This window comes from Pseudomonas sp. GV085, assembly GCF_003050925.1.
GTDB lineage: Bacteria > Pseudomonadota > Gammaproteobacteria > Pseudomonadales > Pseudomonadaceae > Aquipseudomonas.
This window is the reverse complement of sequence record NZ_QAOV01000005.1, coordinates 228810-283232: the sequence shown is the minus strand read 5'-3', so window position 1 is coordinate 283232 and position 54423 is coordinate 228810. Positions and strand designations below refer to the sequence as shown.

Below are 54423 nucleotides of genomic sequence, written 5' to 3'. Positions count from 1 at the left end.
TGTGTGCCGTGAGTTTGCGCATGCGCCAGTGGGATGAGCTGGCGAAAGAGATGCATGTGCCGGTGATTGATCTGGCGGTGTTGAAGGACAAGGCGGTGCGGTTGTTGGCTGCATAAAGCCTGTGATACCGAGTTGCTGCCATCGCGAGCAGGCTCACTCCCACATTGGATCTGTGGTCGACACAAATCCCCTGTAGGAGCGAGCCTGCTCGCGATGGCGTCAGTCCGGCCAAAGCAAGTGTTCTGTCTCTACAGCTGCTGTGCCAGAGCCTCGATCTGCTCCTGCCGCTCCGCCTGATTCAATTTGGAATGAGGATTGAGCGACGACCACTGCGGATGCGCCCGCGCCTTGTTCAGCGCTTCGGGCAGTTTGCCTTCGCGCCAACTCTTGTCCTGTGGCGTGGCGACCTGGATGCTGTCCATCGCCGCGTGCCCGCGGGCATTGAGCGCTTGCAGCAATTGCCGCTGACGCAGCGCCAACAGCCGCAGCACGTTGTCGTCCATCGTCAGTTCGCGTTGGCCCTTCACCTTGCCGAACAAGCGGCTGCCGTAACTGCGTGCGGTTTGCAGTGCGCCGCCGGCGATGGCACCGGCCAGAGCGGCAGCGCCGAGGGTAATGCCGCCCACCAGCAAATCGACCCCAGCCCCTGCAGCAGCCCCCGCCGCGATCCCGCCACCGACGCGCACGCCCAGTTGCTTGAGGGTTTCCGGGTTGAACAGGTCATCGCCCCAACGGCCGTCGAGCAACGGCAACTCACTGGCCGCGGCATCCTGTGGGCGGAAAGCGTAGAGCTTGAGCAGGGCCTCGACGCAACGCTGCTCCCGTTGCCGCACGGCCTTGCGCAGTTCGCTGATCGCCTGTCGTTCCTGTTCGTCATCACTGACCACGCTGCGTCGGCAGGCCGCGCAATCGATCAATAATTCGGCAATCAACCGCACCGCACTTTGCTGGCGGGCCAAACGCTGGGCTTGCTGATCGCAAATCAGGCGTTCCAGTTGTGGCCGGGCAGACTCCAGCAACAGGGCGAGACTTTCATAGAGCCGACGCTCGCCATCCTCCGGCGGCGCGACGCTGTCGAAGCGCACCAACGCATGCAATCCCAGCCGCGCCAGCGCTTCACGCCATGCCGGCTCGCGGTGGTTGGCGCTGCTGACGAAGTTCAGCACCGGCAGCAAGGGTTTGCCGCAATTGGCCAGTACTTCCAGCTCGTCGCGATACTTGGCCAGCACCGGCTCCCGGGCGTCGATCACATAGAGCCCGGCGTCCGACGCCAGCAACTGGCGCAGCACCTTGGCCTCCTGTTCGAAGCGTTGCCGGGCTTCGCTACCATCGAGGAAGCGCGCCAGGCGTGCCGGGCCGTCGAGGCGTTCACCGGGACGCTCCAGGCGTTCGAGGTAATCGAGCAGGGCGATGGCGTCTTCCAGTCCGGGGGTGTCATAGAGGTCGAGCAGTGGCTCGCCGTCCACCGACAACCGTGCGCCCTCGACATGCCGCGTGGTGCTGGGGCGATGGGACACTTCACCGAAGCCGACGTCGCGAGTCAGGGTACGCAGCAACGAGGTTTTGCCGACATTGGTGTGGCCGACCACGGCGAGTTTCAGAGGCTGTTTCCAGGTGTCAGTCATGACCTGTCTCCAGCCAGTTCATCGGTGCACAATCGGCAAACGGCAGCTCAAGCTGTTGCAGCGCCACGTGCCAGTCGCCCAGGCGTTCGGCGTCCAGCGCTTCACCGGGGGGCGCCTGCAACAACCACACGCGGGTGGCGCTGGCGCTGCGGGCCAGTTCGGCAACCAAGGCCAGACTGCCGCGATCCGGTGAGCGCCGTGGATCGCAGGCGATGGCCAGGCGCGCCGGGGGGAAACGGCTCAATTGTTCGAGGAGTTTGTGTCGCGATTCGCGGCTGTCGAGGATGCCGGCGTTGCTCACGTTTTTCGGCAATTGCGGTGGCCACGGGCGCTGGTCGTCCAGCTCGATGGCGACCAGTAACGCACCGTCGCTTTGCTGTTCAGTCACGCCGCTTTCCACGCGATGCAGCTGCGCGGGTGCGATATCGCTGACGCCGAGGCGCTCGCTGGTGGGCATCAAGCGTTCGCGCAGTTGTGCGTAACCGGGCAGGTTCAAATCCAGACGCAGCGCCGTTTGCCCGGTATTCCAGCGCCACAGGCAAAACAGCGCCAGCAGCAGGCGCGGCACAACACCGTAGACCAGCAAGACGCCGACCAGCCACGCGGCCCAGGCCTGACGGGCACTTTCGATGTTCAGAGCGGCATCGCCACTGGCGCGGATCATTTCCTCGGTCGGCACGCTGAAGCCAAACAGGGCCGGCAATGTACCAAGCGCCTGGGTCACGGCAATAAAGGTGTCGGCACTGAGGATCGTGGTTTCCCAGACGAAGCCGTAGCGCCGGGTCGCCATCAACATCAGCAGGATCACCAAAGCGCTGAGCATCGCCAGCAACCACAGGCTGTTGACCAGCACACCGATGGCCAAGCGATTGAGTTTCCGGCGTTGCAGCAACAGAAGCAGGGCCGGTGCCAGTTGTGCGGCTTTGGCGTCCCGCGCGAGCTTTTCGCTAAGCCACAGCCACAGGCGTGCGAGGCTGGCGCCTTGTTCACCGGCGAACACCAGGCCCAAGGCCCAGCTCAGCAGCAGGATCAGATTGAGCCCGAGCAGGCTGCCCAAGGCCCAGAACACATTCACCGGGTGCAGGCCGTCGCCCAGTGCAGCAAAGGCCAGGCCGGCGCCGCTGATCACGGCCAGCACCGCCATGACGATCAGCGCCAGTCGTGCGCTTTGCAGCCAGTGTTTGAGGGCCGCAGCCAGGCCATCGCGTTCAGCCAGCCACAGGGCCCGGCGTTGAATGCGCGACGGCAAATCGCCGCCGGCGCTGCGGGCCAGTCGGTTGGCTTCAAGGTCTTCCAGGGGACCTGCGTGTTCTTCGCGCAGTCGAATGGTTTCTGTCAGCCAGAGGGTATTGAGTTCAGTCACGCGGCATCCCGTCGCTTAATTGAGCTGTGAGCATAACCGCTGTGGCGCTTATCGGCGAAAGCCCGGCTCTGCTATCCTCGCCGGCATGACTAAATCACTCCCCCTCAGCCTGATCGCAGCCCTCGGTGAAAACCGCGTGATCGGCGTCGACAACAGCATGCCCTGGCACCTGCCGGGGGACTTCAAATACTTCAAGGCCACCACCCTCGGCAAGCCGATCATCATGGGGCGCAAGACCTGGGATTCCCTGGGTCGCCCATTGCCCGGCCGCTTGAACATCGTGGTCAGCCGTCAGGCGGATCTGGTGCTGGAAGGCGCGGAGGTTTATCCGTCGCTGGAAGCCGCCGTCGTTCGCGCCGAAGCATGGGCGAAGGAGCAGGGCGTTGATGAGCTGATGCTGATTGGTGGTGCGCAGTTGTATGCGCAAGGGTTGGCGCAGGCCGATCGCTTGTACCTGACCCGCGTGGCGCTGAGCCCGGAAGGGGATGCGTGGTTTCCGGAGTTTGATTTGGGCCAGTGGAAACTGGTGTCCAACATCGAAAATCCGGCGGCGGAAGACAAGCCCGCATACAACTTCGAAGTCTGGGAAAAAATCTAAAAGCATCGCGAGCAGGCTCACTCCTACAGGGGATTTGTGTCGATCACAGATCCAATGTAGGAGCGAGCCTGCTCGCGATAGCGGTCTGTCAGACGCTACTCAAGCCTGCGCCAACGCCGAATGCTCATCCGCATCCAACAACGCCTTATCGGTCTGCTGCATCACCTGACTGGTAATCGCCCCCGCCGTCATCGAACCACTGACGTTCGACGCCGTACGCCCCATATCAATCAGCGGCTCGACCGAAATCAGCAACGCCACCAGTGACACCGGCAAGCCCATCGCCGGCAGCACGATCAACGCCGCAAACGTCGCACCGCCGCCAACCCCGGCCACACCGGCCGAACTCAGCGTGACAATCGCCACCAGCGTTGCGATCCACAGCGGGTCCAGCGGATTGATGCCCACGGTTGGCGCCACCATTACCGCCAACATCGCCGGGTACAGGCCGGCACAACCGTTCTGGCCAATGGTCGCGCCGAACGAAGCGGCGAAGCTGGCGATGGACTGCGGGATACCCAAACGACTGGTCTGCGCCTCGATGCTCAGCGGAATCGTCGCAGCGCTCGAACGGCTGGTGAAAGCAAACGTCAGCACCGGCCAGATCTTACGGAAGAAGCGCAGTGGATTGATCCCGGCAGCCGACACCAGCACGCCATGCACCACGAACATCAGGCCCAGGCCGATGTAGGACACCACGACAAAACTGCCGAGCTTGATGATGTCTTGCAGGTTGGAGCCGGCGACCACTTTGGTCATCAGCGCCAGCACGCCGTACGGGGTCAGCTTCATCACCAGACGCACCAGTCGCATGACCCAGGCTTGCAGGGTGTCGATGGCGTTGATCACTTTCTGACCTTTCTCGGCATCATCCTTGAGCAATTGCAGGGCCGCGACACCCAGGAACGCGGCGAAGATCACCACGCTGATGATCGAGGTCGGCTTGGCCCGTGCCAGATCAGCAAACGGGTTCTGCGGGATGAAGGACAGCAGCAACTGCGGCACGTTAAGGTCGGCGACTTTGCCTGCGTAATCGGTCTGAATGGTTTGCAGGCGCGCCATTTCCTGGGTGCCGGCCACCAGGCCTTCAGCGGTCAGACCGAACAGGTTGGTCAGGCCGATGCCGATCAGCGCTGCAATGGCGGTGGTGAACAGCAGCGTGCCGATGGTCAGGAAGCTGATCTTGCCCAGAGACGAAGCGTTGTGCAGACGGGCCACGGCGCTGAGGATCGAGGCGAATACCAGCGGGATCACGATCATTTGCAGCAGTTGCACATAACCGTTGCCTACCAGATCGAACCAGCCGATCGAGGCTTTCAGCACCGGGTTGCCAGCACCGTAGACAGTGTGCAGGACCACGCCGAACGCTACGCCCAGCACCAGTGCGAGCAGGACTTTTTTCGCCAGGCTCCAAGTGGTGTGGCGGGTTTGCGCCAGGCCCAGGAGCAGGGCGAGGAACACCAGCAGATTGAGGATCAGCGGCAGATTCATTGGAACTCCCATTAGACTTTTGCCAACTGCCTTCCGGGGCAGCTGCGAACGGGCAAGCCTAACAGCTTGAAAAATAATGAATTAATATCAAAAACGCATGGTATTCGTCGCTTTTGGAATAAGCGGATGTCGCTGTCAGAAATGCAACTGGCGCGAAAGGGACGTGGGCGGTCGCTGACAGACGAGGACTGTCACACTTATTTGTTAGCGTCGATCTCTTTCATTCAGGGAGAAACGCAGATGAAATTAGCACCGAAACTACTGGCCGCAGCACTTTGCCTCGGCCTCGCCGGCCAGGTTCTCGCAACGGATCTGAAACACTGGCCGGCCGATCAGGCCAAGGCGCTGGACGCGATGATCGCCGCCAACGCCAACAAGGGTAACTACGCGGTGTTCGACATGGACAACACCAGTTACCGCTACGACCTGGAAGAGTCGTTGCTGCCGTTCATGGAGAACAAGGGCCTGATCACCCGCGACAAGCTCGACCCCTCCCTGAAGCTGATGCCGTTCAAGGACACCGCCGACCACAAGGAAAGCCTGTTCAGCTACTACTACCGCCTCTGCGAAGTCGACGACATGGTTTGCTATCCATGGGTCGCCCAAGTGTTCTCCGGCTTCACGCTCAAGGAACTCAAGGGCTATGTCGACGAGATGATGGCGTCTGGCAAACCGGTGCCGGCCACTTATTACGAAGGCGATGTGGTCAAGAAACTCGACGTCAATCCGCCGAAAATCTTCACCGGCCAGCAAGAGCTGTACAACAAACTGATGGAGAACGGCATCGAGGTCTACGTGATGACCGCCGCCTCCGAAGAACTGGTGCGCATGGTCGCGGCCGATCCCAAGTACGGCTACAACGTCAAACCGCAAAACGTGATCGGCGTGTCGCTGCTGCTCAAGGACCCGAAGACTGGCGAACTGACCACCGCGCGCAAGCAGGTCACCGCCGGCAAATATGACGAGAAGGCCAACCTCGGCCTGGAACTGACCCCGTACCTGTGGACCCCGGCGACCTGGATGGCCGGCAAGCAGGCGGCGATCCTGACCTACATCGACGAGTGGAAAAAACCGGTGCTGGTGGGCGGCGATACTCCGAGCAGCGACGGCTACATGCTGTTCCACAGTGTTGACGTGGCCAAGGGCGGCATCCACCTGTGGGTCAACCGCAAGGACAAGTACATGACCCAGATCAACGGCATGATGGCCAAGAATGCCGCGGCCCAGACCAAGGAAGGCTTGACCGTGACTGCCGACAAGAACTGGGTGATCGTCAAGCCTGAAGAAATCCAGTAAACCGGGTTGCAATTACTGTAGGAGCGAGCTTGCTCGCGATGGTCGTTAACGATGACGCGTGCTTTCTGGTGCAGCGCGTCGTCCTTGCATCCATCGCGAGCAAGCTCGCTCCTACAAAGATCTCGGGTAAAGCACAAATTGTGTGAGCACTCAGGACCCCTGTGGGAGCGGGCTTGCCCGCGATGGGGCCAATCGGTGCAATGAAAGCCTCCGCTTGAACGACATCTCCTTACAGTCGCAACCTACGCATTCTTGCGTAAGGGACTACGACTGCGCCAGAATCCGCCGGCTTGTGCACCTTACTCCCGGACTCTACCGTCTACCTGTCGCTGAACATCAGTGATCGGGTTTGGTAGCCCGGCTGTGTAGGGTGCAAAGCATCATGATTTGCAGACGTTCTTACGTCTCTGCTTTTTATGGTGGTCATGCACAGGGCGTTTTCGGGCGCGCCGGTTTCCTTACACCCCGGTCTACCAACCTGCGCATGGCCGCCACCTTTCGTTTGGTAGCGAGGGTGATGGCTCCTTGTCTTATGGTGTAAGGAGTTTTATCTATGCTGAAAATTACCCCCGATCCCCCAAATACCGACAACCTCTGCGCCCACATCAACACCAGCCCGCGCAAACCCAGCCGAACATTCTTGATCGCACCCGGCCTCGACACCGAAACCCTGTTGGCCCACGCCTGCGAATCACTCGCCTCGGCCAATGTCATGGCCAGCGATTTCGCCGGCCTGCTGGAAGGCTCGCAACGCAGCACAATGCTGGGGATTGCGCAGGTCATCATGCTGGGCGAGCTGGCGGTGAATCAGGCACTGGATAACCTCGACCCGCAGGATTAACGCTCGCAAAAAATGCCCCGCACTTGGCGGGGCATTTTCATGTTCGACGGTTAACGCCAGCACACCGACGTCCATATCCAGTCTCATTTCAGAATTAACCTACATCAATCAAGGAAGCGTCTGATTTTTCCTCCACTTCGCATCTTCTAGCGTGCGTCCTTTCGATCTGACAAGGACACATTTCGCATGAAGCGCTATCACATCACTGTCGGTGCTAGAACCACCGTCGGTGGCACCGTGCGTACGGGCTATCAGTACAGCACCATCGAAGACCAGGCCATGGCCCGCGAAGGTGATGAAGTCTATTGCCCGAAGTGCGACGGCATCGGTGTGATTGTCCTCGACGGCCCGCACTTGGTGGATGAGATGGACGGCCGCCAGGCTGCCTTGGACAACGATCTCTGCAGATGCAAATGCGACCCGCCACCCAGGTTGATTGCTAACCAGACACTCCGTTCTCAACAGTTCGACGATGTGCAGGTCGCCTCGGGGACAAGAGCCGCCGCCCAATCTGCCGCGCCGTCTGCAACCAGTCCCGCGCGAGCGGCACCGGGTCCCTCTGGTCTTGCACCTGCCGCAAGCCCCGCGACACCGTCTTTCGGCGATTTACCGGGGCCGGTTTGCGAGAACTTGTGGCGCGGCTACCAGCAAAGAGCCGAGGCCATCGTGGCACCGGGTGGCATCTTGATTGCCGACCCAAAGGCGCGTAATCGCGCGATCAATGCGGCGTACGCCCGATGGTGGCTGGAGGATCAGCGCTTTCAATGGGCCGGTCTTGCGGCGTTCGCTTCCAAGCAGGTGGGCTGTGGGTTGTTGCATGCTGCGGAATCGATCGAAAAGATCGATGCGGAAAAGGAGGCAAAACAACGACGGGTGGAGGCGCACAGGAAAAAGCCCGCTGGCTTGTTCGGCTGGTTCAGCAAGAGTGAAAGGCAGGCCACAGCACGGGACCTTGAGCAGGCAGAACGGGATTACGAGCAGGCCCGCCGCAACAATCCGACGTGGTGGCTCGACGTGCGGAGCCCGAACGAACCGTTGTCGCTCGTGCAGAAGCAACTTCAGTACGTTCACGACATGCTGGCGATGGGGAATACCACGCTGTTTCTGGATGTGTTTCCGCTGCATGCGTTTTACAAGGAGCGTGGGTTGTTCGCGCTCAAAACCTGCCTGGAATCACGTCAAAAAATTTATGGCCACGATCAGTATCCAGTCCTGTGGCCGATTGAGCAGGAGAGGTTGAGATTCGGTGTTGATCACAAGGAAATCCTGCAAGCCTTCGAAGCCATGGATGCAGGCAATATCGTCGAAAGCGTTGTGTTTCTTGCCGAGCATGAACAGAAGAACATCCTGCAACCAGCGATGTACAGCAACGAGCAATTGGTACGTTTGCTACGTAGTAACCATTTCTTCTATGTCACGAATGTCCCCTCCGGTGCTGCGGCAGCGGTCGAGCTGACTCTGGCCAGCCAGTGTCATCCAAGCGAAGACGGGCGCACCGTGGGCTTCAGCAATGATTACTTTGCCAACCTGGCCGATATCCATCAGCGCATGCCTTTCGTACTCAAGGCCGCGGCGCAATTTGATGAGCTGCTACGACGCTCTGATCGCCACCTGATCGAACAGGCGATCCTGGACATTGCCGCAGGCCGGGGCGTGCGATGAGTCTGCTACGACGAATAGATTGGCAACGCAAGGTTTTGGCAATCGTAGTCGCGGTTCTGTTGATCGTGGCGATGGTTCGAGCGCTTTCGGACGAGCCTGTGATCGCGCTGATGATTGGCGAGCCTTGGGAAGCCATGCGTCAGCGCTCCAGCGCGGTTATCGCTCCGGCTTTTCCTGGATACTCTTGGTTCAACATGCCCAAGTCTGATGCGCGCCTACGTTTTATCGACCCTCAACTCGGATTTGAGACCCCGCTAGCTCGCTTTTTCACGGTTAGTTTCGATAAGGATGGGTTAGTCAGCAGTGTCCGTATGTCCCCGCAGATAGAGCCGCTATTGCTCGACGACACGCTCAAAGTCCTGTTGGGTCTGCAGGAGCAATGGCGTCAAGGCGGTTGGACACCAATCCGGCTCAATGACTTTCCGTCATTCGCCGATACTCCTCAATGGCGTGCCCGATTACGAGATGTAAACACTGGCGGCACTGCTTACTGGCGAGCTGACGACAAATATCAGGTACTGCTGGCGGTTAATCGCTTCAGGGACGATAAGCGTCCCACAGAAGAGCGCTATCTCATCACGTTGCAGCTTGCCACGCCCTGGGGAAGCCCATGACCCAATGGTCGCGACAATGGTTCGGACCCAGCCATAGTTAACGGCTTGTGAAATTTAAAACATCTGTAAGCCCGAGAGTTTATTCAGTTCAACGAATTAATTTAATGGAGTAGGTATATATGGATGCATGCATTTTTCGGTCACTTATATATGTAGTTGGAGGTGTCTTGCCTGCCTCGGGATTGGCGCTACTCAGTCTGGTTTTTATGGGGTCCGGTAAAGCTTTTTTCATGCTGCTCAGCACGCTCGCATGGCTAGGGACCTGCGGACTTATTTTGGCGGCATCAAACAAACCCACTGATACTGAGCCACGACGTAGGCTGGTTATAACAGCAATGTTAACGATGGGATTGCTCGCTATGTCTCCTCTGCTGTTTTTTTTGTTCACAGCGTACAGCGACGAAATATGGATTAATTGGGCAATTCTGGGGCCAACACTTCTGGCACTTCACTACATGTGGCAAGTTGTGCGGATTCACTGCTCCGGAAAATGCCGATTTTTTGCCTATGGCTCGTTAGAGCTCACAAGGAGGTCATCGGTTGATAAATGATCCCAAAAAAATACCCCGCACTTGGCGGGGCATTTTCATGTTCGACGCTTAAGTCTTACAGCCCGTCAAGCATCGCCTTGTTACGTACAGCACCCTTATCGGCACTGGTGGCCAGCAGGGCGTAAGCCTTCAACGCGGTGGTCACTTTACGTGGCCGCACTTCCACCGGCTTCCAACCTTTCTTGTCCTGCTCGACCCGGCGTGCCGCCAGTTCTTCATCGCTGACCAATAGGTTGATCGAGCGGTTCGGAATGTCGATCAGCACCTTATCGCCGTCCTGTACCAGGCCGATCGCGCCGCCAGCAGCGGCTTCAGGCGAAGCGTGGCCGATGGACAGACCGGACGTACCGCCGGAGAAACGGCCGTCGGTGAGCAGGGCGCAGGCTTTGCCCAGGCCTTTGGATTTCAGGTACGAAGTCGGGTAGAGCATTTCCTGCATGCCCGGGCCGCCTTTCGGGCCTTCGTAGCGAATGATGACGATGTCGCCTTCTTTCACTTCGTCAGCAAGGATGCCACGCACGGCGCTGTCCTGGCTTTCGAAGATCTTCGCATTGCCTTCGAACACGTGGATCGACTCGTCGACGCCAGCGGTTTTCACCACGCAGCCGTCCAGGGCGATGTTGCCGTAGAGCACGGCCAGGCCGCCTTCTTGCGAGTAAGCGTGCTCGACACTGCGGATGCAGCCGTTTTCACGGTCGTCGTCCAGGGTTTCCCAACGGGTCGACTGGCTGAACGCGGTTTGCGTCGGGATGCCCGCCGGACCGGCTTTGAAGAAGTGGTGCACCGCTTCGTCGTTGGTCTGGGTGATGTCCCACTTGGCGATGGCTTCTTCCATGCTGCGGCTGTGCACGGTCGGCAACTGGGTGTGCAGCAAGCCGCCACGGGCCAGCGAACCGAGGATGCTGAAGATCCCGCCGGCACGGTGCACGTCTTCCATGTGGTACTTCTGGATGTTCGGCGCGACCTTGCACAGCTGCGGCACGTGACGGGACAGGCGGTCGATGTCGCGCAGGTCGAAATCGATCTCGGCTTCCTGGGCAGCGGCCAGCAAGTGCAGGATGGTGTTGGTGGAACCGCCCATGGCGATGTCCAGGGTCATGGCGTTTTCGAACGCTTCGAAGTTGGCGATATTGCGTGGCAACACCGACTCGTCGTTCTCGCCGTAGTAACGCTTGCACAGCTCGACGATGGTGCGGCCGGCCTGCAGGAACAGCTGTTCGCGGTCGCTGTGGGTAGCCAGGGTCGAACCGTTGCCCGGCAATGCCAGACCCAGGGCTTCGACCAGGCAGTTCATCGAGTTGGCGGTGAACATGCCGGAGCACGAACCGCAGGTCGGGCAGGCGCTACGCTCGTACTCGGCGACCTTCTCGTCAGAAGCGCTGGAGTCGGCGGCGATCACCATGGCGTCGACCAGGTCGAGGCCGTGGGAAGCGAGTTTGGTCTTGCCGGCTTCCATCGGACCGCCGGAGACGAAGATCACCGGGATGTTCAGGCGCAGGGACGCCATCAGCATGCCAGGGGTGATCTTGTCGCAGTTGGAAATGCACACGATGGCGTCGGCGCAGTGGGCGTTGACCATGTACTCGACGGAGTCGGCGATGATCTCGCGGCTCGGCAGCGAATAGAGCATGCCGTCGTGGCCCATGGCGATGCCGTCGTCGACAGCGATGGTGTTGAATTCCTTTGCCACGCCGCCAGCGCGTTCGATTTCGCGGGCAACCAGCTGGCCCAGGTCCTTGAGGTGGACATGGCCCGGTACGAACTGGGTGAACGAGTTGGCAATGGCGATGATCGGCTTCTTGAAGTCGTCATCTTTCATCCCCGTGGCGCGCCACAGTGCGCGGGCACCGGCCATGTTGCGGCCGTGGGTGGATGTTTTCGAGCGGTAATCAGGCATGAAGCACTCCGGGCGGCTAATCAGGTATCAAAAGGGAAGTGAGCTTCTATTGACGTCTGGAACACTCAGAAATGGCCGCGTGTCCGGAAGTTGCCGATAACTTTGCGGGATCGCCGCGCGCTTCAGCTTGAGCTCATAAACCCGCCGGGGATGACTGGCGATGAATGTTCGCGATTCTACACGGCTGGCGGCTGGAGGGAATGCCTGCAAGCGGGGAGGCAGCATTCACAAGACGTGCGGGCAGGCCTGCGGAACTTAATGGAACGATTTTCTGTAGGAGCGAGCTTGCTCGCGATGAACCTGAGGGGAACGCATTCATCCAGGGTGAGCGGGTTATCTTTGACGACCATCGCGAGCGAGCTCGCTCCTACAGGGAGATTTGTTCGATACATCCAGATCCACTGTCATGGCGACAAACCCGTTCGCCCCACCTACCGTTTATCTTCCATTCGCCAAGGAGGACAACGGAATGTCCAACCCGAACCATGGTTATCGCTTACGCACAGGTCGACAGTCAGAGTCTGGTCGTATCTATCTGCTGACTGCTGTCACACACGGACGGCAACAATTCTTTAAGGATTGGAGGATGGGTCGTTTGGTGGTGCACGAATTCAGAAGAGCTCAGGAGTCTGGCAATGCCACTTCGATAGCCTGGGTGGTCATGCCGGATCATTTTCACTGGCTGGTTGAGTTGCACAACGGTGATTTACCGAAGTTGATGCAAACGACGAAGTCTCGAAGTGCTCGTGCCATTAACAAGGAGAGAGGTTGCCACGAGACGCTATGGCAAAAAGGTTATTTCGACCGGGTGCTACGCCGAGAGGAAGACCTGAAAGCCGCTGCCCGATACATTATTGCCAACCCATTGCGAGCCGGACTTGTTACCAGTGTTCGTGACTACTCACTGTGGGATGCCATTTGGCTCTGATCTGTAGGAGCGAGCTTGCTCGCGATGAACCCGAGAACACCGCTGGGTGTCAGGCACCCAGCGTTATCGTTGACGACCATCGCGAGCGTGCTCGCTCCTACAGGAGCAGGGGTTTAGCTATTCGGCAACAACCGGCAAGTAATGCTCTTGATATACCGCGTCTCTGCAATGGCCGGATGCACCGGGTGATCCGGGCCCTGGCCACCGCGTTCGAGCATCTGGATGTTGCGATCCAGGTGACGGGCGCTGGTCAGCAGGATGTTCTGCAGGTCGTCTTCCGGCAGGTGCATCGAGCACGATGCGCTGACCAGGATGCCGTCCTTGGTGAGCAGGCGCATGGCTTGCTCGTTCAGGCGGCGGTAGGCGCCTTCGCCGTTTTTCATGTCTTTCTTGCGTTTGATGAACGCCGGCGGGTCGGCCACGATCACGTCGAAACGCTCTTCGCTGGCTTTCAGCTCTTTGAGGGCTTCGAACACGTCGCCTTCGATGCAGGTCATTTTTTCGGCGAAGCCGTTCAGTGCGGCGTTGCGCTCGACACCGTCGAGGGCGAAGGCCGACGCATCGACGCAGAACACTTCACTGGCGCCGAACGCGGCAGCCTGTACGCCCCAACCGCCGATGTAGCTGTACAGGTCCAGCACGCGTTTGCCCTTGGCGTACGGCGCCAGGCGGGCGCGGTTCATGCGGTGGTCGTAGAACCAGCCGGTTTTCTGGCCTTGAATGACTGGCGCTTCGAATTTCACACCGTTCTCTTCGAGGGCAACCCACTCCGGCACCAGGCCGAATACGGTTTCGACGTAGCGGGTGAGGCCTTCGGCGTCACGGGCAGCGGAGTCGTTCTTGAACAGGATGCCGCTTGGCTTGAGCACTTGGGTCAGCGCCGCGATCACGTCGTCTTTATGGGCTTCCATGGTCGCCGAAGCGATCTGTACTACGAGGATGTCGCCGAAACGGTCGACCACCAGGCCCGGCAGCAGGTCGGAGTCGCCGTAGACCAGGCGATAGAACGGCTTGTCGAACAGACGATCGCGCAGGGACAGGGCCACATTCAGGCGGTGCACCAGCAGCGATTTGTCCAGCGGCAGCTTGATGTCGCGCGACAGCACTCGGGCGCAGATCAGGTTGTTCGGGCTCATGGCAACGATGCCCAGCGGCTTGCCGCCGGCGGCTTCGAGGATCGCCTGGTCGCCGGCCTTGAAACCGTGCAAAGGCGTAGCGGCTACATCGATTTCGTTGCTGTAGACCCACAAGTGACCGTTGCGCAGACGACGGTCGGCGTTGGCTTTGAGGCGCAGGCTAGGCAGGGACATGTCGTCGCTCCGGAAAAAAGAGCGGGAGTATAGCGTGTTGAGCCCCCGGATTGGCCTGCGAATGGACATGTGGCGAGGGTTGTCTTGCGATTTGGTATGTCGGATCCAACTTCATAAAGGTTAGAATCGGCGTCTGACCAAGAGTGTGCACAAATGTCCCAAGAGCTGACCTCCGAACAGATCCAGCAAGCCCTGCAGGGCATCAGCGTACCGGCCCAGCCGCAAATCATGGTGGATTTGCAGATGGAGCAGTACATGCCCGACCCGGATCTGGAAGTCATCGCCAAACTGATTTCCCAGGACCCGGGTCTTTCCGGGTCCCTGCTGAAGATCGTCAATTCGCCGTATTACGGCCTGAGCAACAAGATTGCCTCGATCCAGCGCGCGGTGAATCTGCTGGGCAGTCGCTCGGTCATCAACCTGATCAACGCGCAGTCGATCAAGGGCGAAATGAATGACGACACCATTGTCATCCTGAACCGTTTCTGGGACACCGCCCAGGACGTGGCCATGACCTGCCTGACCCTGGCCAAGCGCATCGGCGTTGAAAATGGCGACGAAGCATATGCCCTGGGCTTGTTCCACGACTGCGGCGTACCCTTGATGCTCCAGCGTTTTCCCGACTACATGGGCGTTCTGGAGCAGGCCTATGCCAGCGCCAGTGCCGAATGCCGGGTGGTGGATACGGAGAACCAGGTGTTCAATACCAACCACTCGGTGGTCGGGTATTACACGGCAAAGTCCTGGCGCCTGCCGGAGCACGTGAGCGCGGCGATCGCCAATCACCACAATGCCCTGGCGATCTTCAGCGATGAGTCGTCGCGCAACAGTTCGCTGAAGAACCTGCTGGCGATACTGAAAATGGCCGAGCATATTTGTGCTTCTTATCGGGTACTGGGCAACCAGACCGAAGATCACGAGTGGAACAGCATCGCGCCGCTGGTGCTCGATTATGTCGGCCTCTCGGACTACGACTTCGAGACCCTCAAGCAGACGATCCGCGACCTCGGCACTCATCGCTGAGTGTCGGAACCTTCCAGGCCATGCACCTGATCCGAGAGCACCATGCCTGAATTGCCAGAAGTCGAAACCACCCGTCGCGGCATCGCTCCGTACCTGGAAGGCCAGCGTGTCAGCCGGGTGATCGTGCGTGATCGTCGCTTGCGCTGGCCGATTCCCGAGGACCTCGATGTGCGCCTGTCCGGGCAGCGCATCGTATTGGTGGAGCGGCGCGCCAAGTACCTGCTGATCAACGCCGAAGTCGGTACCTTGATCAGTCATTTGGGCATGTCAGGCAATTTGCGCCTGGTGGAGGCCGGGCTGCCGGCGGCCAAGCATGAGCATGTGGACATCGAACTGGAGTCGGGCCTGGCACTGCGTTACACCGACCCGCGGCGCTTCGGCGCGATGCTCTGGAGCCTCGATCCGCTCAATCACGAATTGCTGATTCGCCTGGGGCCGGAACCGCTGACCGACCTGTTCGACGGCGAGCGTCTGTTCCAGCTGTCCCGTAGCCGTTCGATGGCGGTCAAGCCATTCATCATGGATAACGCGGTGGTGGTGGGCGTCGGCAATATCTACGCGACCGAAGCGTTGTTCGCCGCCGGGATCGACCCGCGCCGCGAAGCCAGGAGCATTTCCCGTGCGCGTTACTTGAAGCTGGCCATCGAGATCAAGCGCATCCTGGCGGCTGCCATCGAGTGTGGCGGTACGACGCTGCGGGACTTTATCGGTGGCGACGGTCAGCCCGGTTATTTCCAGCAGGAACTGTTCGTGTACGGCCGTGGCGGTGAACACTGCAAGGTCTGTGGCACGGGGCTGCGGGAAGTGAAGCTCGGGCAGCGCGCCAGCGTTTTTTGCCCGCGTTGTCAGAGCTGATACGTCAAGCAAGATCAAAAGATCGCAGCCTTCGGCAGCTCCTACCGGGTTTTTGTGTACACCCGTAGGAGCTGCCGAAGGCTGCGATCTTTTAAGCTAATCAGGCCTTGCCGGTAATTTTCCGGTACTTCTCCATCAACTGTTCTTCAGTCTCCGGATGAGCTTCGTCCAGTGGAATGCAATCCACCGGGCAGACCTGCTGGCACTGCGGTTCGTCGTAGTGGCCGACGCACTGGGTGCACAGGTTCGGGTCGATCACGTAGATCTCTTCACCTTGGGAAATGGCGGCGTTCGGGCACTCGGGTTCGCAGACGTCGCAGTTGATGCAATCGTCGGTGATGATCAGGGACATGCTAACTCCAGCCGGGGCGGCAAGCCCGGGCGCAATAAACCAATGCGCATAATTGTGCCGCATTGGCGCCTGCGTTGCACGCAGGTGCGACGTACTGTAGGAGCCAGCCTGCTGGCGAAGAACCCGAGAACGCCGCGGGGTGTCAGGTTTCCCGCGTTATTGTTGACGTCCATCGCGAGCAGGCTCGCTCCTACAGTTTGCGGGGGTTATTTCTTCTTGAAGCGCTCGGTCAGGGCGTCCGCCACCACAGGGTGGACGAACTTGGTGATATCGCCGCCCAGGGCTGCGATTTCACGGACCAGCGTCGAGGAAATGAACGAGTAACGCTCGGAAGGGGTCAGGAACAGGCTTTCCACGTCCGGCGCCAACTGGCGATTCATGTTGGCCAGCTGGAACTCGTATTCGAAGTCTGACACCGCGCGTAAACCACGCAGGAACACGTTGGCATTCTGCTCTTTGGCGAAGTGCGCGAGCAGCGTCGAGAAGCCGACGACTTCAACGTTCGGCAGATGTTTGGTGACCTCGCGCGCCAGTTCCACGCGCTGTTCCATTGGAAACAGCGGGTTTTTCTTGGGGCTCGCGGCAACGGCAATGATCACGTGGTCGAACAGGCGCGAGGCGCGTTCGACCAGATCGCCATGGCCCTTGGTAATAGGGTCGAAGGTACCTGGGTACAACACTCGGTTCATCGCGTCGTCCTGGCGGGAATCCGTTGGGGAGTCGGATGGTATCGCAGCCTTCCCGGTCGGCCAAGTCGCCTGTTGGGTAAGAAAGCACTATAGACGATGGGAATAATCGTCATTTTCATGGATTTTTTAAACGTTCGGCCAGGGATGTCGCCAGTTGCGCCGTCAGTCCGTAGACCGACAGCTGCGGATTGGCGCCAATGCTGGTGGGGAACAGCGAACCGTCGTGGATCGACAGATTGCCCAGTTGATGATGCCGGCCGAGACTGTCGGTCACCGCGTTTGTCGGGTCTTCACCCATGGCGCAACCACCCATCACATGGGCACTGCCCAGGCGTGTGCGATACAACTCCAGGCTCAGGCCATCGATCAGCGTGCGGGCTTGGGCGAGTGTCTTCACGTAACTGGCATCGGCGTGCATCGGCATAACGGCCTTGGCGCCACCGGCAAACTGAATTTCGGCCATGGTATGGAATGCCCGGCGCAATCCATCCCAGGCGTAAGGCGAGAGCTGATAATCCAGCACCGGCGTGTCATCGCTGCGCAATTCAACGCTGCCACCGGGGCTGTCCGGGTGAAACCCGTCCCGCAGTAACGCCAGCATGGCGTGGGTATGCGGCAGATTGGCCATGTGCTGCGAGTTTTCCTGGCCGAAACCACCGAGCAACGTCGTGGCCAGCGCCGGGTGCAGGGGCGGGACTTCCAGTTTGAAGGACATCTTGCCGGTGGTGCCGTCCTGCCATTGGAAATGGTCGGAGTAAATCGACTGCGGCGCGCCGTAGAACGGGTTGACCACTTCGTCGAACAGCGCGGCGGACATGTTCACCGGGTGCAGGAAGGTGCGTTTGCCCAGGCGTTTGTGCGGGTCGGGTGCCCCGGAGCGCATCAGCAAGGCCGGGCTGTTGATGCCGCCACCGGACAGCACGAAATGCCGCGCCTTGACCGTGATGGTGCGCCCGGTCGGTGCGACGCAGCGTTCATCCATCGCCGAACATTGCAGGCCGGTGACTTTGTCACCGCTGATGTTAAGTTTTTCGGCGCGGGCCAGGTAAAGCAGCTCGCCACCTTTTTCCAGGGTCGCCGGAATGGTCGTAACCATCATCGATTGCTTGGCGTTGGTCGGGCAGCCCATGCCGCAGTAGCCGAGGTTCCAGCAGCCGCGAACGTTGCGCGGGATGACATGCCATGAGTAATTCAGTGCTTCGCAGCCCTTGCGGATCACATCATTGTTGGCGTTGGGTGGCACCATCCACGGCGCGACGCCCAGGCGTTGCTCCATTTTTTCGAACCATGGCGCCATTTCCGCCGGGCTATGGCCCTTGACGTTGTGCTCTTTGGCCCAGTGTTCCAGGGTCGGTTCCGGAGTGCGGAAACTGGAGGTCCAGTTGATCAGCGTGGTGCCGCCCACCGCCCGGCCCTGGAGGATGGTGATCGCGCCGTCCTTGCTCATGCGGCCGATGCCTTCCTGATAAAGGCTGCTGTAGGCCTGGTCTTCGAGCAGCTTGAAGTCGCTGCTGGTCTTGAGTGGGCCTTCTTCGATCAGCAGCACTTTGTAGCCGGCCGCGCTGAGGATTTCGGCGGTGGTGCCGCCGCCGGCTCCGCTGCCGATGATCGCCACGTCCGCTTCGAGTGTCAGGTCCTGGGTCAGTTGCGAGCCGTTGTAGGTTTTCCAGCCTCGGGCCATGCCTTCGCGGAACGGATCGGGTACGGGCATCTTCGGGTTCTCTTTTTATTATTGAGGTACACGGTCAAGTGTGGGAGCGAGCCCGCTCGCGATAGGGGCGACTCGGTTTCAGACGGTAGGCGGCCCGGGATACCCGCAATGCGCCCACGATTCCTTGCGGCCGTACCAGGCCATCATCACCAGTTGCAGCAAAGAACTGTGACCCATGCGCAACAGGCTCAACGAGCTGTTTTCCCAGCGGTTCAGAAACAGCCGGATATCGTCGGCGCTGGCGTTTTCCCAGCTGCCCCAGATTCCGGTTAGCGGTCCACGGGTCACGGCCATGCCCAGCACATCGAACAGTTGCCGGATCAACTTGAGCATTTCCGGTGACAAGTGAGCGAGGTTGTAATCAAGGCTTTTCAGTGTGCCCTCGACAGCCTCGGGCATCCGTTCGGAGGTTACGGCTCCATCGAGCATGACTGGAATCAACGCCCGTAAAAACAGCAGGTCGCCGCTGCGTAACGTGACGAAACCACTGGCCGGAACACTCGGCGAACAGCCGCTGAGGCTGGCGCCCAATCCGGCAGTGGCGAGAAAGGCGCTGGCGCCGAGGCTGAATTTAAGTAGCCCGCGGCGTGACAGCGCGGGTGTATCACAAAGGCTGGGGTTCATTATTGTTATTACCCGACGGAGAGATCGTTAGCGGATGAACAGCTTCTGGATCAGCTTCTGGATCGATTTGCCATACGGCGGGTAAATCAGTTTCGCCGCGTTGAAGCGCTGCTTGATCAGCACGCCCTTGGCCTTGCTGAAGGTCAGGAACCCTTCATGGCCATGATAATGACCCATGCCCGAGGCACCGATACCGCCGAACGGCATGTCGTCCTGGGCGACGTGCAGCAGCGTGTCGTTCAGGCACACGCCACCGGAATGGGTTTCGTGCAGCACGCGCTGTTGTTCGCGCTTGTCGTAACCGAAGTAATACAGCGCCAGTGGGCGAGGGCGCTGGTTGATGTAGGCAAATGCCTGGTCCAGATCCTTGTACGGCACGATCGGCAGCAGCGGCCCGAAGATTTCGTCCTGCATCACCGTCATCTCGTCCGTAACATTGAGCAGCAGGCTATGGCCCATGCGGCGGCCCTGGCCCTGGTCGAACAGCGGCATCAGCAGTGCACCCTTGCTGGTGGCGTCGCTGACGTAACCGTTGAGACGGGCCAGTTGTCGCTCATTGATGATCGCGGTGTAGTCCGGGTTGTCGGTCAGCGTCGGATAAAACCCACGGACAGCTGTGCGATAGGCTTCGATGAAACCTCCGACGCGATTCTCCGGCACCAGTACGTAGTCAGGGGCCACGCAGGTCTGGCCGGCGTTCAGGGTCTTGCCGAAGGCGATGCGCTCGGCGGCGTCCTTGAGCGGCACGTCGCGCGAAACAATGGCCGGGGACTTGCCGCCCAGTTCCAGGGTTACCGGGGTCAGGTTTTCCGCGGCGGCGCGCATGACGTGTTTGCCGATGCTGGTGGCGCCGGTGAACAGCAGGTGATCGAACGGCAGGCGTGAAAACGCCACGCCCATATCAGCCTCCCCCAGGACCACGCAAACCAGGTCTTCGGGGAAGATTCGCGCCAGCAGTTGCTTCATCAGCAGGCCGGTCGCGGGGGTCGACTCACTGAGCTTGAGCATCACCCGATTGCCCGCCGACAGCGCGCCGACCAGCGGGCCGATGGCCAGGTACAGCGGGTAGTTCCACGGCACGATGACCCCGACCACGCCCAGCGGTTGGTAAACCACTTTGGCCGAAGCCGGCTGGAAAGCGGCACCGACCTTGCGCCGCGACGCTTTCATCCAGCCCTTGAGGTGTTTGCTGGCGTAATGGATGCCGTGCAGGCTGGGCATCAGTTCGGCGAGCAGGGTTTCATCGGCGCTACGATGGCTGAAGTCCTGGCTGATCGCATCGATCAGGGCCTGACGTTCATTGTTCAACAAATCCTTCAGCGCCTTGAGCCATTGTTGGCGCTGCGCGGCGGGTGGCATCGGGTTGGCGGTGTAGGCGGCACGCTGGGCGTCGAACAGGGCCTGAAGCTCTTCCAGCGGCTGCTGTAGTTTCTGCAGGTAGGAAATTTCAGCAGTCATGGTCGGCTCCGGATTTATTGTAATGAGGAGCTTTTTAGAGTCTATACTCTAAAAAGTCAAATGACATCCTGTAACAGCTTTGTTTTATCCACTCGCGGATAGATCTAAGATGCCCGCCAACGCACTCTGAATTAAAGCTCAAGCCATGGCCCCACGGATCAAAACCAGCGAGCGCATCGTGCAGAACAGCCTGGAGCTGTTCAATCAACAGGGCGAGCGCAGCATCAGTACCAACCACATTGCTGCCCATATGGAAATTTCCCCGGGCAACCTGTACTACCACTTCCCTAACAAGCAGGCGATCATCGCTGTGCTGTTCAGCGAGTACGAAAGCCTGGTGGACAGCTTCCTGCACCCGCCCCAGGGCCGTGCTGCCACGGTGGAAGACAAACGCTTCTACCTCAAGGAGCTGCTGGCGGCGATGTGGCGTTACCGGTTTCTGCATCGCGATCTCGAACATTTGCTCGACAGCGATCCGGACCTGGCCGACCGCTATCGACGCTTTTCCCAGCGCTGCCTGATCCAGGGTTCGGCGATCTACGAAGGCTTCGTCGCCGCCGGCATTCTGAAGATGGACAAGGTGCAGATCGAATCCCTGACCCTCAATGCCTGGATTATCCTCACGTCCTGGGTGCGCTTCCTGTGCACCACGCGGGAGAATTCCAGCCACCTCAGCGAGCAGGCCATTAAACGCGGGGTGTATCAGGTGCTGGTGCTGGAGGCCGGGTTCGTCACGGATGAGGCCCGCGATGCGGTCAACGCCTTGTTCGAAGAGTTTTACGTGCCCCTGGCCCAGGCGCTTGAGGAAGTGTCGTAGGATCGAAGTCCGATAAAAATCACAGGAGCCCGTTATGCCCATTGCGCAACTGATCAGCCCGCAAGCACTGGACCTGAAAAAGGACCAGCCGGGGCTGGTGATTCTGGATTGTCGTTTTGCCCTCGAAGACCCGGATTACGGTCAGCGCAGCTATGCCGAAGGGCACATTGCCGGTTCGAGCTATGCCGACCTCGAGCGTGACCTGAGTGGCGCCGTGGTGAAGGGTGTGACCGGACGTCATCCGTTACCCGAACCCGCGCAACTGATCGAGCGCCTGCAAGCCTGGGGCATCAATGCCGATAGCGAAGTGGTGTTGTACGACGACGGCCCGGGTGCCTATGCGGCGCGGGCCTGGTGGTTGCTGGCCTGGCTGGGCAAGCGCGATGGCGTATTCATCCTCGATGGCGGGCTCAAGGCCTGGCATGCGGCGGGGTTGCCGTTGAGCCTGGATACGCCGGCGATCACCCGTGGTTCCTTCACCGGCAGTCCTGACACGGCGTTGCTGATCAGTGCCGAGCAGTTGCAAAAGCGCCTCGCCCGGCCGGAACTGACCCTGCTCGATGCCCGAGCACTGCCGCGTTTCAAGGGTGAAGTGGAGCCGATCGATCCGATTGCCGGGCACATTCCTGGCGCCCAGTGTGCGGCGTTTACCGACAACCTGGGCGCAGACGGGCGCTTCCTGCCGGCCGATCGGCTCAGGCAGCGTTTCGCCGCGAAACTGGGTGATCGCTCGCCAACCGATCTGGTGGCGTACTGCGGTTCCGGCGTGACGGCGTGCCACAATCTGTTTGCGTTGTGTCTGGCCGGTTATCCGTTGGGTTCGTTGTATGCCGGGTCGTGGAGCGAATGGATCAACGAGCCTGCGCGGGGCATTGCCACCGGCGAATGAGACAAAAGAAAAATCAAAAGATCGTCCGAACGCGGCCCGAGCCTTCGGCAGCTCCTACAGATGTACTCATGCCATGTAGGAGCTGCCGAAGGTTGCGATCTTTTTGTGTCTAAAGCCGCGCACTGCGATACGCCCCCGGCCCGACCCCATACACCTGCTTGAACTGCCGGCTCAGATGGCTCTGGTCGGCAAACCCAAGTTGCATCGCGACTTCCAGCGGCAGACAACCACTTTGCAGCAACGCCCGCGCCCGGGCGATGCGCTGTTGCATCAGCCAGGTGTGCGGCGGCATGCCGGTGGCCCGGCGGAACACCCGGGCGAAATGGAATGGCGAGAGATTGACCGCCGCCGCCAGCGCCTCCAGTGAGGGCGGTTCTGCCAGTTGCGCCTGCAGCAATTCCTTGGCCAGGCTCACGGCCCGGTGTTCCTTGCCGGGTTTGCCGGCATCGGGCACCGCCGCATGCCGCTGCAACAGCGACAGCACCAGTTCGCGCCAGACCGTTTGTTGCTGCAATGCCGTGGCGGGGCTTTCCAGCAGACGGTGGAGTTGGCAGAAGCCGTTCACCAGATCCTGATCGCGATACAGCGTGGCACCGAAGGCCGGCAAGTGGCGGGTCGGCAATTCGAGTTCGGCCAGCAGCGAGGTTATCTGTCCGCTGTCCGGATAAAACGCCCGGTAAAGCCAGCCATCCTCGGTACCTTTATGACCGGTGTGCAATTCATCGGGATTGATCAGCACCAGTGTGCCGCTGCCCGCCAAGTGTTCGGCACCGCGATAGCGATAACGCTGGGCACCGGCCATGATCATGCCGATCACATAGCCGTCATGCACATGGGGCGCGAAACGATGATCGATGTAGCGGGCGGACAATAACTCGACCCCGGCCAGTGGTGCGGTTTGCCAGAAATGAATCGACTCGCCCTGATCGCTGACCATGGCTTTACTCGCGAGCCACGGCGACCAGCCACTCGGGGATGCGCCGTTCCAGGTAATAACCCGGTTGCCTGAGCGTGCCGTCTACGAAACCGACGTGCCCGCCCTTGGCTTGCAGTTCAAGTTGCGTACAGGCGGACAATTCATCGACGTGCGGCAGGCTGTGGGGAAATACGAAGGGGTCGTCGGCCGCCTGAATCATCAGGGTCGGCGTGCGAATTTCGCCGAGGAAGTAGCGGCTCGATGCGCGACGATAGTAATCCTCGGCATCGACAAAGCCGTTCAGCGGTGCGGTAACCCGGCCATCGAAATCCCAGAACGTGCGCATGTTTTCCAGCGAGCCAAGCGCGGCCAATGCGGCCAGGCCATCCTCGCGTCCGTCATGCTGGAACTGCCGCTGTTTGTTCTTGATGTAGGCGAGCATCTCGCGCATGAAATGCGCCTGATAGACCTTTGAGAAACCCTGGTCGATACGGTCGGCGCACTGGTCCAGGCGGAACGGCACCGACACCGCCACGGCGCCCATCAAGTCGCTGTCGCTGCCGGTTTCGCCCAAATGCTTGAGCAGGATATTACCGCCCAGGGAGTACCCCACCGCATACAGTGGCGCGAGAGGCCGTTTGGCCCGCAAGTGCCTGATGGTTTCGGCCAGGTCTTCGCTGGCGCCGGAATGGTAGCTGCGCGGCAACAGGTTGGGTTCGCCCGAACAACCGCGCCAATTCAGCGCAACGCTGGCCCAGCCTCGGTCGCCCAAGGCTTTTTGCATGCCGGCGACATAAGGCGAATTCGAGGAGCCGGTGAGCCCGTGCAGCACGAGCACCAAGGGTGCGTCGGCGCTGTGCGGGCCATGCCAGTCGAGATCGAGAAAATCGCCGTCTTCAAGCCAAAGACGTTCGCGTTCGCGGTCGATGTGCACGGTTTTACGCCACAGAGGCCCCCACAAGGTTTGCAAGTGCGGATTGCCGATGCCAAAGGCGGGGGTAAAGGACGGCGGTGAGGCCGGTGCGGGGTGCGATTGCACAGTCATTCTCGGTGGAAGTGTTCATGAGTCTGCCCGAAGACGCGGCGCGGCAGCGCCGCGACCGCGTCATCATGGCTGTCTAACTTGCCACAATCTTGTCAGGTACGCGACACATGCTATCGGTCGCGCTTTCACTCGGAGCCGGCAGCGGTTGTTGATCTGTCTTCGGCCCCAGGATGACAACGCGCCATTGGTCGGCGTGGTAATGCCGGTTGAGTGCGCTTTTGATTGATACAAGGTTCAGCTTCAAGGCGGCTTGCGTGGCAAAGTCGAGGTCTAGCGGCAGATTGTGGGCGCTGATGGCGTGTAACTGTCTCAGAATCTGCACATTGGTAGCGCTGTTCAACGGCGCGCTACCGGCCAGTTGCTGTTGGCTGTCTTCGAGTTCCTGTTGGGTCGGCCCTTGGGCGAGAAAGTCGGTGAACATCGTCTTGATATGGGTCAGCACGGCATCGGTGTGCTCTGGTCGGGTCTGCAATTTGATAGTCAGCAACCCTTGTGCCTGAAAGGCTGAGAGGTCGGCTTCAACGTGATAGGTCAGACCTCGGCGTTCACGCAGTTCATTGGTCAGTCGGTTGGTGAAAATCCGCATGGCCACCTGTAGCGCGACGTAGTCCGGGCTGTTTCGCAGGACACTTGGCTGGGCAAGGCGCAGGTAAGCCTGGGTCGATGGCCGCTCAATGCGCAGCAGACTTGGAGCGGCTGGGCTTTTAACTGGCTGGATCGCGGTAGTGGCCGGTCCCAGGGGCAAGGCCGCGGATATCTGCGCACCAATATGTTGGGCTTCTTCCTCGGTGAGGTCACCGACCAGTGTGATCTGGGCATTGCCCGCGGAATAAGCCTTGCGATGAAAGTCTTGCGCCTGGGTGCGGGTGATAGAGGCAAGCCCGGCCCGGGTTCCGTAGAAGGACTGAGCATAACCGTGGTCGGGAAACAGCTGGCCGAAATTGGCTTTTTGGGCTTGAGCGGCGTGGGACTGATCTTCAAGGTCCAGAAAGTACTGCAATTGGGATTTCAACTTAGGCAGGGACCCTTGCGGCAACAGCGGTTTGCCGAGTACCTGGGCAAGCAGTTCCAGGGCTGGAGTGCGCCGTGATTCGTCACTCAAGCTACGCAGGGAAATCCAAGTCCGGTCATGGCTGATACCCATATCTATCCTGGCACCCAGATTATCGAACGTCGCCAGTATGGCATTGATGTCTTTGCCAGCCACACCCTCATTCAAAAGGCTAAAGGTCATCGCTGCCAGGCCGGGTTGGTGCGGGGTGTGGGCGCTGCCGGCAGCAAAACTCACCTGGGCATCGAGCATCGGCAGGCCAGGGGTGCGGATGAACAGGATCTTCGTTCCGCTGAGCGTTTTGTAACCCTTGATCGACAGCGCGCGGTGGATCGTCGGAGACTGTGGTTCGTTGAGCGATTGCAGCACTGGTTTCTGGGGCGCCGTGGTTGCAGCGGCAGGGGTCTGTGCACTCAACAGCATGCCGGCCAGGATCAATCCATTGATGAGGCCTTTGAGCTTATCCATTGTTTTTCTCCGGCAGGACTGTCGCGGTACTCAAGCGCTCACGCGTCAGGTACGTCTTTGCGACTTGTTGAATATCCAGGGGAGTGACCTTGTTCAGCTCATCCGTATCCTGATCGGCCAGCCGCCAGTCGAGGCCGATGGTTTCCAGCATCCCCAAGGTGCTGGCCTGCCCTTCCAGATTATCCTGCGCATAAACCGTGTTGGCGATCAGGAGGTTTTTCGCGCGCGCCAGTTCTGTCGGTTCCGGTGCCTTGCTCTTCAGTGATTCGATCACTTGCCACAGACGGGCGAGGGCTTCGTCAGCGTCATTGAGCTTGTCCGGGTTGAGCTGGGTGCTGATGGTCAGTAACGAATCGCCGCGATTGAAGGCGTCGTACTCTGAGTCGGCCGCGGTGAATATCGCCTCGCTCAGTTGCAGTTGCTGTTTGATCCGCGCGCTGTTAGACCCGGCCAGTAACCTATCGAGCAGGCGCAGGGCATGGGCAGTCCGACGATCCGGTGCCGTGGTCAGGCTGGGCGCGTTGAAACTCATGATCAGGCGCGGGGATGCTATCGGTGCATACAGGGTCAGTGACCGTTCTCCGGCAGAAGCCAGCTCGACGGGTGTAGGCGCCACAGGTGTCGCTCGCCGCTCAAGGTGGCCGAAGTGCTGCTGTGCCAGGGCCTTGATCCGTTCAGGTGCAACATCGCCAACGACCACCAGCGTCGCATTGTCCGGCGAATACCAGGCCTGATACCACCGCTGCAATTGCACGGCGTTCATGCGTTGCAGATCGTGCATCCAGCCAATCGTCGGGGTGCGGTAGCCGCTGGCCGGGTGGGCGATGCTGTTCAGTCGTTCGTGAGCCAGCACGGTGATGTCATCGTCAACAAGCATCCGACGCTCTTCCTGAATGACCTTGAGCTCGGGTGTGAAATCCTGTGCATCCAGCTTGGCCGTACTCATCAGGTCGGCCAGTATTTCGAACGCGACGCCAGTGCGGCCGGAAGGCAGGGTCTGGTAAAAAACCGTGAAGTCGGTGCCGGTGAATGCGTTTTGCCTGGCGCCAAGCTTATCCAGTATCGCCTCGAACTCTGCGGCGCAGGCCTTGCTGCTGCCTTTGTAAACCATGTGTTCGAGGGCATGGGACAGGCCCGACTGGCCGGGCGGTTCATAGCTTGAGCCGACCTTGATCCAGAGTTGGGCTGTGACGATGGGGGAGCGATGGTCCTCGCGCACGACAACCTTGAGGCCGTTATCCAGTACGAAGTCTTGTGTTGCAGGGGGTGTCGCCGCGCTGGCCATGAGCGGCAGACAGGCGATAAAGGGCAGCATGAATAGGCTGCGGGAGATGTTCATCCGTGTTCATCCTCAGTGGTTTGCAGGTTATTGCGCAAGCCACTGTGGATGATCCGTAAGGATGTCAGGCGGTAACTATGTAGTGCACTTCACAACCAGGTTGGGGGCAGTCGTCTCGCCGAAACGTCAGGCGCTGCGCTGCCACAACGAGTAATACACGCGTCCGGATTTCTGCTCCCGGTGCAGTCGCCAGTTCTCCGGCAGGCCCAGGGTCGACGGCGCGGACTCGCTTTCGGTGTACACCCAGGCGTCTTCGGCCAGCCATTGGCGCTCTTCGAGCAACTTGCAAACAGCGGGCAGCAGGTTCTGGTTGAACGGCGGGTCGAGGAATACCAGGTCGTAGGCCGTCGCGGTCTGGGTTTCCAGGTAGCGCAGGGCATCGGCGGTCTGGACCTGGCCATTGGTGCACCGCAATGTGCCCAGGTGCTCTTTCAGGCTGGACACCGCGATACTGCTGGCGTCCAGCGCCTGACCCATGGCCGCGCCACGGGACAGGGCTTCGAGGAACAGCGCGCCACTGCCGGTGAACGGGTCGAGCACCTTGGCGCCCGGCACGTAAGGCGCGAGCCAGTTGAACAGGGTTTCACGCACGCGATCCGGCGTCGGGCGCAGGCCCGGGGCGTCAGGGAAGTTCAGCTTGCGGCTGCGCCATTCGCCGCCGATGATGCGCAGCTGGTTCACGCCGTTGTGGACGTTTTTGGCGGGTTTTTTTGGGCTTGCCATTAATGCTCCGGAACCCCGAGCGGTTGCTCGGAAGGTTTGTCAGTAGGGGCCGGTAACGGCTTTTGCGGCACGGTCGGGCCAACGCTGACGATGACCATTTTGTCCGTGTCCAGGTGTTTGTTCATGGCGGCTTTGACCTGCTCGATGGTCAAGGCCTGGGACTGTTGCATGAAGTCTTCCAGATGACTCAACGGCAGGTTGTAGAAACCGATCGCGCCCAGTTGGCCGACGATATCGGCGTTGCTCGCGGTGGACAGCGGGAAACTGCCGGCCAGCTCGCGCTTGGCGTCGTCGAGCTCTTTTTCAGTCGGGCCGGTTTCAAGGTAGTCGGCCAGTACATCCTGCACCAGTTTCAGGGTGCCTTCGCTCATCTCGGCGCGGGTCTGCAGGTTGATCATGAACGGGCCACGCGCCTGCATCGGCGTGAAGCCCGAATACACGCCGTAAGTCAGGCCACGCTTCTCGCGCACTTCGCTCATCAAGCGGGTGCCGAAGCCGCCGCCACCAAGAATCTGGTTGCCCATGGACAATGCCGCGTAGTCCGGGTCATCACGGTCGATGCCCAGTTGCGCGAGCATCAGGTTGGTCTGCTTGGACGGGAACTCGATATGGCCGACGCTGGCCTTGGGCTCGACCGGTTGCGCGATTTTCGGCAAGGCCGGGCCTCTGGGCAGGGCGCTGGACACCTGGGCGGCAATCGCTTCGGCTTGCGCGCGGGACAGGTCGCCGACCAGCGCGATTACCACGTTACCGGCTGCGTAGGCTTTCTCGTGAAAAGCACGCAGTTGGGCCACGGTGATCGCCGGGACGGTTTTCGCCGTGCCGTCGCTGGCGTGTGCGTACGGGTGATCACCGTACAAGCGGTTCATCAGTTCCAGGCTCGCCAGTTTGCCCGGGTTCTGTTTCTGGTATTCAAAACCGGCGAGCATCTGGTTCTTGATGCGGGCAAACGAGTCGGCGGGGAAAGTCGGTTTGCCGACGACTTCGGCGAACAGCTTCAGGGCCGACTCGCGCTTGTCCTTGTCACTGAGGCTGCGCAGCGACGCGATGGCCATGTCCTTGTAAGCGCCATTGCCGAAATCGGCGCCCAGGCCTTCGAAGCCCTGGGCAATGGCACCGACGTCTTTGCCGGCCACGCCTTCGTTGAGCATGGCGTTGGTCAACACCGCCACACCCGGTGCGTCACCGTCCTGGCTACTGCCGGCGGCGAAGATCAGGCGCATGTCGAACATCGGCAACTCATGGGCTTCGACGAACACCACTTTCGCACCTTCGGCAGTGCTCCAGGTTTGTACGTCCAGCTTGCGGTGGTCCGGCGCCTTACCGTCGAGCTCGGTCAGCGACTGCAGTTTCTGGCTGGCCTTGGCCTTGTCCAGGGCTTCGCTGGCATTGGTTTCGCCAGGGCGCGACAAATAGAACGCGGTGGAGCCGATAACGGCGACGGCGACCAGGCCGATCAGGGCCAGGCGGGAGGGTTTACGCTCACTCATGAGTCGTCTCCAGAGGCAGTACATGGGCGACGCTGAGACGTTCGCGGGTGAAATACAGCTTGGCGGCTTTCTGGATGTCTTGCGGCGTGACGCTTTCCAGATCGGCCAGTTCGGTGTCCATCAGCTTCCATGACAGGCCGACGGTTTCCAGTTGGCCGATGGCGGTGGCCTGGCTGGTGATCGAGTCACGCTCGAAGACCAGGCCGGCGATGACTTGTGCGCGTACGCGTTCCAGCTCTTCAGCGGTTGGCGCCGTGGTTTTAAGCTGGTCGAGCAGCTTCCACAAACCGGCTTGCGCCTGGGCGATGGTCTTGTGTTTCTGTGAGTTTGGCGATGCCGACAGGGTGAAGAGGCTGTCGCCACGGGTGTAGGCGTCGTAACTCGACGAGCCGCCGGACACCAGTTCTTCTCCGCGCTCCAGTTGTGTCGGGATGCGTCCGCTGTAGCCGCCGTCGAGCAGCGCCGACATCAGGCGCAGCGCATTGACCAGGCGTTTGTCGTCGGTGGTGGCGATGCTTGGCACGTTGAAGGCCAGCATCAGGCTAGGCAGTTGGGTCTGCACATGCAGGGTGATCTGGCGCTCGCCCGGCTCGGCCAATTCCAGCGGTTTTTTCGCGGCGGGCACTTCACGCTTGGCGATCGGGCCGAAGTAGCGTTGGGCCAGGGTTTTGACTTCGTCCGGCGTGACATCGCCAACCACCACCAGCGTGGCGTTGTTGGGCACGTACCAGGTTTCGTACCAGTGGCGCAGTTCTTCGACGTTCATCCGTTCAAGGTCGGCCATCCAGCCGATGGTCGGCGTGTGGTAGCCGCTAGCCGGGTAGGCCATGGCCTTGAAGCGCTCGTAGGCCTTGGACATCGGCTTGTCGTCGGTGCGCAGGCGACGCTCTTCCTTGATGACTTCGATTTCCTTGGCGAACTCGTCGGGCGGCAGGCGCAGGCTGGCCATGCGGTCGGCTTCAAGCTCGAAGGCTACGCCCAGGCGATCCCGGGCCAGCACCTGGTAGTACGCGGTGAAGTCGTCGCTGGTGAATGCATTCTCTTCGGCGCCGAGGTCGCGCAGGATCAGCGAGGCTTCGCCGGGGCCAACCTTCTCGCTACCCTTGAACATCATGTGTTCCAGAGCGTGGGACAGGCCGGTATTGCCCGGCGTCTCGTAGCTGGAGCCGACCTTGTACCAGACCTGGGAAACCACCACGGGCGCACGGTGGTCCTCACGCACGACCACCTTCAGGCCATTGTCGAGGGTGAATTCGTGGGTGGGTTGCGGGTCGGCGGCCAAGGCCGAGAGAGGCAGGCAAACTGTGCTGAGCAGCAGGCCTGCGGCGCGGCGGGCAAGAGCATTCATTCGTTTTTAAACCTTTGGGGCTGCCCGCTTGTTCTTAGCGTCAGCGGGCGAGAGGGTGCTAGGATACTGATCCGTTTTAGCGGCGGCCACGCCTATCAGGCCTTTATGCTTGATCAGGTTGTATGGGTTTGCGACGGAAGGTGGATATTTATCAACCGAGTTCCGCTTTTTCGCCGATTTTGCTGCTTTAGTCCTATGAGAAATCGATTGCTTGAGGTGCCGCTGAGCACTTCGACAAAATGTTGCGCGTGAACAAGCTGGGTCAATCGCAGTCTGTTCTGCATCGAATATTTATTTGCCGGGGCGCCATTGGCGCGTCGCTACCGTGAGATAGCCGTCCTCCATGTTTGGTTCCAACGACGACAAGAAGACCCCAGCTGCGGCTGGCGAGAAAAAAAGCCTGTTCGGATGGCTGCGCAAAAAGCCGCAGGAACCCGTCGTCGAACAGCCACAAGCCATTCCTGAACCAGCGCAGACGCCTGTCCCGGTAATAGAAGAAGCGCCTGCACCGGTTGCTCTGCCGATTGCCGAGCCAGTGCTGCAGACGCAGGCCGAAGTCGTCGCCGAACCTGCCCGTGAAATCATCGAGCAACCGCTGACCACCGCCACCGAGCCATGGCTGACATTGCCCGTGGCGGAAGAGCCGGTGGCACTGGTCGAGAATGACCAGGCCCCCCACATGACACCGCCGATTCCGGCCCCGGCTGAGTTTGCGCCGGCCCCGGTTCATGCGCCTGTGGTCGAGCCGGTGGTGGCGCCAGTCGCTGTGGCTGAGCCTGCACCTGCACCGGTTGTAATCGAACCGGCAGCGCCGATTGTTGCAGCACCCGCTCCCGCTCCCGCCCCCGCTCCCGCTCCCGTCGAAACCCCAGTCCAGCCAGTGCGCACCGAAGAAACCAAAGCCGGTTTCTTCGCCCGTCTCAAGCAGGGCCTGTCCAAGACCAGCGCCAGTATCGGCGAAGGCATGGCCAGCCTGTTTCTGGGCAAGAAGGTCATCGATGACGAACTGCTGGAAGACCTCGAAACCCGCTTGCTGACCGCCGACGTCGGTGTCGAAGCCACTTCGGTGATCATCCAGCGCCTGACGCAGAAGGTCGCACGCAAAGAGCTGGCCGACGCCGATGCCCTGTACAAATCCCTGCAGGCTGAGCTGGCGGCCATGCTCAAACCTGTAGAGCAACCGCTGAAAGTCACCTCGCAGAACAAGCCGTTCGTGATTCTGGTCGTTGGCGTCAACGGTGCCGGCAAGACCACCACCATCGGCAAGCTGGCGAAGAAACTGCAGCTGGAAGGCAAGAAAGTCATGCTTGCCGCCGGCGACACCTTCCGCGCCGCGGCGGTGGAGCAATTGCAGGTCTGGGGCGAGCGCAACAAGATCCCGGTGATCGCGCAGCACACTGGCGCCGACTCGGCTTCGGTGATCTTCGACGCCGTACAGGCCGCCAAGGCTCGTGGCATCGATGTGCTGATCGCCGACACCGCCGGTCGCCTGCACACCAAAGACAACCTGATGGAAGAGCTGAAAAAGGTTCGCCGGGTGATCGGCAAGCTCGACGCCGACGCACCTCACGAAGTGCTGTTGGTGCTTGACGCCGGCACTGGCCAGAACGCCATCAACCAGGCCAAGCAATTCAACCAGACCGTCGAGCTGACTGGCCTGGCGCTGACCAAGCTCGACGGCACCGCCAAGGGCGGGGTGATTTTTGCCCTGGCCAAGCAATTCGGCCTGCCGATCCGCTACATTGGCGTCGGCGAAGGCATCGACGATTTGCGTACCTTTGAAGCAGAACCCTTTGTCCAGGCATTGTTTGCCGAGCGGGAGCGTTCATGATTCGTTTCGAACAGGTCGGTAAGCGCTACCCGAACGGTCACGTCGGCTTGCATGAGCTGAGCTTTCGAGTCCGTCGTGGCGAGTTTCTGTTTGTCACCGGCCATTCCGGCGCCGGTAAATCCACGCTGTTGCGCCTGTTGCTGGCGATGGAGCGCCCGACCAGCGGCAAGTTGCTGCTCGCCGGGCAAGACCTGAGCACCATCAGTAACGCACAGATTCCTTTCTTGCGCCGGCAGATCGGTGTGGTGTTCCAGAATCACCAGTTGCTGTTCGATCGCACGGTGTTCAACAACGTTGCGTTGCCATTGCAGATCCTGGGTCTGTCCAAGGCCGAGATCGCCAAGCGCGTGGACTCGGCGCTGGAGCGCGTGGCGCTGTCGGATAAAACCGATCTGTACCCGGGTGATCTATCCACCGGTCAGCAGCAGCGCGTCGGCATCGCCCGCGCTATCGTCCACCGTCCGGCCTTGCTGCTGGCGGACGAGCCGACCGGCAACCTCGACCCGCGTCTGGCCGCCGAGATCATGGGTGTGTTCGAAGACATCAATCGCCTGGGTACCAGCGTGCTGATCGCCAGTCACGACCTGGCCCTGATCGCCCGCATGCGCCATCGCATGCTGACGCTGCAACGCGGTCGATTGATCGGTGACGGGGAGGCGGCAGTATGAGCGCAACACGTAGCCCCAAGGTTTCCGAGCGCGTGGCCCCGAAGGCCGCCGATCCGCAGCCGCAAAAGAAAAAACGCGACGATGACGACGGGCCGGACTTCGCCACGTTGTTCCGTGCCTGGATCGAAAGCCATCGCGCCAGCCTGGTGGACAGCCTGCGCCGCCTGGGCAAGCAGCCCATCGGCAGTTTTTTCACCTGCATGGTGATGGCGGTGGCCCTGAGTTTGCCCATGGGGCTGTCACTTTTGCTAAGTAATGTCGAGCGTCTGGGCGGTTCCTGGCAGCGCGCGGCGCAGATTTCCCTGTATCTGGACCTTGAGGCCAAGCCGGCGGAAGGTGAATCGCTGCGCGATCAGATCAAGGGCATGCCTGGCGTCGCCGATGCCGAATATGTTGGCCGGGAGCAGGCGCTGGAAGAATTCCAGCAGCAGTCCGGTCTGGGCGAGGCGCTCAAGGAGTTGCCGGAGAACCCGCTGCCGGGCGTGGTACTGGTGACGCCGACCGAAGTCGACAAGCCGGCCCTTGAAGCATTAAGACAAAAATTATCCGAGCTGCCGAAGGTACAACAGGCTCAACTTGATTTAGTCTGGGTCGAGCGTCTGGCAGCCATCCTCAAGCTGGGTGATCGATTTGTCTTCGGTCTGACCGTGCTTCTGGTTTCTGCATTACTTTTGGTGATAGGCAATACCATTCGTCTTCATATTGAAAACCGCCGCACAGAGATAGAAGTGATTAAACTGGTCGGCGGCACTGACAGCTATGTACGCAGGCCCTTTCTGTATATGGGCGCGCTGTATGGCTTCGGTGCGGGGATTCTGTCCTGGGGTGTACTGGCGTTCGGCCTTGATTGGCTGAACGACGCAGTGGTAGGGCTGGCCGGCTTGTACGGCAGTGATTTTGCGCTGGCTGGAGTGCCAGTTGCCGACGGTCTGTCTCTCTTGCTTGGCGCGGTGCTGTTGGGGTATATCGGTGCATGGATTGCAGTCGCACGCCACCTGAGGGAGCTTGCGCCTAAGTAGTATCATTTTGCTCGTATTGACCTTTCAGCGTTTTTGGGTTTTGGGAACTTGTCTTTCGGTTTCCGGTCAATTTTCGCAGTGCTGAACTGCACGAGTTTGTAAGTCGGAGGTTTTTTCGTATGACCAATTCTTTGCAACCTGCATATGCTCTGGTCCCGGGTGCGAACCTGGAGGCCTATGTGCACACCGTCAACAGCATTCCATTGCTGTCGCCGGAGCGGGAGCGTGAACTGGCCGAGAGTCTCTATTATGAGCAGGATTTGGGGGCGGCTCGGCAGATGGTGCTCGCCCACCTGCGTTTTGTCGTACATATCGCCCGTAGCTATTCCGGCTACGGCCTGGCTCAGGCCGACCTGATCCAGGAAGGCAACGTCGGCCTGATGAAGGCCGTGAAGCGCTTCAACCCGGAAATGGGCGTGCGCCTGGTGTCCTTTGCCGTGCACTGGATCAAGGCGGAAATCCACGAATTCATCCTGCGTAACTGGCGTATCGTGAAGGTTGCGACCACCAAGGCCCAGCGCAAGCTGTTCTTCAACCTGCGCAGCCAGAAGAAACGTCTGGCCTGGTTGAATAACGAGGAAGTCCACCGCGTGGCGGAAAGCCTCGGCGTTGAGCCTCGGGAAGTGCGCGAGATGGAAAGTCGCCTGACCGGCCATGACATGGCCTTCGACCCGGCTGCCGAAGCGGACGACGACAGTGCTTTCCAGTCGCCAGCCAATTATCTGGAAGACCACCGGTACGACCCGGCCCGTCAACTGGAAGACGCTGACTGGAGCGACAACTCCAACCACAACCTGCACGAAGCGCTGGAAGTGCTGGACGACCGCAGCCGTGACATCCTCTACCAGCGCTGGCTGGCGGAAGAAAAGGCCACGCTGCACGACCTGGCGCAGAAGTACAACGTGTCGGCGGAGCGTATTCGTCAGCTTGAGAAGAGCGCGATGAACAAACTCAAATTGTCGATCGCTGCTTAACTGGCGACCTGGCAATGCAAAACGCCCCGATCATTGATCGGGGCGTTTTGTTTGTGTTCAAAAATCTCGTAAGCGGCGCTGCTTCCTGTAGGAGCTGGCTTGCCAGCGAAACAGGCGACTCGGTGTGTCAGACTGTCGCTTTCGCTGGCAAGCCAGCTCCTACAAAAGCCTCGTTAGTCCCTCCAAGGCGCCCGGCGCGAATCGTTCAGCCCCACCAGATAGCTGTCCCCGCCCAACTGACTCATCTGCTGTCGAATCCAGCCAGCCCGGCGCGAAACGTAAGAAGTCGGATGGCCGGCACTCCAGACCCTCGGGTTGGGCAGGACGGCGGCGAGCAGGCTCGATTGCTGACGGCTGAGGTTCTTGGCGCTCACGCCAAAATGATGTCTGGCCGCCGCTTCGGCGCCAAACACGCCGTCATCCCACTCGACACTGTTGAGGTACACCTCAAGAATCCGCTGCTTGGGCCAGAGCACTTCGATCAGCCCGGTGAACCAGGCTTCCAGGCCTTTGCGCAGCCAGCTGCGGCCGGACCACAAGAACAGGTTTTTCGAGACCTGCTGGCTCAGGGTGCTGGCGCCACGGATCGAACCGCCGCGCTCGTTATGGGCAAACGCCGCCTGAATCGCGCCGATATCGAAGCCCCAGTGCTCCGGAAATTTCTGGTCTTCGCCGGCAATCACCGCGACTTTCAGGTCATCGGAGATCTCGTCCCAGGGTTTCCAGGTCCGTTGCAGGTCGATGGGTTCGCCGTCAAACCAGGATTCGATCTTGCGCTCGACCATCAGCGCTGTTCCCGGTGGTGGTACCACGCGAAAGATCAGCACCAGCAATACGCTGCCACCCATGAACCAGAGCGCGGCCTTGGTGAAATGACGGAAATAGATACGCAGCATAGAGATGGCTTGGCCGAACCCGTTGAGCGGGCCATTATACAGACCCTTGGGATCGAAACTGACTGGAGTTCTGCATGCTGCGTGGCTTTCTGATGCTGGCCGCTTTTTTCGGCTTCACCGGTGTCGGCCTCGGCGCCTTTGCCGCCCATGGCCTGAAGAGTCGCCTGAGTGCCGAGTACATGGCGATTTTCCACACGGGCGTCACCTATCAACTGGTGCACGCCTTGGCGTTGCTGGGTGTCGCATTCCTGGCCACGCAGATTCCCGGCCGCCTGATCAGTTGGGCCGGCGCATCGTTTGCCATCGGTATCCTGCTGTTCTCCGGCAGCCTGTACATCTTGACGCTGACCGGCATCAGCAAGCTCGGCATCATCACCCCGTTCGGTGGCCTGGCCTTCCTGGTGGGTTGGTTTTGCCTCGGACTTGCCGCCTGGCGCCTGAGCTGACCTTGTAGGAGCTGCCGCAGGCTGCGATCTTTTGATCTTAAAAAATCAAAGTCAAAAGATCGCAGCCTGCGGCAGCTCCTACAGGATCGAGTTTCAAGACGAATGGCTTGGGTCGGCCTGACTGATCGGGCTAGAATGCCAGCCCCTAAAAATGATGGCGGCATCCGGCATGCGCATTCAGTTGAACGGCGAATCCTTTGAACTGCCCGACGGTGAAACCGTTGCGGCCCTGCTGACCCGTCTGGACCTGACCGGACGTCGGGTGGCGGTCGAACTCAATCTGGATATCGTCCCGCGCAGTCAGCACGCAGACACCACGTTGAACGACGGCGACAACGTCGAAGTGGTGCACGCCATCGGCGGCGGCTAGCAGCCTCGGCCGAGTGGCCACAGAATTCTGCAAGAACCTCACCCCTACAGAGGATTTCCCATGAGCATCGTTCGTAGCGACAAGCCCTTCGTCCTGGCCGGTCGTACTTACCAGTCGCGTTTGCTGGTCGGTACCGGCAAGTACCGTGACATGGAAGAAACCCGCCAGGCCATCGAAGCCTCGGGTGCCGAGATCGTCACTTTCGCTGTGCGCCGCACCAACCTCGGGCAGATCGAGGGTGAGCCGAACCTGCTCGAAGTGCTGTCGCCGGATCGCTACACCTTCCTGCCAAACACCGCTGGTTGCTACGACGCTATCGAGGCCGTGCGCACTTGCCGCCTGGCCCGTGAGCTGCTCGACGGTCACAACTTGGTGAAGCTGGAAGTGTTGGCCGATCAGAAAACCCTGTTCCCCAACGTGATCGAAACCCTCAAGGCCGCCGAAACGCTGGTCAAGGAAGGCTTCGACGTGATGGTCTACACCAGCGATGACCCGATTATCGCCCGTCAATTGGCGGAAATCGGCTGCATCGCCGTCATGCCGCTCGCTGGTTTGATTGGTTCGGGTCTGGGGATCTGCAATCCGTACAACCTGCAGATCATCCTTGAAGAAGCCAAGATCCCGGTGCTGGTGGATGCTGGTGTCGGTACCGCTTCCGACGCCACTATTGCCATGGAACTGGGGTGTGATGCGGTGCTGATGAACTCGGCCATCGCCCACGCCCAGCAGCCTGTCATGATGGCTGAAGCCATGAAACATGCGATCGTCGCAGGCCGCCTGGCCTACCTCGCCGGCCGCATGCCGAAAAAACTCTATGCCAGCGCCTCTTCGCCGCTGGATGGTCTGATCAAGTAAGAGCCATTGATGACTGAATCGAACGACACGCCTATCCAGACGGAAGAAGGCGACGAGCGCCAACACCGCCGTATCAAGAGTTTCGTGATGCGTGCCGGGCGCATGACCGAAGGCCAGCAAAAGGGCCTGGAGCAGGGTACTCCGCTGTTCGTGCTGCCGCTGGCTGATGCGCCGGTGGACTTCGACCAGGTGTTCGGTCGCTCGGCACCGCGCTCGCTGGAAATCGGTTTCGGCATGGGTCATTCGCTGCTGGAAATGGCCGCGGCCGCGCCGGATCAGGATTTCATCGGCGTCGAGGTTCACCGTCCGGGTGTCGGCGCGCTGCTCAATGGCGTGCTGACGCAAGGCCTGACCAACCTGCGGGTCTACGATTGCGATGCCATCGAAGTGCTCAACCGCTGCGTGGCCGATAACAGCCTCGATCGCCTGATGCTGTTTTTCCCGGACCCGTGGCACAAGAGCCGTCACCACAAGCGTCGTATTGTTCAGGCGTCCTTCGCTGAGCTGGTGCGCAGCAAGTTGAAGGTCGGCGGCATTCTGCACATGGCCACTGACTGGGAACCATACGCCGAATACATGCTGGAAGTGATGAACGTGGCGCCGGGTTATCGCAACCTGGCCGAAGACGGCAAGTGCGTGCCGCGTCCGGCCGAACGGCCGATCACCAAGTTCGAACGCCGTGGCGAACGTCTTGGGCATGGCGTGTGGGATTTGAAGTTCGAAAAGCAATTGTAGGAGCAGCCGGTCGACGCTCGATTGCTCGCGAAAAACTACAAAACAACGCGGGGCTTCAGATGCCCCGCGTTTTCGTTTGCGACCATCGCGAGCAAGCTCGCTCCTACAGTGGTCTTGTGGGTATTTGAGATCAGCGACGATCAGCGACTACGCCAATCAACACCAGCAACACCGGCGCCAGGCTGTAGTTGTTGAACTGGCTCAAGCCGCGCACGACCCATGGCGTGGCGTAGATCAACGCCGCGCCGCTGCCAATCATGCACAGCAGGGACATCAGCGGCACGCGCAACGCGCCGGCGATGCTGCCCAGGCGCTGCTCGACCCAGCCTTTGAAATCCGCACCGAACAGCACCAGCAGGCAACCCACCAGGGCCAGGGCGATTTCCGAGAGGTTGCTGCGGCTCCAGCGGGACACGGTGGCAAGCAGGTCGAGTACCAAATCCATTCGATTTCCTTATGTCAGAAATTTCTGCAGCAAGTCGTTGAGGAAGAGTTGTCCGCGCGTCGTGGCTACCAGACGTGACGGTTCGACCTGCAACAGGCCGCTTTGTTCGGCTTCACAGCGGCCTTCAGCAAGGCTTTCCAGCGTCATGCCGGTACGTTCCGGGTACAGTCGCGATTCGACGCCTTCAGTCAGGCGCAGCGCGTTCATCAGGAACTCGAACGGCATTTCATCATTGGTCAGCGCTTTCTCGCCAGCCTGGAAGCTTTTCGCCGGATTCAGGTAGTCCTTCGGCAGGCGGGTCTTCCAGGTGCGAATGATGCGCCCGTCCGGATGGCTGAGCTTGCCATGGGCGCCCGCGCCAATGCCGATGAAATCGCCAAAACTCCAGTAATTGAGATTGTGGCGTGCCGGGCGATCGGGCAGGGCGTAGGCCGAGACTTCGTATTGCACGTAACCGTGTTCGGCCAGCAACGCTTGCCCCGCCTCCTGGATGTCCCACAGCGTGTCGTCTTCCGGCAGCGTCGGCGGCTGGTTCCAGAACACTGTGTTCGGTTCCAGGGTCAGTTGATACCACGACAGGTGCGTCGGTTTCAGGGCGATGGCTGTGCGCAGGTCCGCCAAGGCATCGTCCAGGGACTGATTCGGCAAGCCATGCATCAAGTCCAGGTTGAAGTTGTCGAACCCGGCCTGCCGTGCCATGCCGGCGGCGCGTACGGCTTCGTCACCGTTGTGAATCCGCCCAAGGGCTTCGAGCTTTTCTTGCTGAAAACTCTGGATGCCGATCGACAGGCGGTTGATGCCCAGTTTCCGGTACGCCACGAATTTGTCTTGCTCGAACGTCCCCGGATTGGCTTCCAGCGTGATTTCGATGTCGCTGGCAAACGGAATGCGCTGTTCGACGCCTTTGAGCAAGCGCCCCAGCGAATCAGCGCTGAACAGGCTTGGCGTGCCGCCACCAAAGAAAATCGAGCTCAGCTCACGGCCATAGACGGCGTGCAGGTCCTGATCGAGATCGGCCAGCAAGGCATCGACGTACTCTTCTTCCGGCAGCACAGGGCTGGCAGTGTGGGAGTTGAAGTCGCAATAAGGGCATTTGCGCACGCACCACGGGATGTGGATATACAGCGCCAGCGGCGGCAGCACAGGCAGGGTTGCCCGAGGCGATTGAGCGTCGCCGCCGAAGATCAGCGGTGACGCGGATGATTCGCGGGTCATTTCAAGCCCAGACGCTGGCGCAGCAGTTCCATTGCACGGGCGCGGTGGCTGATCTGGTTTTTGTCGCCCGGGCTCAGTTCGGCGCTGGAGCACTCGCGCTCCGGCACCCAGAACAGCGGGTCGTAGCCGAAACCGTGTAAACCGCTGGCCTGGGTCAGGATTCGCCCGTGCCACAAACCTTCGCAGAGGATCGGCAACGGATCATCGGCATGACGAACCAGTGCCAGCACGCAGACGAACTGCGCACCGCGTTCGGCTTCAGGCACATCTTTCAACACGTCGAGCAGTTTGGCGTTGTTCGCCGCATCGCCCTTGCCGTCTGCATAACGCGCCGAGTAGATGCCTGGCGCGCCGCCCAGGAAATCCACCGCCAGCCCGGAATCGTCGGCCAGCGCCGGCAGGCCGGAAATGCGCGCGGCATTGCGGGCTTTCAGGATGGCGTTCTCGACGAACGACAGGCCGGTTTCTTCAGGCTCCACACTGCTGAACTCGCCGATCGAGCGCAGATGCACCGACTCGCCGAGCATGGCCTGGAGTTCCTTGAGTTTGCCGGCGTTATGGCTGGCCAATACGAGTTGCGTGAAGTTGATCATTGGCCGGGGAAGAGCTCTTGGTTGAAATTGATGGTGTTGATTTTGTCACCGGTCTGCACCTTGATGTCGAAGGTGCGGGTTTCCTGCTGCGGTACCGGGAATTGGGCGATGTAGTAGATCGCACCTTGTTCAGTGATCTGGCGGAACTTCAGGTCCACACTTTGGCTGGTCAGGTCTTTGACCGTACCGCTGACCTGTGCCATCTGCGGTTTGCCGTCCTTGAGCACCGCAATGTTGATCACACCCTGGTTCTTGCTGCGGGTGAGTTCGGCGGACTTGGCAATGTCCGGGGTCAGGTAGGTGGAGTTGAAGGTGTTGTAGTGCACCGTCACGTCGCCGAAGGTTTCCTTGCGTTCGCCCTTGATGGCGTCGGCGGCCATGGCGGTGACGCTCAGGCAGGCAGTGAGTAGAAACAACGCTAGACGACCCATGATCGTTCTCCTTGAAATAGGGTGGATCAGACTGCGACCTTGTGGTCGGAAAGTCCCGGGCTGCTGACCCGGTAGATGCCGATCTCACCTAACAGATTAGGCCATAGCTTGCTGGCCCACCCGTGCCGATGCTGTTGATCCACGGCAAGTCGATCAATGACCTTCGCCTCACGTTCGCGACACAAGGCTTCAAAGTCCGCGAAGGTGCAGAAGTGAATGTTCGGCGTGTTGTACCAGGTGTACGGCAGGAACTCGGAAACCGGCATCCGGCCCTTGCTCGCCAGGTACCAGCGGCAGCGCCAGTGACCGAAGTTTGGGAAGGTGATGATGCACTGCCGGCCCACGCGCAGCATTTCTTCGAGGATCCTGTCCGGGTAGTGCACCGCTTGCAGCGCCTGGGTCATGACCACGACATCGAAACTGTTGCTGGCAAAGTTGCCCAGGCCCTTGTCCAGATCCTGTTCGATGACGTTGATGCCCTTGGCCACGCACTCGGCAATGTTGTCGGCGTCGTTTTCCAGGCCATAACCGGTGACTTGCTTGTTATCGCGCAGCCAGGTCAGCAGTTCGCCATCGCCGCACCCGAGGTCGAGCACGCGGCTGCCGGCGGGGATCCATTCCTGGATGATTTCCAGATCAGCTCTCATGGCTTTCTCACAACGTAATGCGGTTCATGTAATTGCCGAAAGCCTGCAGATAGCGCGGGATCGGAATCAGGAAGGCGTCGTGGCCTTGCGGTGCGTCGATCTCGAGGTAGCAGACGTCCTTGCGCGCGGCCATCAGCGCATCCACCAGTTCCCGCGAGCGGGCAGGGGAGAAGCGCCAGTCGGTGGTGAACGACATCACGCAGAACCTGGCCTTGGCGCCTTCAAAGGTTCTCGCCAGGTTATCGCCGAAGTCCGCCGCCGGATCGAAGTAATCGAGCGCTTTGGTCATCAACAGATACGTATTGGCATCGAAGCGCCCGGAGAACTCCTCGCCCTGATAGCGCAGGTAGCTTTCGACCTGGAACTCGACGCTGTGGAAGTCGTAGTTGAGCTTTTCGCTCTTGAGCCCTCGGCCGAATTTCTCGCCCATGGAGTCGTCGGACAGGTAAGTGATGTGCCCGACCATCCGCGCCAGCATCAGGCCGCGCTTGGGGATCACACCGTGTTCCTGAAAAGAACCGCCGTGGAATTCCGGGTCGGTGAGGATCGCCTGACGCGCCACTTCGTTGAACGCGATGTTCTGTGCCGACAGCTTGGGCGCCGAGGCGATGGCCAGGCAATGACGGATGCGGTCAGGGTAGGTGATGCTCCATTGCATCGCCTGCATGCCGCCGAGGCTGCCGCCGATCACGGCCGCGAACTGGGCGATACCGAGGCGATCCGCCAGGCGCGCTTGACTGTGCACCCAATCCTCGACGGTCAACACCGGGAAGTCGGCGCCGAACGGCTTGCCGGTGTCCGGGTTGATGCTGCTCGGGCCGGTGGAACCGTTGCAGCCGCCGAGGTTATTCAGGCTGACCACGAAGAACTTGCTGGTATCGATCGGCTTGCCGGGGCCGATGCAGCTGTCCCACCAACCGGGTTTGCGGTCGTCGGCGCTGTGGTAGCCAGCGGCGTGGTGGTGACCGGACAGGGCGTGGCAGATCAGCACGGCGTTGCTCGCCATGGCGTTGAGTGTGCCGTAGGTTTCGTAAATCAGGTCATAGGCCGGGAGCGAACGTCCACAGGCCAACGCCAGGGGTTCGCTGAAGTGCGCCACTTGCGGCGTCACCAGACCAACAGAATCGGGGGGAAAGGCAGCTGGCATCGACCCTGCTCTCGTTGAAATGAGGCGTAAGTCTAAAGACCGCTGCCCCTAGCAGCAAGCTAACCCTTGCCCACTGTAGGAGCCGGCTTGCCGGCGAACCAGATGTCACGGTGTGTCAATCACGCCGCCTTCGCTGGCAAGCCAGCTCCTACAGTAGGTTCAGCGTTCCAGTCCGGGCAAATCCGGCAGTTTTTTCGGCGAACAGATTCGCACCCGCTTCTGCCGGTTCAACTCGCCACTGATCAAACTGACCTGGCTCTTGGACACGCCAAAGGCCTTGGCCAGAAACGCCATCAGATACGCGTTGGCCTTGCCCTCGACCGGCGGCGCGGTCAGGCGGATCTTCAGGCGATCGCCGTGCAGCCCGCAGAAGTCATCGCTACGGGCTGCCGGTTGCAGGTGACACTCCAGAATCAGGTCGTCGCCGTCCCAGCGAAAGTAGCTCACCGGGTCAGATCAACACGCGGAGGATTTCCGGCATCATGGTCATGGCTGCGAGGTTGTTGATCACCAGCATGTCGACCAGTTTGATGGCCAGGAACGCAAAGATCGGCGACAGATCCAGGCCGCCGAGACTCGGCAGGAACTTGCGGAATGGCGCCAGGGCCGGTTCGCAGACGTCGTTCACCAGTTCGGCGCCCGGGTTATGGCTGCCCGGAGCGACCCAGGACAGGATCACGCTGATGATGAGGGCGAAGAAGAAAATCTTCATGAACAGCGCGGTCACGCCGATGATCGACCAGATCAGCAGTGTTAGCGGGTTGCCGGTGGTGCCGTAGGTCAGCAACAGGGTCAGGGCCATCAGCGCCAGTTGCACCAGGATCGCCAGCACCAGCGAGGACATGTCCAGGCCGAACACGCTCGGGATGATCCGGCGCAGTGGCTTGAGCAGTGGCTGAGTGGCCTTGACGATGAACTGGCAGATCGGGTTGTAGAAGTTCGCCCGTACCAGTTGCAGTACGAAGCGCATCAGCACGATCAGCAGATACAGGCTGCCGAGGGTTTGCAGCACGTAGACCGCTGCGGTATTCAATCCAATCATGAAAGGCTCCTTATTGACCCAGTTGTTCGGCCATCTCGGCCGAGCGATGCGCGGCAGCGCCGAGTGCTTTTTCGACCAGGGCTTCGAAGCCATTGGCCTGGAACGACTTGATTGCAGCTTCTGTGGTGCCCGCGGGCGAGGTGACACGGCGGCGCAGCTCGGCCGCGTCGACATCGCTGGAGACGGCCATGTGGGCGGCGCCCAGTGCGGTTTGCAAGGTCAGTTGCGCGGCGATGTCCGCCGGCAGGCCGAGTTTCACGCCGGCGGCGGTCATGGCTTCGATCAGCAGGAAGAAATACGCCGGGCCCGAGCCTGAAACGGCGGTGACGGCGTCCAGTTGCTGCTCTTCATCCAGCCATAAGGCGATGCCGACTGCGGACAGCAGCTCCTGGGCCTGCTGACGCTGTTCGGCGGTCACTTCGGCTGTCGCGAACAGGCCGCTCGCGCCCTGACGCACCAGCGCCGGGGTGTTGGGCATGCAGCGCACGATCGGCTGGGCGCCGAGCCAGTTGTTCATGCTGGCGCAGGTGATGCCCGCGGCAATCGAAACCACCAGTTGATTGGGCTTGAGGCTTGGGCGAAGCGCTTCGCACACGGCTTTCATCGCCTGGGGCTTGACCGCCAGGACGACGACGTCGGCGGCATCAACGGCTTGGGCGTTGTCGGCGAAGGTTTCGATGCCATGCTCGGTACTCACGCGGGCGCGGGTTTCTTCGCCCGGATCGCTGGCGCGAATCTGTGCGGCTTCCAGACCCTTGGCCCGCAGGCCGCCAATCAAACTGGCGGCCATGTTGCCGGCACCGATAAAGGCAATACGTGTCTTGCTCATGTCAGGTCCTTATTCAGAAGTGTGTCAGCCATGTTTACGGCTGGCTGTAGTCGCGGGCGCCAAACAGGGCCGTACCGATGCGGACCCAAGTGGCGCCCTGGGCAATGGCCGACTCGAGGTCGTGGCTCATGCCCATGGATAGTGTGTCGAGTGGCAGGTTCAGGCTGGCTTGCAGGCTTTGCACGGCAGCGAAAGCGGCGTCCTGGGTGGCGCGATCTTCAGTCGGTTCAGGGATAGCCATCAACCCGCGCAACTTCAAGCGCGGGAGGGCGCTGATGGCGTTGGCCAGGGCCGGCAGGTCGGCCGGGGTGCAGCCGGATTTGCTGGCTTCACCGCTGACGTTGACCTGGATGCAGATATTCAGTGGCGGCAGATCGGCAGGACGTTGTTCGGACAGGCGTTGTGCGATTTTCAGGCGATCCACGGAATGCACCCAGTCGAAGTGCTCGGCGATAGCACGAGTCTTGTTCGATTGAATGGGGCCGATGAAGTGCCAGATCAAGGGCAGGTCGGCCAGTTCGAGCTGCTTGCCCAACGCTTCCTGCAGGTAGTTCTCGCCAAAGTCGCGCAGGCCGGCGGCGTAGGCTTCACGTAGGTCTGGCGCGGGTTTGGTCTTGCTCACGGCCAGCAGCTGGACGCTGTTCTCGGCGCGGTTGGCGGCGAGTGTTGCGGCATGGATGCGCGAACTAACTTCGAGAATGTTGTCTGCTATGGTGGACATCAAGAGGCGCCAGCGGTCTGAAGGTTCGCGGCATTCTACTGGAATTGAGGGACGCTATGGATATCACCGAACTGCTGGCATTCAGCGCCAAACAGGGGGCGTCCGACCTGCACTTGTCTGCTGGCCTGCCGCCGATGATCCGGGTGGATGGCGATGTGCGGCGCATCAACCTGCCGGCCCTGGATCACCAGCAGGTGCAGGCGCTGATCCATGCCATCATGAATGACACTCAGCGGGCGGACTTCGAGAAACACCTGGAAACCGATTTTTCCTTTGAGGTGCCCGGTGTGGCGCGCTTTCGGGTCAATGCGTTCAATCAGAACCGTGGCGCGGGCGCTGTGTTTCGTACCATACCGTCGAAAGTGCGGGGCATGGACGAACTGGGCATGGGGGACGTGTTCCACAAAATGACCGACGCGCCCCGTGGCCTGGTGCTGGTGACTGGCCCGACCGGTTCCGGCAAGTCCACCACGCTGGCGGCGATGATCGATTACCTCAATACCCATCGCCATCACCACATCCTCACCATCGAAGACCCTATCGAGTTTGTCCACGAGCCGCGCAAGTGCCTGATCAACCAGCGTGAAGTTCATCGCGATACCCGCAGCTTCGCCACCGCCTTGCGATCGGCACTGCGGGAAGATCCGGATGTGATTCTGGTGGGCGAGATGCGCGATCTGGAGACTATTCGCCTGGCATTGACTGCCGCCGAAACCGGCCATCTGGTGTTCGGCACGCTGCACACCACGTCGGCGGCGAAAACCATCGACCGTGTGGTGGACGTGTTTCCGGGGGACGAGAAGTCGATGGTGCGTTCGATGCTCTCCGAGTCGCTGCTGGCGGTGGTGTCCCAGACCCTGGTGAAGAAGATCGGCGGCGGACGCATCGCGGCCCACGAGATCATGCTGGGGACATCGGCGATCCGGAACCTGATCCGCGAGGACAAGGTGGCGCAGATGTATTCGGCGATTCAGTCGGGAGGGTCGTTGGGGATGCAGACGCTGGATATGAGTTTGAAGGATCTGGTGACCAAGGGGTTGGTCAGTCGTGATCATGCGCGGGAGAAGGCGCGGTCACCGGATGGCTTTTAAAAGCAAAAGATCGTCCGAACGCGGCCCGAGCCTTCGGACGATCTTTTGATCTTGCTTCAATCAGCGCTGAACAACCCGCAACTGATTCGGCTCTTTCGGCAGAACCCGCTTGGCAACCACATAGTGGTTTTCCCAGTACGGTTTATTCAGGGTGTCGATGGACACCGACTTGCCGCGACGTGGCGCGTGGATGAAGCGATCGTTGCCCAGGTAAATGGCGACGTGATTGACCCGACGGCTCTTGATGTTGAAGAAAATCAGGTCGCCGGGTTTCAGGTCATTGCGATCGACTTTTTCCCCATGACCGCTGGCCATGGCATTGGAGGTGCGTGGCAGGTCGAACGTGGCGTCGTTGAACGCGTACTTCACCAGGCCGCTGCAATCGAAGCCTTTGCTTGGGCTGCTGCCGCCCCAGCGATAGGGAGTGCCAAGGACGTTCACGGCGCGGCTCAGCACGTCGCTGCTTTCCTTGGTGCCCATCGGTGGAACCAGGCCGCTTTTGCTGCTGGCCAGGCTTGGAGCATATTTGGCGAATTTTTTGTCTTTGCTCGAAGGAGCAGAGGCATGGGATTTTGGGGTGTAACCATTGACGTTAGGAAGACGTTGCTCACGATTGGTGGCGTGGGCGGCCAGTGGCATCAAAAGGCAAATGGTTAGCCATGTCTTGAAAAATGAACGCATTAGGCAAGGCTCTTAATAGGTCAGCGCGCAACTTTATAACAGCTTTTTTGCCGCTTCCGAGGCCGTTGGTCGATTCAATCTGGAGGGCAATGGTGGCAAAAAAGCGGCAAAATGACGCAATTGTCGGACAGAAGTCCGGTGTTACAAGGCTTTGACGGGGGTGGAGGTAGCATTTGCCATACGTCGGATGCCTGTAAAAAAGTCACAAAGAATTCAAGAATATTTATCTATCGTGTGAATCGAGGTCATTCATGAACCCCTATCAACAGGCTGTCCAGCAGCAAGACACTCACAGCAAAGTGATCGGTTACCTGCTGTGGATTTTCGGTTTTACCGGCGCTCACCGCTTCTATTACGGCAAGCCGGTGACCGGGACGATCTGGTTCTTCACCTTTGGCTTGCTGGGGATCGGTTGGCTGATCGACCTTTTCCTGATCCCGGCGATGGATCGCGAGGCTGACCTGCGGTTTACCGCGGGTCCCATCGAATACAACGTGGCGTGGATCCTGCTGACGTTTCTCGGGGTGTTCGGCGTGCACCGGATGTATCAGGGGAAATGGATCAGTGGGTTGCTGTACCTGGTGACGGGTGGTCTGTTCTTTATTGGCGTGCTGTATGACTTCTGGACGTTGAATGACCAGGTGTCCGTGCGTAATGCGCAGAGTCGTTGATTTCTGCGGCGAGAGAGCAAACCCTCTCGCCGCAGGGTTTTACGTCTGGTGACTGATCCAGCTATCTGCCTGCTTGAGTTACAGCCTATGAGTGGTTACTGAAATGCTTTCAGTAATTGAAGTTGAAGCGTTAAAAATGCCATTGTGCTGAAGCTGTAGAAGATTGAAATGATGAAGTGGTTTGGGGTGGCCCAGTAATTTATGCTGTCGGCGAGAATCGCAAGCGATGCAATTGCAATTATTAATGCTGATATTTTTATCAAGGTTGAATTGGTGTGGCGGGCTTTTTTGTATAAAAATATTTGCATTAGGTGAAATATGAATAACACTAAGCCCGCAATCAGGATTGCACCTATTGGTATTCCGATTGAGTCTCGATCTATGTCGTAAATGCCTGTGCTCAAATTTTTTTCTATGGTAAATATTGCTACGCTGGAAGTGATCGCTAAAAGTAAAGGGTAGATGTAGTTCAGGTGTTTGTAGAGGGGCTTCACGTTGGCTCTTCCTGAATGCAGAAGCTCATAAGTAAAGGCTTTTATACCGCTTTTCATTCTAGCCAATCTGTAATCCCATAGGCCCCCAGCTGAATCCAGGATTTACTGTAAAACCGTCTGAGTTTCCCGTTGTTCCTTTCCTAACGATAGGAGGTAGGGTAAGTCAACTTTTCACGTCTTGCTCCTTGCTTGCACTTTGTATTCATGGTGTTTGTAGTGATGTTTCCTTGCGCTGTTTTTATGCTAGAGGATAGGCGTTGAATCGGCACTCAATAACTTTGTAGGATGTTTCTGTGTGTTGCGAAGCTCCTTTCGCACAGGTGATGATGAGTCAGAAATTTCTGTTCATTGGATAGGTTTATTCGCCATCGCTTGTAGAGATGCTCTTGATGCGGATGTGCTGTTAGGGGAGAGGCAGTGGATGACGGAGGGGGGAAGAGGGCTGTATGACTTCTGGACGTTGAATGACCAGGTGTCGCTGCGTAATGCGCAGAGTCGATAAGCGAAGATCAAAAGTTCGCAGCCTGCGGCAGCTCCTACACGGGAATATGCATTTCCCCGTAGGAGTTGCCGCAGGCTGCGAACTTTTGTTTTTAAGCCTGGTGGCTGATCCGCCCATCCACCAGGGTGTAACGCACCACACCCGGCAGGCTGTGGCCAATGAACGGGCAGTTTTCGCCCTTGGACAGCCAGGTTTCACCGGCGACGGTGGAGGCCGCTGGGTCGAACAGTACGATGTCCGCCGCACCACCCACTGCCAGTTTGCCTGCCGGCAGGCGCAAGGCGTCGGCAGGGCCAGCGCTCAGGCGCGCCAGCAACGTCGGCAGGTCCAGCAAGCCATCTTCGACCAGGGTCATCGCCAGCGGCAACAGCAGTTCGACGCTGCTGATGCCCGGCTCGGTTGCGCCGAACGGTGCCAGTTTGGCGTCACGCTCATGGGGTTGGTGATGGCTGGAGATGGCCGAGATCACCCCCGATTTCACCGCTGCGCGCAGGCCTTCGCGGTCGGCGCGGGTGCGTAGCGGCGGCTGGACGTGATACAGGCTGCTGAAGTCGATCAGCGCTTCGTCGGTCAGGATCAGCTGGTACAGGGCGACGTCCGCGGTCACCTTCAGGCCCCGGGCCTGGGCCTGGGCGATCAATTCAACGCCGCGGGCACTGGTGAGCTGGCTGAAGTGCGCGCGCACGCCGGTCTGTTCAACCAGCAGCAGATCCCGGGCCAGGGCGACGGTCTCGGCACTTTCCGGGATGCCCGGCAAGCCCAGGAAGCTGGCGGTCGGACCTTCGTGAGCCAGGCCACCCTCGGCCAGGTCGTGATCCTGGGAGTTGAAAATCACCGTCAGGTCGAAAGTCGCTGCGTAGTCCAGTGCCCGGCACAGGGTACGGGTGTTGCGGAAACTCTCAAGGCCGTTGCCGAAGGCCACGCAACCGGCATCGCGCAGTGCCACGAGCTCTGCCAGCTGTTCGCCGTCCAGGCCTTTGCTCAGGGCGCCAATCGGGAAGACTTTGGTGTTGCCGGCCTCACGGGCGCGGTCGAGGATCAGTTCGGCCACTGCCGAGGTGTCCAGCACCGGTTTGGTTTTTGGCGGGCAGCACAGGCTGGTCACGCCGCCAGCCGCCGCCGCGCGGGTTTCGCTGACAATCGAGCCTTTGCGGCTGTAACCTGGCTCGCGCAGGGCAACGTTGAGGTCGACCAGGCCGGGAGCGGCCACCAGGCCTTTGGCGTCGATCGTGTCGACGGCGACAAAGCCGGCTGGCGCTGCGCCAAGGGCGACGACTTTGCAGGCTTCAATGTGGATATCGGTCACTTGATCCAGGCCACTGGCCGGATCGATCACGCGGGCACCGAGAATGCTGAGCTTCACTGGGCGTTCTCCTGCTCGAATTGGCGCTGGGCTGTTTGCCCGCTCATGGCCATGGACAACACGGCCATACGAATTGCGATGCCATAGGTCACCTGGTTGAGGATCACCGAGTGCGGGCCGTCGGCCACCGCCGACTCGATTTCCACGCCACGGTTGATCGGCCCCGGGTGCATCACGATGGCATCGGGCTTGGCGCCGGCCAGGCGCGCGGTGGTCAGGCCGAACAGGCGGTAGAACTCGCCTTCGCTCGGCAGCAGGCCGCCGGTCATGCGTTCACGCTGCAGGCGCAACATGATCACTACGTCGACATCTTTCAGGCCTTCGGTCATGTCGGTGTAGACCTTCACGCCGTATTGCTCGATGCCGATCGGCAGCAGGGTTTTCGGTGCGATCACGCGGATGTCCGGGCAACCGAGGGTTTTCAGCGCCAGCATGTTCGAGCGTGCGACCCGCGAGTGCAGGATGTCGCCGACGATAGCTACCGAAAGGTTTTCGAAGCCGCCCTTGTGCCGACGAATAGTGAGCATGTCGAGCATGCCCTGAGTCGGGTGCGCGTGACGGCCGTCGCCGCCGTTGATGATCGCCACCTGTGGGCAAACATGCTCGGCGATGAAGTGAGCGGCACCGGAATCACCGTGGCGCACGACGAACATGTCGGCGGCCATGGCTTCCAGGTTACGCAGGGTGTCGAGCAGGGTTTCGCCCTTGCTCGCCGACGACGTGGACACGTTGAGGGTGATCACGTCCGCCGAGAGCCGCTGGGCCGCCAGTTCGAAGGTGGTGCGGGTACGGGTCGAGTTCTCGAAGAACACGTTGCACACGGTCTTGCCGCGCAGCAACGGGACTTTCTTCACGGCCCGGGCGCCGACTTCGAGGAAGGAGTCGGCGGTGTCGAGGATTTCCGTCAACAGCTCGCGGCGCAAACCGTCGAGCGAGAGGAAATGGCGCAGCTGGCCCTGATCATTGAGCTGCAGCGGGCGCTTGGTTTCTAGAGGCGTCATCGCGAGGGGGACTCTCAATAGGGCAAATTAAAGGGCGAGGTCTTGCAGTTCGAGCGCGAGCTCCGGGCCAGACAGCTTCACCCGTTCGTGGGCCGCCAGGGACAGGGTCGCGCCCACCACGTTCGGGCGGATTGGCAGCTCGCCGGCGTCCAGATCCAGCAGGCACACCAGCGTCACGCTGGCCGGGCGGCCGTAGTCGAACAGTTCGTTCATGGCGGCGCGGATGGTCCGGCCGCTCATCAGCACGTCGTCGATCAGCACCAGGTGCTGGCCTTCGATCTCGAACGGCAGCGCCGAAGGGCGAACCTGCGGGTGCAGGCCGCTCTGGCTGAAATCGTCGCGGTAGAAGGACACGTCGAGAGTGCCGAGGGGCTCATGGCTGCCCAGTTCCTTGAGCAGGGCCTGGGCCACCCAGACGCCGCCGGTACGGATGCCAATGAAACGCGGGTCGCTGATGCCTCGTTTGGCCAGATAAGCGTCAAGTCGGGTTGCCATCTGGCTGACCAGTTCGGCGGGATTGGGCAGGCTCATGGTTGCTCCTTCTTGGGTTCGAGCCAGCTTGTGCGCAAAATGGCTCGGGTTGTAGCTAATGGAGACGCACAACGGCTCTTCAGGACTCGAACAGTGCGCCATTTTCGTCGAGCCAGCCTTGCAGCAGCAGGGCGGCGGCGATGGCATCGACCGGGTTGTCGCGGTAACTGCCTTTCTGGCCGCCCCGGGCCAGGCGTTCGCCCTTGGCCTCAAAGGTGGTCAGGCGTTCATCGTGGGTATAAAAGGGCAGGTTGAAGCGGCCGTTCAGGCGCCGGGCGAACTTTTCCGCGCGGGCGCACATGTCACTGGGGGTGCCGTCCATATTCAACGGCAGGCCGACCACCACGGCATCGGGTTTCCACTCTTTGATGAGGGCTTCGACCTGGTTCCAGTCAGGAATGCCGTTCTGCGCTTTCAGGGTGCACAGCTCGCGGGCCTGGCCGGTCACCACCTGGCCGACCGCAACGCCGATCTGTTTGGTGCCGTAGTCGAATCCGAGAATCAGCCGCAGGGCCATCAGGCGTGCCCCGCCTGACTGGTCAGCAGGCTGAGGTTGATGCCCAGGTGCTTGGCCGCCGCCTCCAGGCGCAGTTCGCTGCTGGTGTTGAACAGGATGTCGGCGTCAAACGGGCAGGTCAGCCAGGCGTTCTGCGCCAGTTCGGCCTCCAGCTGCCCGGCTTCCCAACCGGCATAGCCGAGGGCAATCAGGCTTTTTGCCGGGCCGACGCCGTCAGCGATGGCGAACAGTATGTCCTGGGTGGTCGACAGGGATAATTCGTCTTCCAGATCAACGGTTGCCTGGAAGCTCAGCCCCTTGGGGTGAAGGACGAAGCCGCGATCTGTCTGCACCGGGCCGCCGATAAAGATCGGCACATGCTGGCAGAGCGCTGGCGGTTCGATATCCGGGCGCAATTGCTCAAGGATATCGGCCAGGCTCAACTCTTGCGGACGGTTGATCACCAGCCCCATGGCGCCATTGGCCGTGTGCTCGACGATGTAGGTCAAGGTGTGCGCAAAGTTCGGGTCGGCCATGTGCGGCATGGCGATCAGGAATTGATGCTTGAGGTAGCTGGGGCTGACGTTTTTCATGAACGCTAGTGTGGCGTTCGAGGGGCGAACTGACAAGCTGGGGATGCACAGGAAATAGCGCAAATCTGTAGGAGCGAGCTTGCTCGCGATAAACCTGAGAGCACCGTGGGGTGTCAACCTGGCAGCGTTATCCTTGACGACCATCGCGAGCAAGCTCGCTCCTACAGGTGGGGCGTGTGGTCAATTACTGGAGAGTCGATCCCCGCGGGCAAACTTCCAGGTGCGGATGATCTCCAGCCGGTCAACATCCGACAGATCCCCGGTAAACGGTGCAAACGGTGCCGCCAGCCGCACGATCCGCTGCGCCGCCTGGTCCAGCAGCGGCTGGCCTGAGGATTCCAGCACCAGCACTTCATACAGCGAACCGTCGCGATTGATCGACACCATCAAGCGCAAGTTGCCGTAGATCTGTTTGCGCCGCGCTTCGTCGGGGTAATTGAGGTTGCCGATGCGCTCGACTTTCTTGCGCCATTCGTCCTTGTACCAGGCGCCCTTGTCGCGCATGGTCGAGGCCGCGCTCAAGCGGTGAATGCGCGGGCGCTTGGCGTACAGCTGTTGCTCGGCGGCCAGTTCCGCTTCCAGGCTGGCGATGTCGCTGGACAGCTGCTCGCTGTCGAACGTCGGTGCCTGGACCTGGGATTTGACCTGGGTCTTGGGCTCCTCGGTCTTGGCGGGGGCTTTTTTCGGTTTCGGTGCCACGGTGGTCACGGCAGCCTTGGGCGGGGCTTCCTGCGTTTCAGGCTTGGCGGCCGGCGGTGGCGTGACCTTTTGCACCTTGTTGTCCTGGAACGGCGCGACCTCGGTGGTCTTGGGAATCGCCTTTTTATCCAGGGTGCCGCTGCCTTGCTGATTCTCCTGGGCGAGGAAGTCGGCTTTTTCAGGCTTCTTTTCGCTTTTGAAGGTGGCGAGGGTGATTTCCAGGGTTTTACTGATCTGCTTGGGTTCGACCACTGCAAACCCGACACCCAACAGCAAGGCAAGGTGGATCAGCGCCGCCAGAAACAGGGTAAAACCGAGGCGATCGGCCGGGCGCACGCCACGGTGGGCGAGTTCGACAGGCAGATCGGACGGGAGGGTCATGACAAGGAAACCAACATCGCGTTTTCACAGGCCGCGCATGATAACGCAATGTTGGTTTGGCTAATCAACGTGCCTTGAGCTT

The 54423-nt window shown here is 60.2% G+C and carries 58 protein-coding genes (2 of these 58 running past the window's edge); 21 read left to right on the top strand and 37 right to left on the bottom strand.

Translation table 11 applies throughout. From position 1 onward, the window contains the following. Positions 1-116, top strand: partial view of a phosphonate degradation HD-domain oxygenase gene (locus C8K63_RS13115; protein WP_108217093.1) — the end only. The gene continues 442 nt to the left of window position 1, outside the view; the window shows 116 of its 558 coding nt (coding positions 443-558); its start codon lies off the left edge, out of view; the stop codon is at positions 114-116. 132 nt (positions 117-248) lie between these two features. Here the strand turns inward: C8K63_RS13115 and C8K63_RS13110 are convergent, their stop codons facing one another. Continuing rightward, positions 249-1625 carry a GTPase/DUF3482 domain-containing protein gene (locus C8K63_RS13110; RefSeq protein ID WP_108217092.1) on the bottom strand — a complete coding sequence of 459 codons (1377 nt, stop codon included), beginning with the start codon at positions 1623-1625 and terminating at the stop codon, positions 249-251. After that, a complete protein-coding gene (locus C8K63_RS13105; RefSeq protein ID WP_108217091.1) occupies positions 1618-2988 on the bottom strand; it encodes a DUF2868 domain-containing protein in 1371 nt (456 codons plus the stop codon). Before C8K63_RS13105 ends, C8K63_RS13110 begins: the two co-directional genes overlap by 8 nt. Before the next feature lie 85 nt (positions 2989-3073). Between C8K63_RS13105 and C8K63_RS13100 the strand changes: the two genes are divergently transcribed. Then, the gene (locus tag C8K63_RS13100) at positions 3074-3586 is read left to right on the top strand and encodes a dihydrofolate reductase (RefSeq protein ID WP_108217090.1); all 513 of its coding nucleotides are present in this window, start codon (positions 3074-3076) and stop codon (positions 3584-3586) included. Between the two features lie 99 nt (positions 3587-3685). Here C8K63_RS13100 and C8K63_RS13090 read toward each other — a convergent pair whose 3' ends face one another. Further along, entirely contained in the window at positions 3686-5077 is a 1392-nt protein-coding gene (locus C8K63_RS13090) for an L-cystine transporter (protein ID WP_108217088.1), read from the bottom strand. Between the two features lie 240 nt (positions 5078-5317). Between C8K63_RS13090 and C8K63_RS13085 the strand changes: the two genes are divergently transcribed. From C8K63_RS13085 to C8K63_RS13065, 4 genes are all read left to right on the top strand, one after another. Continuing rightward, positions 5318-6373 (top strand): phosphorylcholine phosphatase, encoded by a 1056-nt coding sequence (locus C8K63_RS13085; protein ID WP_108217087.1) that lies wholly within the window; start codon positions 5318-5320, stop codon positions 6371-6373. A 553-nt stretch (positions 6374-6926) separates the two neighbouring features. Beyond that, positions 6927-7214: a DUF6124 family protein gene (locus tag C8K63_RS13080; protein WP_108217086.1), complete on the top strand. Its 288-nt coding sequence runs from the start codon at positions 6927-6929 to the stop codon at positions 7212-7214. Between the two features lie 186 nt (positions 7215-7400). Then, entirely contained in the window at positions 7401-8876 is a 1476-nt protein-coding gene (locus C8K63_RS30785) for a PAAR domain-containing protein (protein ID WP_223531460.1), read from the top strand. Then, on the top strand, positions 8873-9490 hold the full coding sequence (locus tag C8K63_RS13065) for a hypothetical protein (RefSeq protein ID WP_108217085.1): 618 nt from the start codon (positions 8873-8875) through the stop codon (positions 9488-9490). Before C8K63_RS30785 ends, C8K63_RS13065 begins: the two co-directional genes overlap by 4 nt. A gap of 606 nt (positions 9491-10096) precedes the next feature. Here C8K63_RS13065 and ilvD read toward each other — a convergent pair. Continuing rightward, entirely contained in the window at positions 10097-11938 is a 1842-nt protein-coding gene (ilvD, locus tag C8K63_RS13060; protein ID WP_108217084.1) for a dihydroxy-acid dehydratase, read from the bottom strand. 469 nt (positions 11939-12407) lie between these two features. On the opposite strand from ilvD, the gene C8K63_RS13050 reads away from it, so the two are divergent. Further along, positions 12408-12866, top strand: a complete 459-nt coding sequence (locus tag C8K63_RS13050) for a transposase (protein WP_108217082.1) — start codon at positions 12408-12410, stop codon at positions 12864-12866. 113 nt (positions 12867-12979) lie between these two features. Here the strand turns inward: C8K63_RS13050 and C8K63_RS13045 are convergent, their stop codons facing one another. Then, positions 12980-14176 (bottom strand): class I SAM-dependent rRNA methyltransferase, encoded by a 1197-nt coding sequence (locus C8K63_RS13045; protein WP_103395796.1) that lies wholly within the window; start codon positions 14174-14176, stop codon positions 12980-12982. Between the two features lie 153 nt (positions 14177-14329). On the opposite strand from C8K63_RS13045, the gene C8K63_RS13040 reads away from it, so the two are divergent. Then, on the top strand, positions 14330-15199 hold the full coding sequence (locus tag C8K63_RS13040) for an HDOD domain-containing protein (RefSeq protein ID WP_108217081.1): 870 nt from the start codon (positions 14330-14332) through the stop codon (positions 15197-15199). 42 nt (positions 15200-15241) lie between these two features. Continuing rightward, positions 15242-16054 (top strand): bifunctional DNA-formamidopyrimidine glycosylase/DNA-(apurinic or apyrimidinic site) lyase, encoded by an 813-nt coding sequence (gene mutM, locus C8K63_RS13035; RefSeq protein ID WP_108217080.1) that lies wholly within the window; start codon positions 15242-15244, stop codon positions 16052-16054. A gap of 100 nt (positions 16055-16154) precedes the next feature. Here the strand turns inward: mutM and C8K63_RS13030 are convergent, their stop codons facing one another. The 5 genes from C8K63_RS13030 to C8K63_RS13005 form a co-directional block, all read right to left on the bottom strand. Next, entirely contained in the window at positions 16155-16406 is a 252-nt protein-coding gene (locus tag C8K63_RS13030; RefSeq protein ID WP_003195146.1) for a YfhL family 4Fe-4S dicluster ferredoxin, read from the bottom strand. A 206-nt stretch (positions 16407-16612) separates the two neighbouring features. Next, positions 16613-17095, bottom strand: a complete 483-nt coding sequence (coaD, locus tag C8K63_RS13020; RefSeq protein ID WP_108217078.1) for a pantetheine-phosphate adenylyltransferase — start codon at positions 17093-17095, stop codon at positions 16613-16615. A 115-nt stretch (positions 17096-17210) separates the two neighbouring features. Further along, positions 17211-18806 (bottom strand): GMC family oxidoreductase, encoded by a 1596-nt coding sequence (locus C8K63_RS13015; RefSeq protein WP_108217077.1) that lies wholly within the window; start codon positions 18804-18806, stop codon positions 17211-17213. Between the two features lie 78 nt (positions 18807-18884). After that, positions 18885-19430: a twin-arginine translocation pathway signal protein gene (locus tag C8K63_RS13010; protein ID WP_108217076.1), complete on the bottom strand. Its 546-nt coding sequence runs from the start codon at positions 19428-19430 to the stop codon at positions 18885-18887. Between the two features lie 27 nt (positions 19431-19457). Beyond that, a complete protein-coding gene (locus C8K63_RS13005; protein ID WP_108217075.1) occupies positions 19458-20888 on the bottom strand; it encodes a coniferyl aldehyde dehydrogenase in 1431 nt (476 codons plus the stop codon). A 145-nt stretch (positions 20889-21033) separates the two neighbouring features. On the opposite strand from C8K63_RS13005, the gene C8K63_RS13000 reads away from it, so the two are divergent. Together C8K63_RS13000 and C8K63_RS12995 are read left to right on the top strand one after the other, a co-directional pair. After that, on the top strand, positions 21034-21705 hold the full coding sequence (locus tag C8K63_RS13000; RefSeq protein WP_108217074.1) for a TetR/AcrR family transcriptional regulator: 672 nt from the start codon (positions 21034-21036) through the stop codon (positions 21703-21705). 34 nt (positions 21706-21739) lie between these two features. Continuing rightward, a complete protein-coding gene (locus tag C8K63_RS12995; protein WP_108217073.1) occupies positions 21740-22594 on the top strand; it encodes a sulfurtransferase in 855 nt (284 codons plus the stop codon). Positions 22595-22703: 109 nt separating this feature from the next. On the opposite strand, the gene C8K63_RS12990 is transcribed toward C8K63_RS12995, so the two are convergent. From C8K63_RS12990 to C8K63_RS12960, 7 genes are all read right to left on the bottom strand, one after another. Next, positions 22704-23531, bottom strand: a complete 828-nt coding sequence (locus C8K63_RS12990; RefSeq protein WP_108217072.1) for an AraC family transcriptional regulator — start codon at positions 23529-23531, stop codon at positions 22704-22706. A gap of 4 nt (positions 23532-23535) precedes the next feature. After that, entirely contained in the window at positions 23536-24555 is a 1020-nt protein-coding gene (locus C8K63_RS12985) for a hydrolase (RefSeq protein WP_108217071.1), read from the bottom strand. Between the two features lie 73 nt (positions 24556-24628). Beyond that, entirely contained in the window at positions 24629-26074 is a 1446-nt protein-coding gene (locus C8K63_RS12980; protein WP_108217070.1) for a pitrilysin family protein, read from the bottom strand. After that, a complete protein-coding gene (locus C8K63_RS12975) occupies positions 26067-27413 on the bottom strand; it encodes a pitrilysin family protein (protein ID WP_108217069.1) in 1347 nt (448 codons plus the stop codon). Before C8K63_RS12975 ends, C8K63_RS12980 begins: the two co-directional genes overlap by 8 nt. 126 nt (positions 27414-27539) lie before the next feature. Continuing rightward, complete coding sequence (rsmD, locus tag C8K63_RS12970; RefSeq protein ID WP_108217068.1) at positions 27540-28136, bottom strand: 16S rRNA (guanine(966)-N(2))-methyltransferase RsmD; 597 nt, start codon at positions 28134-28136, stop codon at positions 27540-27542. Beyond that, positions 28136-29626, bottom strand: coding sequence for a pitrilysin family protein (locus C8K63_RS12965; RefSeq protein WP_108217067.1), 1491 nt, complete (start codon positions 29624-29626; stop codon positions 28136-28138). The genes rsmD and C8K63_RS12965 overlap by 1 nt, the downstream gene beginning before the upstream one ends. Continuing rightward, positions 29619-30974: a pitrilysin family protein gene (locus tag C8K63_RS12960; RefSeq protein WP_108217066.1), complete on the bottom strand. Its 1356-nt coding sequence runs from the start codon at positions 30972-30974 to the stop codon at positions 29619-29621. The genes C8K63_RS12965 and C8K63_RS12960 overlap by 8 nt, the downstream gene beginning before the upstream one ends. Before the next feature lie 343 nt (positions 30975-31317). Here C8K63_RS12960 and ftsY point away from each other — a divergent pair, with 343 nt between their 5' ends. From ftsY to rpoH, 4 genes are all read left to right on the top strand, one after another. Beyond that, positions 31318-32805, top strand: coding sequence for a signal recognition particle-docking protein FtsY (gene ftsY / locus C8K63_RS12955; RefSeq protein ID WP_108217065.1), 1488 nt, complete (start codon positions 31318-31320; stop codon positions 32803-32805). Then, positions 32802-33473 (top strand): cell division ATP-binding protein FtsE, encoded by a 672-nt coding sequence (ftsE, locus tag C8K63_RS12950; protein ID WP_007975383.1) that lies wholly within the window; start codon positions 32802-32804, stop codon positions 33471-33473. The genes ftsY and ftsE overlap by 4 nt, the downstream gene beginning before the upstream one ends. Continuing rightward, on the top strand, positions 33470-34492 hold the full coding sequence (gene ftsX / locus C8K63_RS12945) for a permease-like cell division protein FtsX (protein ID WP_108217064.1): 1023 nt from the start codon (positions 33470-33472) through the stop codon (positions 34490-34492). Before ftsE ends, ftsX begins: the two co-directional genes overlap by 4 nt. 119 nt (positions 34493-34611) lie before the next feature. After that, positions 34612-35466, top strand: coding sequence for an RNA polymerase sigma factor RpoH (rpoH, locus tag C8K63_RS12940; RefSeq protein WP_108217063.1), 855 nt, complete (start codon positions 34612-34614; stop codon positions 35464-35466). A 173-nt stretch (positions 35467-35639) separates the two neighbouring features. Here the strand turns inward: rpoH and mtgA are convergent, their stop codons facing one another. Further along, positions 35640-36362 carry a monofunctional biosynthetic peptidoglycan transglycosylase gene (mtgA, locus tag C8K63_RS12935; protein WP_108217062.1) on the bottom strand — a complete coding sequence of 241 codons (723 nt, stop codon included), beginning with the start codon at positions 36360-36362 and terminating at the stop codon, positions 35640-35642. A gap of 74 nt (positions 36363-36436) precedes the next feature. On the opposite strand from mtgA, the gene C8K63_RS12930 reads away from it, so the two are divergent. From C8K63_RS12930 to trmB, 4 genes are all read left to right on the top strand, one after another. Further along, the gene (locus tag C8K63_RS12930) at positions 36437-36808 is read left to right on the top strand and encodes a DUF423 domain-containing protein (RefSeq protein WP_108217061.1); all 372 of its coding nucleotides are present in this window, start codon (positions 36437-36439) and stop codon (positions 36806-36808) included. A 169-nt stretch (positions 36809-36977) separates the two neighbouring features. Beyond that, on the top strand, positions 36978-37178 hold the full coding sequence (thiS, locus tag C8K63_RS12925; protein ID WP_007953386.1) for a sulfur carrier protein ThiS: 201 nt from the start codon (positions 36978-36980) through the stop codon (positions 37176-37178). Between the two features lie 60 nt (positions 37179-37238). Continuing rightward, on the top strand, positions 37239-38033 hold the full coding sequence (locus C8K63_RS12920) for a thiazole synthase (protein ID WP_008019974.1): 795 nt from the start codon (positions 37239-37241) through the stop codon (positions 38031-38033). Between the two features lie 9 nt (positions 38034-38042). Beyond that, positions 38043-38768 carry a tRNA (guanosine(46)-N7)-methyltransferase TrmB gene (gene trmB, locus C8K63_RS12915; RefSeq protein ID WP_108217060.1) on the top strand — a complete coding sequence of 242 codons (726 nt, stop codon included), beginning with the start codon at positions 38043-38045 and terminating at the stop codon, positions 38766-38768. Positions 38769-38898: 130 nt separating this feature from the next. Here the strand turns inward: trmB and C8K63_RS12910 are convergent, their stop codons facing one another. From C8K63_RS12910 to C8K63_RS12865, 10 genes are all read right to left on the bottom strand, one after another. Next, the gene (locus tag C8K63_RS12910; protein ID WP_108217059.1) at positions 38899-39213 is read right to left on the bottom strand and encodes a DUF3392 domain-containing protein; all 315 of its coding nucleotides are present in this window, start codon (positions 39211-39213) and stop codon (positions 38899-38901) included. A gap of 9 nt (positions 39214-39222) precedes the next feature. Beyond that, on the bottom strand, positions 39223-40428 hold the full coding sequence (hemW, locus tag C8K63_RS12905) for a radical SAM family heme chaperone HemW (protein ID WP_108217058.1): 1206 nt from the start codon (positions 40426-40428) through the stop codon (positions 39223-39225). Next, a complete protein-coding gene (gene rdgB, locus C8K63_RS12900) occupies positions 40425-41021 on the bottom strand; it encodes an RdgB/HAM1 family non-canonical purine NTP pyrophosphatase (protein WP_108217057.1) in 597 nt (198 codons plus the stop codon). Before rdgB ends, hemW begins: the two co-directional genes overlap by 4 nt. Then, positions 41018-41452, bottom strand: coding sequence for a DUF4426 domain-containing protein (locus C8K63_RS12895; protein WP_108217056.1), 435 nt, complete (start codon positions 41450-41452; stop codon positions 41018-41020). The genes rdgB and C8K63_RS12895 overlap by 4 nt, the downstream gene beginning before the upstream one ends. 26 nt (positions 41453-41478) lie before the next feature. Next, positions 41479-42099 (bottom strand): methionine biosynthesis protein MetW, encoded by a 621-nt coding sequence (gene metW / locus C8K63_RS12890; protein ID WP_056726485.1) that lies wholly within the window; start codon positions 42097-42099, stop codon positions 41479-41481. A gap of 7 nt (positions 42100-42106) precedes the next feature. Continuing rightward, positions 42107-43246 carry a homoserine O-acetyltransferase gene (locus C8K63_RS12885; protein ID WP_108217055.1) on the bottom strand — a complete coding sequence of 380 codons (1140 nt, stop codon included), beginning with the start codon at positions 43244-43246 and terminating at the stop codon, positions 42107-42109. A 159-nt stretch (positions 43247-43405) separates the two neighbouring features. Continuing rightward, positions 43406-43693 carry a DUF167 domain-containing protein gene (locus C8K63_RS12880; protein ID WP_008019963.1) on the bottom strand — a complete coding sequence of 96 codons (288 nt, stop codon included), beginning with the start codon at positions 43691-43693 and terminating at the stop codon, positions 43406-43408. Between the two features lie 4 nt (positions 43694-43697). Then, a complete protein-coding gene (locus C8K63_RS12875) occupies positions 43698-44288 on the bottom strand; it encodes a YggT family protein (protein ID WP_108217054.1) in 591 nt (196 codons plus the stop codon). Between the two features lie 10 nt (positions 44289-44298). Next, a complete protein-coding gene (gene proC / locus C8K63_RS12870; RefSeq protein WP_108217053.1) occupies positions 44299-45117 on the bottom strand; it encodes a pyrroline-5-carboxylate reductase in 819 nt (272 codons plus the stop codon). 34 nt (positions 45118-45151) lie between these two features. Further along, positions 45152-45838, bottom strand: coding sequence for a YggS family pyridoxal phosphate-dependent enzyme (locus C8K63_RS12865; protein ID WP_108217052.1), 687 nt, complete (start codon positions 45836-45838; stop codon positions 45152-45154). Between the two features lie 56 nt (positions 45839-45894). Between C8K63_RS12865 and C8K63_RS12860 the strand changes: the two genes are divergently transcribed. Then, the gene (locus C8K63_RS12860) at positions 45895-46929 is read left to right on the top strand and encodes a type IV pilus twitching motility protein PilT (protein ID WP_108217051.1); all 1035 of its coding nucleotides are present in this window, start codon (positions 45895-45897) and stop codon (positions 46927-46929) included. 60 nt (positions 46930-46989) lie between these two features. Here C8K63_RS12860 and C8K63_RS12855 read toward each other — a convergent pair whose 3' ends face one another. Beyond that, a complete protein-coding gene (locus tag C8K63_RS12855) occupies positions 46990-47610 on the bottom strand; it encodes a C40 family peptidase (RefSeq protein WP_108217050.1) in 621 nt (206 codons plus the stop codon). A gap of 251 nt (positions 47611-47861) precedes the next feature. Here C8K63_RS12855 and C8K63_RS12850 point away from each other — a divergent pair, with 251 nt between their 5' ends. After that, positions 47862-48281 (top strand): TM2 domain-containing protein, encoded by a 420-nt coding sequence (locus tag C8K63_RS12850; RefSeq protein WP_046039250.1) that lies wholly within the window; start codon positions 47862-47864, stop codon positions 48279-48281. Between the two features lie 95 nt (positions 48282-48376). Here the strand turns inward: C8K63_RS12850 and C8K63_RS12845 are convergent, their stop codons facing one another. The 8 genes from C8K63_RS12845 to gshB form a co-directional block, all read right to left on the bottom strand. Beyond that, positions 48377-48832, bottom strand: coding sequence for a hypothetical protein (locus C8K63_RS12845; protein WP_108217049.1), 456 nt, complete (start codon positions 48830-48832; stop codon positions 48377-48379). A 536-nt stretch (positions 48833-49368) separates the two neighbouring features. After that, positions 49369-50640 (bottom strand): dihydroorotase, encoded by a 1272-nt coding sequence (locus tag C8K63_RS12840; protein WP_108217048.1) that lies wholly within the window; start codon positions 50638-50640, stop codon positions 49369-49371. After that, positions 50637-51641, bottom strand: coding sequence for an aspartate carbamoyltransferase catalytic subunit (locus C8K63_RS12835; RefSeq protein WP_007939362.1), 1005 nt, complete (start codon positions 51639-51641; stop codon positions 50637-50639). Before C8K63_RS12835 ends, C8K63_RS12840 begins: the two co-directional genes overlap by 4 nt. 27 nt (positions 51642-51668) lie before the next feature. After that, complete coding sequence (gene pyrR / locus C8K63_RS12830) at positions 51669-52172, bottom strand: bifunctional pyr operon transcriptional regulator/uracil phosphoribosyltransferase PyrR (protein WP_108217047.1); 504 nt, start codon at positions 52170-52172, stop codon at positions 51669-51671. 79 nt (positions 52173-52251) lie between these two features. Further along, complete coding sequence (gene ruvX, locus C8K63_RS12825; protein ID WP_057398155.1) at positions 52252-52689, bottom strand: Holliday junction resolvase RuvX; 438 nt, start codon at positions 52687-52689, stop codon at positions 52252-52254. Beyond that, on the bottom strand, positions 52689-53261 hold the full coding sequence (locus C8K63_RS12820; protein WP_108217046.1) for a YqgE/AlgH family protein: 573 nt from the start codon (positions 53259-53261) through the stop codon (positions 52689-52691). The genes ruvX and C8K63_RS12820 overlap by 1 nt, the downstream gene beginning before the upstream one ends. A 180-nt stretch (positions 53262-53441) precedes the next feature. Beyond that, positions 53442-54341, bottom strand: a complete 900-nt coding sequence (locus C8K63_RS12810; RefSeq protein ID WP_108217045.1) for an energy transducer TonB — start codon at positions 54339-54341, stop codon at positions 53442-53444. 64 nt (positions 54342-54405) lie between these two features. Then, on the bottom strand, positions 54406-54423 hold the 3' end of the coding sequence (gene gshB / locus C8K63_RS12805; RefSeq protein ID WP_108217044.1) for a glutathione synthase. 936 nt of this gene lie beyond the right edge of the window; 18 of the gene's 954 nt are visible here — the last part of the coding sequence; its start codon lies beyond the right edge, outside the window; the stop codon is at positions 54406-54408.

What these genes read in the sequence shown, in the direction of transcription:
- rsmD (WP_108217068.1), bottom strand. Translation starts at nt 28,136, where the DNA reads ATGGCAAGCCCAAAAAAACCCGCCAAAAACGTCCACAACGGCGTGAAC.
- C8K63_RS13110 (WP_108217092.1), bottom strand. Translation starts at nt 1,625, where the DNA reads ATGACTGACACCTGGAAACAGCCTCTGAAACTCGCCGTGGTCGGCCAC.
- C8K63_RS13100 (WP_108217090.1), top strand. Translation starts at nt 3,074, where the DNA reads ATGACTAAATCACTCCCCCTCAGCCTGATCGCAGCCCTCGGTGAAAAC.
- C8K63_RS13030 (WP_003195146.1), bottom strand. Translation starts at nt 16,406, where the DNA reads ATGTCCCTGATCATCACCGACGATTGCATCAACTGCGACGTCTGCGAA.
- pyrR (WP_108217047.1), bottom strand. Translation starts at nt 52,172, where the DNA reads ATGAGCCTGCCCAATCCCGCCGAACTGGTCAGCCAGATGGCAACCCGA.
- C8K63_RS12865 (WP_108217052.1), bottom strand. Translation starts at nt 45,838, where the DNA reads ATGTCCACCATAGCAGACAACATTCTCGAAGTTAGTTCGCGCATCCAT.
- hemW (WP_108217058.1), bottom strand. Translation starts at nt 40,428, where the DNA reads ATGACCCGCGAATCATCCGCGTCACCGCTGATCTTCGGCGGCGACGCT.
- ftsX (WP_108217064.1), top strand. Translation starts at nt 33,470, where the DNA reads ATGAGCGCAACACGTAGCCCCAAGGTTTCCGAGCGCGTGGCCCCGAAG.
- C8K63_RS12820 (WP_108217046.1), bottom strand. Translation starts at nt 53,261, where the DNA reads ATGAAAAACGTCAGCCCCAGCTACCTCAAGCATCAATTCCTGATCGCC.
- C8K63_RS12920 (WP_008019974.1), top strand. Translation starts at nt 37,239, where the DNA reads ATGAGCATCGTTCGTAGCGACAAGCCCTTCGTCCTGGCCGGTCGTACT.
- rdgB (WP_108217057.1), bottom strand. Translation starts at nt 41,021, where the DNA reads ATGATCAACTTCACGCAACTCGTATTGGCCAGCCATAACGCCGGCAAA.
- C8K63_RS13010 (WP_108217076.1), bottom strand. Translation starts at nt 19,430, where the DNA reads ATGAACCCCAGCCTTTGTGATACACCCGCGCTGTCACGCCGCGGGCTA.
- C8K63_RS13000 (WP_108217074.1), top strand. Translation starts at nt 21,034, where the DNA reads ATGGCCCCACGGATCAAAACCAGCGAGCGCATCGTGCAGAACAGCCTG.
- rpoH (WP_108217063.1), top strand. Translation starts at nt 34,612, where the DNA reads ATGACCAATTCTTTGCAACCTGCATATGCTCTGGTCCCGGGTGCGAAC.
- C8K63_RS12965 (WP_108217067.1), bottom strand. Translation starts at nt 29,626, where the DNA reads ATGAGTGAGCGTAAACCCTCCCGCCTGGCCCTGATCGGCCTGGTCGCC.
- C8K63_RS12995 (WP_108217073.1), top strand. Translation starts at nt 21,740, where the DNA reads ATGCCCATTGCGCAACTGATCAGCCCGCAAGCACTGGACCTGAAAAAG.
- C8K63_RS12850 (WP_046039250.1), top strand. Translation starts at nt 47,862, where the DNA reads ATGAACCCCTATCAACAGGCTGTCCAGCAGCAAGACACTCACAGCAAA.
- C8K63_RS13040 (WP_108217081.1), top strand. Translation starts at nt 14,330, where the DNA reads ATGTCCCAAGAGCTGACCTCCGAACAGATCCAGCAAGCCCTGCAGGGC.
- C8K63_RS13080 (WP_108217086.1), top strand. Translation starts at nt 6,927, where the DNA reads ATGCTGAAAATTACCCCCGATCCCCCAAATACCGACAACCTCTGCGCC.
- coaD (WP_108217078.1), bottom strand. Translation starts at nt 17,095, where the DNA reads ATGAACCGAGTGTTGTACCCAGGTACCTTCGACCCTATTACCAAGGGC.
- C8K63_RS13065 (WP_108217085.1), top strand. Translation starts at nt 8,873, where the DNA reads ATGAGTCTGCTACGACGAATAGATTGGCAACGCAAGGTTTTGGCAATC.
- C8K63_RS12895 (WP_108217056.1), bottom strand. Translation starts at nt 41,452, where the DNA reads ATGGGTCGTCTAGCGTTGTTTCTACTCACTGCCTGCCTGAGCGTCACC.
- ruvX (WP_057398155.1), bottom strand. Translation starts at nt 52,689, where the DNA reads ATGGCCCTGCGGCTGATTCTCGGATTCGACTACGGCACCAAACAGATC.
- trmB (WP_108217060.1), top strand. Translation starts at nt 38,043, where the DNA reads ATGACTGAATCGAACGACACGCCTATCCAGACGGAAGAAGGCGACGAG.
- mutM (WP_108217080.1), top strand. Translation starts at nt 15,242, where the DNA reads ATGCCTGAATTGCCAGAAGTCGAAACCACCCGTCGCGGCATCGCTCCG.
- C8K63_RS12885 (WP_108217055.1), bottom strand. Translation starts at nt 43,246, where the DNA reads ATGCCAGCTGCCTTTCCCCCCGATTCTGTTGGTCTGGTGACGCCGCAA.
- C8K63_RS12975 (WP_108217069.1), bottom strand. Translation starts at nt 27,413, where the DNA reads ATGAACATCTCCCGCAGCCTATTCATGCTGCCCTTTATCGCCTGTCTG.
- C8K63_RS12990 (WP_108217072.1), bottom strand. Translation starts at nt 23,531, where the DNA reads ATGGTCAGCGATCAGGGCGAGTCGATTCATTTCTGGCAAACCGCACCA.
- proC (WP_108217053.1), bottom strand. Translation starts at nt 45,117, where the DNA reads ATGAGCAAGACACGTATTGCCTTTATCGGTGCCGGCAACATGGCCGCC.
- C8K63_RS12845 (WP_108217049.1), bottom strand. Translation starts at nt 48,832, where the DNA reads ATGAAAAGCGGTATAAAAGCCTTTACTTATGAGCTTCTGCATTCAGGA.
- C8K63_RS13050 (WP_108217082.1), top strand. Translation starts at nt 12,408, where the DNA reads ATGTCCAACCCGAACCATGGTTATCGCTTACGCACAGGTCGACAGTCA.
- mtgA (WP_108217062.1), bottom strand. Translation starts at nt 36,362, where the DNA reads ATGCTGCGTATCTATTTCCGTCATTTCACCAAGGCCGCGCTCTGGTTC.
- C8K63_RS12835 (WP_007939362.1), bottom strand. Translation starts at nt 51,641, where the DNA reads ATGACGCCTCTAGAAACCAAGCGCCCGCTGCAGCTCAATGATCAGGGC.
- C8K63_RS12855 (WP_108217050.1), bottom strand. Translation starts at nt 47,610, where the DNA reads ATGCGTTCATTTTTCAAGACATGGCTAACCATTTGCCTTTTGATGCCA.
- C8K63_RS12985 (WP_108217071.1), bottom strand. Translation starts at nt 24,555, where the DNA reads ATGACTGTGCAATCGCACCCCGCACCGGCCTCACCGCCGTCCTTTACC.
- C8K63_RS12910 (WP_108217059.1), bottom strand. Translation starts at nt 39,213, where the DNA reads ATGGATTTGGTACTCGACCTGCTTGCCACCGTGTCCCGCTGGAGCCGC.
- C8K63_RS12860 (WP_108217051.1), top strand. Translation starts at nt 45,895, where the DNA reads ATGGATATCACCGAACTGCTGGCATTCAGCGCCAAACAGGGGGCGTCC.
- ftsY (WP_108217065.1), top strand. Translation starts at nt 31,318, where the DNA reads ATGTTTGGTTCCAACGACGACAAGAAGACCCCAGCTGCGGCTGGCGAG.
- C8K63_RS13045 (WP_103395796.1), bottom strand. Translation starts at nt 14,176, where the DNA reads ATGTCCCTGCCTAGCCTGCGCCTCAAAGCCAACGCCGACCGTCGTCTG.
- C8K63_RS13085 (WP_108217087.1), top strand. Translation starts at nt 5,318, where the DNA reads ATGAAATTAGCACCGAAACTACTGGCCGCAGCACTTTGCCTCGGCCTC.
- C8K63_RS30785 (WP_223531460.1), top strand. Translation starts at nt 7,401, where the DNA reads ATGAAGCGCTATCACATCACTGTCGGTGCTAGAACCACCGTCGGTGGC.
- C8K63_RS12960 (WP_108217066.1), bottom strand. Translation starts at nt 30,974, where the DNA reads ATGAATGCTCTTGCCCGCCGCGCCGCAGGCCTGCTGCTCAGCACAGTT.
- C8K63_RS13005 (WP_108217075.1), bottom strand. Translation starts at nt 20,888, where the DNA reads ATGACTGCTGAAATTTCCTACCTGCAGAAACTACAGCAGCCGCTGGAA.
- C8K63_RS13090 (WP_108217088.1), bottom strand. Translation starts at nt 5,077, where the DNA reads ATGAATCTGCCGCTGATCCTCAATCTGCTGGTGTTCCTCGCCCTGCTC.
- ilvD (WP_108217084.1), bottom strand. Translation starts at nt 11,938, where the DNA reads ATGCCTGATTACCGCTCGAAAACATCCACCCACGGCCGCAACATGGCC.
- C8K63_RS13015 (WP_108217077.1), bottom strand. Translation starts at nt 18,806, where the DNA reads ATGCCCGTACCCGATCCGTTCCGCGAAGGCATGGCCCGAGGCTGGAAA.
- thiS (WP_007953386.1), top strand. Translation starts at nt 36,978, where the DNA reads ATGCGCATTCAGTTGAACGGCGAATCCTTTGAACTGCCCGACGGTGAA.
- C8K63_RS12875 (WP_108217054.1), bottom strand. Translation starts at nt 44,288, where the DNA reads ATGATTGGATTGAATACCGCAGCGGTCTACGTGCTGCAAACCCTCGGC.
- C8K63_RS12810 (WP_108217045.1), bottom strand. Translation starts at nt 54,341, where the DNA reads ATGACCCTCCCGTCCGATCTGCCTGTCGAACTCGCCCACCGTGGCGTG.
- C8K63_RS12980 (WP_108217070.1), bottom strand. Translation starts at nt 26,074, where the DNA reads ATGGATAAGCTCAAAGGCCTCATCAATGGATTGATCCTGGCCGGCATG.
- ftsE (WP_007975383.1), top strand. Translation starts at nt 32,802, where the DNA reads ATGATTCGTTTCGAACAGGTCGGTAAGCGCTACCCGAACGGTCACGTC.
- metW (WP_056726485.1), bottom strand. Translation starts at nt 42,099, where the DNA reads ATGAGAGCTGATCTGGAAATCATCCAGGAATGGATCCCCGCCGGCAGC.
- C8K63_RS12930 (WP_108217061.1), top strand. Translation starts at nt 36,437, where the DNA reads ATGCTGCGTGGCTTTCTGATGCTGGCCGCTTTTTTCGGCTTCACCGGT.